Origin of the sequence: Frigoribacterium sp. CFBP 8751 (assembly GCF_014841545.1) — a bacterium.
Lineage (GTDB): Bacteria > Actinomycetota > Actinomycetes > Actinomycetales > Microbacteriaceae > Frigoribacterium.
In genome coordinates this window covers 223,060-277,129 of record NZ_JACYUB010000004.1, presented here as the reverse complement: position 1 = coordinate 277,129, position 54,070 = coordinate 223,060, and the positions used below count along the sequence as shown (strand labels likewise).

The following is a 54,070-nucleotide window of genomic DNA, read 5'->3' as shown; positions in this document are numbered from 1 at the left end:
GGGGCGCACGTCGCTGTCGGGGCCGTAGTAGTCGACGTTGCCGCCCGTGATCGGGAACGAGAACGTGCCGTCGGCGAAGGTCGCGGTGCCCACGACGCCGGGGGTCAGGCCGAGGGTCGTGAGGGCCTCGACGAACGACGCGTCGACGGCGACCTGGGTGTCGACACCGTTCGACAGGTCCGGGATGGACGCCGCGGGCAGGAGGCTCTCGCCGGGGCCGGGTTCGCGGGTCTGGTTGACGGGGTGCGTCGGAGCCGTGTTGTTGCTCTCGGAGTCCGAGGTCGAGGCGCAGGCCGCGAGCGAGAACACGAGGGCTCCGGTGGCGACGACACCGAGGACGCCTCGGCCGAGGGGGGAACGGAAGGGGGTGCGCATGAATGGTCCTTGTCTGTGCTGCCCGGTGGGGTTGATCGGTGTTCGACGCCCGGGCCGCGTCGGATGGGGCGAGGGGGCGACCGGGGGGGGTGCGCCCCCTCGCGGTGCTCAGTCCTGTTCGGAGAAGAAGCGGTCGACCTTGCGGTGGTACCGCTGACCCAGCAGGCCGCCGAGGACGGCTCCGGCGAAGCTCAGCACGACGACGAGGGCGAGCCCGATCAGACCGGCGAGGGACGACGACTGCAGGTCGTCCATCGAGGGCACGAACGGGTTCGGCGACGACGAGTCACCGGACTGGGTGCCGACGACGCCCACGACGACGGCCAGGACGATGGTGATGACCACGCCCCAGAGCCAGGTCGCGAGGCCCTGCTTGAAGCCGCTGAAGCGCGCGATGCGCGACGCCGTGTACCCGCCGACGAGGTACCCGAAGAAGATGATCGCGAGCACCACGATGCCCGAGGTCAGCGCCAGCACGTCGGCGTTGTCGGCCGTGAAGCTGCGCAGGTCGGTCATCGCGGTCGACCCCGAGGCGACCCCGCCCCAGGCCGCCAGGACGCCGCCGAAGATCGTGATCATGACGAGGCCGAAGCCCGTCGCGGCGAACCAGCCGAGCAGACCGGCGCCGAAGCGGATGCCGCCGAACTCCTCTTTCTGCTGGGCGAGCAGCTCACGGCGCACCGACACGTGGTCGATGCCGGAGTCCTTGATCAGGGGGTAGGCGTGGGAGCCGGTGTCGCGACCGGCGGCGGCACCCGCAGCCGCGCCTCTTGCTGCTGCCGCGGTCGGTGCGACGGCGGTGGGGGCGTCCTGGCCGAACGAGGGCTGACGCTCGGCCGCGGCGCGGTCGGTGGCGTCGCGCTCGGCGTCCGAGCGGTCGTCGACCCACCCGTCGTGCGAGGACGAGGAGGCGCCGGTCGCCGCGGTCGCGGACGCCGCGGTGGCCGTGTCGTCACGCCGGTCACCCGTGGCGGGGTCCCCGGCGCGGGCGGCCTCGGCGGCACGGAGGGCCTCGTCGTCGTGCAGCGGTCGGCGCGTGCCGTCGGAGGAGGCGGACCAGGCACGCTGGGCGGGCTCGGTCGGAGCCACCATCGGGATCGCCTCGGTGGGACGGCCGGACGAGGCCGCGTCCCGGTCGGACTCGGAGAGGACCTCGGTGTCGCGCGCGTCGGGGTCGGCCGACGAGCCGGCATCGGTCGACGCGTCGGCGTCGGCGTCGGCGGGTCGATCGGACGCCGTGTCGCCGGGGACGTACTCGGCGGGCACCGACTCGGGCAGCGCCTCCTCGTCGGACGGGGCGGGAGCGCCGGACGCATCACCGGTCGCACGGGCCTCGGCCACGACCGGGCGGTCCTCGGCGTCGGCGATCGGGGCCTGCTGCGTCGGGGCGTCGCCGCCGAAGTCGACGGCGGGGGGCTGCTGCGTCGGCACCTCGGAGCCGTACGGCACCTCGGTCTGCTCGACCGTCTCGCCGGTCTCGTCGGACCGCGGGGCGTCGTTCGTGTCGCCGTGCTGGGGATCGCGTCCCTCGTGGTCGGGGCGGTCGCGCCGCGGATCGTTCGCGTCGGTCATGGCTCACTCCTGTCGGTGGGGTCGTTCCCTGGATCTGTGATCCGCCTGAACGTTACGCCCGAACGGCACCCCGGGCCGGGAGCCCCCGCCCTGACCCGGAGGACTCACGGGCCCGGACGAGCCGGTAGCGTGGACCGGACAGCCGAGCGACGAAGGACGACGACGTCATGACCGACACCAGCCAGATCCCCTCCGACCCGACCGCGACCGACCCCGCGGCGACGGCCCGCCGGGGCCCGTCGGCCGGCCGCACGCGACCCAAGCCCGACATCGCCCGGTCGTGGCTGCTGGTCCCGGGCACCGCCCCCGACCGTTTCGACTCGGCTCAGGCCTCACGCGCCGACCAGATCGTCCTCGACATCGAGGACGCGGTCGACCCGGCCCGCAAGCCCGCCGCGCGCGACGACGTCGTCGCCTGGCTGACGGGCGGCGGCGAGGCCTGGGTGCGCATCAACGACCGCTCGACCGACTTCTGGTCCGACGACGTCGACGCCCTCATGGGCCTGCCCGGGCTGCACGGCGTCATGCTCGCCAAGACCGAGGCACCCGAGCACGTCACCGAGACCTTCGACCGCCTCGGAGGCGCGGTGCCGGTGCTCGCGCTCGTCGAGTCGGCCCTCGGCATCGAGGAGAGCCCCGCCATCGCCAAGGCCCGCGGCGCGTTCCGGCTCGCGTTCGGCAGCGGCGACTACCGCCGCGACACCGGCACGAGCGCCGACGACCTGGCCATGGCCTACCCCCGCTCACGCCTCGTCGTCGCCAGCCGCATCGGCGGGCTGCCCGGCCCGATCGACGGCCCGACGGTCGGCAGCAGCCACCCCGTCCTGCGCGAGCAGTCCGGGGTCGCGGTCGCGCTGGGCCTGACCGGCAAACTGTGCCTCGACGTCGAGCAGCTGCCCGTGATCAACGAGGTCATCAGTCCCACCCCGTCCGACGTCGCCTGGGCGCAGGACTTCCTCGCCGACTTCGAGGGCCGCGGCCGGGTCATCCGCGACGGCAGCGACCTGCCCCGCCTCGGCCGGGCGCAGAAGATCGAGAAGCTCGCCTCGGCGTTCGGGGTGCAGCCCGCGAGCTGACCGCACGACCGAAGGAGGCGCGTCCCACCCGGGATGCGCCTCCTTTTTTCGCGCCCGGAACACGATCGAGGCATTGACACGCGATAGTCAGCGACATATCTTTGACACATCGCGACAGGACGTCGCGATCACGACTTCTCTCCACCTGACCCGAAAGGAGTACCCCATGGGTACCGACTTCACCACCGAGAACCACGGCGACCCCCGTCGCCGGCACCACGACTTCCCCGACGCCCGACGCGACCTCCCCGGCCGCGGCGAGGGCCACGGCCGCTTCGGCCGTCCGTTCGGCCGCGGGTTCCGCCCCGGCCCCGGCTTCGGCGGCTTCGGCCCCGGTTTCGGCCCCGGCGGCCCGGGCTTCGGCCCCGGCGGCTTCGGGCCTGGCCGCGGCGGACGCGGCCGGGCCCGACGCGGCGACGTGCGCCTCGCGATCCTCTCGCTGCTGTCCGACGCCCCGTCGAACGGCTACGGCCTGATCAAGGCGATCGCCGAGCGCACCGACGGCGCGTGGAAGCCCAGCCCCGGCTCGGTCTACCCCACGCTGCAGCAGCTCGTCGACGAAGAACTCATCTCGTCCGACGAGGCCGCGACCACGAGCGCCTTCACGCTGACCGAGGCGGGCAGGGCCTACGTGGCCGAGCACGCCGACGAGATCGAGAAGGCCTGGGCCGCGACGGCCGACGACGCCAGCGACACCGACCGCGAGTTCCAGACCAGCCTCATGAAGCTGATGGGCGTCGTGAAGCAGTTCCACCACGACGGCAGCGAGGCCCAGCGGGCCGCCGCCACCGCCAAGCTCGACGAAGCCCGCCGCGCGCTCTACACGATCCTGGCGGACTGAGCCCTCGCGGGCTGAGCCCTCGCCTGTCGGTGACGTGAGCACCCGAGGAGGCGCGGTGTGGGGATCCCCCGCATCGCGCTTCCTTCGCGTGGTCGCGGCGCCGACCGGGCCGATGTCAGGGGTCGTGGGCAGGATGGCCCCACGAGAACGACGACCTGCCGGAGGCGCCCATGAGCACCACAGACGACCCCACCACCGCGAACCCCGTCGGGCTCGATCGTGCGGGGTACGACCCGTCGTTCCTCACGGTCGACGTGCCCTTGCCGGCCCTCCACACGCTCGCGCGAGAGCTGCCGTACGTCCACTTCACGGTGCTGCTCGACCCCGTCCGGCGGTTGGCCGCCCTGACGGCGGTCAACATCGACGGGTCGTCGCTGCTCGACCTCGGCCGAGGCGACGACTGGCACCTCGACGAACGCGTGCCCGACGACGAGCAGACGGGTCCCGAGGTCTACGCCTCGAACGACCTCGACCGGGGGCACCTGGTCCGCCGCCGCGACCCGGTCTGGGGCGAGCCGGTCGTCGCGGCCGCGGCGAACGTCGACACGTTCAGCTTCACCAACGCCGCACCGCAAGCCGCCGAGTTCAACCAGTCGAGAGAACTCTGGCTCGGCCTCGAAGACCAGGTGCTGCAGTACGCCTCCACACACCGGCAGCGGTTGACGGTGTTCACGGCACCCGTGCTGCTCGACGACGACGCGCCCTACCGCGGCATCCGCCTCCCGCGTCGGTTCTTCAAGATCGCGGCGTGGACGACGTCGGACGGCGGTTCGCTGCGCACGGCGGCGTACCTGCTCGACCAGTCCCCCGAGCTCGACGGCGTCGACCTCGAGGCCGCGTTCGCCCGTGCGCACGAGCAGGGCGACCCACCGCCACTCGGGCCGTACCGCACCTACCAGGTACCCGTCCGCGACATCGCCGAGATGACCGGCTTCGACCTCGCGCAACTCGCCGAGGCCGACACCCTGCGGCCCGTGCCCACGATCGAGCCGCCGGACGGCATCCGCGAGGGGTGGGTGCCGCTGACGTCGGTCGACCAACTGTCGTTCTGAGGCCGACGACCCCGGCTCGTCCAGGGGGCTCGCATCGACTCGTGCCACGATTCTCGGGCCATGGCACCGAACGACCCAGATCCCGTCGACCCCGTCGAGCCCCCCGACGCCACATCGCGCGGCGACGCCCGACCACTGCCGCCCGAGATGCCCATCAGCCTGACGATCCTGCGCGGCGAGGACGCGCCTCCGGTCCGGGCCGCGCCGTGGCGAGAGGTCCGGGTGGCCTTCCTCGTGCCGACCACCTCGACCGATGCGGCCTCCGGTGTCCGGCACCTGCTCGACGAACCCGAACTGCACTTCTCACCCGGGTTGCGCCAGGGCACGCTCGCGCTCATGCCCCGCCGTTCGGCGCTCCTCCGGGTCGTGCTCGAGTGGGAGTGGTCGGTCGAGGCCGCGTCCTTCTCCGTGAACTCCTTCGAGCCCGAGCCCTTCACGTCCGACGAACGAGACGCTCTCGAGTCGTGGTTGCGGGCGACGGCCCGCAGGCTCCACGTGTTCGAGGGGGCCCTCGCACGAGCTGTCGCCCGGGTCGACCACGACGTGGCGCGGGGCATCGACACGAGCTCTCCCGAATCCTCGTCGGCCGGCGCCGCGGCCGTGGCGCGGGCAGCAGATGCGGTGACGGGTGCGTCCGGTTCGGACGATTCGCGGCCCGGGGGCGTCCGAGCCGACGATCTCGCGACGGCCGGCCCGGCCGCCACGACGATGCGGACGGCCACCCTCGGCACGAGGCTCGCCTCCCCCGCCGCCGGAGCCCCCCACCCCGTGGTCGACGTCACCCTGCCGGACGCGAGCGACCCCGGCTGGGAGGTCTTCGTCGACGCCACGAGCCGTCAGACCCTCGGCTACCGCCGGACCCTCGACGACGACGGCGACGCCTACGCGTTCAGCTACCTCGTGGCCGACGACGTCGACGACGTCACACCCGACGACCTGGTCGACTGGCACGACCAGCACATCCAACGACAACTGCTCGTCGAGGACGCCCGCCAGGCGTACGTACACCTGCTCGCCGGGCTCGAGCCGCCCGTCTCGGTGCAGTACACGGTCTGACCGACCGACGCCGCGCCTCCTCGTCGACGGTCCGACCGACCCGCGCCGCGCCTCCTGGCCACCGGTTCTGCCCGCGCGGCTGGCTCTCGTGCACTCCTCGTCCGGCGCCGCACCCGGTTGACGTGCAATTCGCGACCTCGGGCAACCCCTCAGGCGTGCCGAACCCGACAACAGCCCGACGACGCGCCGCTCACGTACCCCTCAGGACGGCGTGTCGACCCCCGGATGTCGCGAATTGCACAAGAGGCGGAGAGCCGCAGGGGGCCGTAGGGAAGAGCGACGGGGGGAAGAGGGTGCGCGGGAACGGTCGAGCCCAGGTCAGGGGGCGACGTCGACGATGGCGACGAAGCGGGTGCCGACGCCGTCGACCTCGGCGCGCACGACGCCCGGCTCGGGCTCGGGCAACTCGTCCGCGCCGTGGTCGTCACAGCTGAGGTAGGTGTACTCGGGCCACCACTTCTTGGGGCGGGCGGCCTCGTGGTAGCCGCAGACGACGCACTCCAGCTCGACCCAGACCGGCTTGCCCGTGCGGTTCGCGCGGGACTGCACCAGCCAGGGCGGCGGCGTCCGTTCCATCGCGACGAGCTCGTCGACCGTCATCTTCGGCGGCAGCCCGTGGCGCTTGGCCATCTCGAGGGGGATGTCCAGTCGCAGGGCGGCGTCTCGTCGCGTGATCACCCGCACACGCTACCCGCCCGCCCGCGTCCGCCGCGAGCAGCACGTCTGTTGCCACGCGCAACACCCGGCGTCAAGTCGGCCAGAGTGCCGACTTGCCCCCGGACGGGGGCCAGGCGGAAGCTCGACCCAGGCGGGACGTGCCCGATCCACCGGGTCGGTCGATCACCGGACCGCCCGGCCGGCACCGCCCGGCCGGCCCCACCCGACACGCACCACCCGAACCAAGGGGAACCACATGAAGAAGTTCGTCGCCGCCGCCCTGACCGCCGCGGCCCTCGCCGTCGGATCACTCGGGGTCTCGACCTCGGCCGTCGCCGCCGGTCCCGACAACACGATCCGCTCGACGGACATCGTCGGCGGCCAGAAGGCACCCACGACGCCGTGGGCCGTGCAGCTGGTCTTCCGGACCGGGGGCACCGCGAGCTACGCCTGCACCGGCGAACAGATCAACGCCAGCTGGGTGCTGACCGCCCGCCACTGCATCGACGGCGTCACCTCGATGCAGGTCTACCACTCCAACAGCACGACGAACCCGGGCACCGCGATCGCCGTCGACCGCGTCGCCGCCGCCCCCGTGGGCGACATCGCGCTCGTGCACCTGAGCCAGTCGAAGACCCTCGGCAGCTACCCGTCGCTGAACCTCGGGTTCCAGGCGACCTCGTCGGGCACCGGCACCATCATGGGCTACGGCCTGCGCGCGAACTCGGTGCAGTCCGACGGCCTGTACCAGGCGACGGTCGGCCTCACCGGCCGCAGCACCGACGCCTACGGCGGGGTCGCGCAACACCTGAACGGCACCACCGGCGCGGCGAACCACGGCGACTCGGGTGGCCCCCTGATCGTGAACGGCCAGATCGTGGCCGTCTGCTCGACCGGCGACGAGGCCGACCCGGGCGCGAACACCCGCGCCGGGTCGAACTACGCCGTGCTGTCGCAGAGCTCGAGCTGGATCCGCTCGACGGCCGGCCTCTAGTCCGCCGGCGGGCCGGTCCGTCGGCGACGAACGACCACGGACGCCCGGCCCCCACGGCCCCGCCCACCCACGAAGCGCAGGAGGCGCGCCCCGGTCACGTGACCGGGGCGCGCCTCCGTCGTCGTGGCGACCCGCGCCTCCTCGGCGGCGTCAGCCGCCGGACGTCAGACGATCGGCTTCTCGAAACAGATCGACTGCGGGATGGTCGTGACGTAGGGCTCGTAGGTCGGGATGCGGGTGAACCCGATCTTCTCGTAGAGGGCGACGGCGTCGGGCTGGCGATCCCCGGTCTGCAGGATGAGTCGGCTCGCACCGCCCTCGCGGGCGACCGTCTCGAGCTCGGCCATCAGGAGTCGGCCGATGCCGCGGCCGCGCTGACCGTCCGCGACGATCACGCGCTTGACCTCCCATTCGCCGTCCCGGCTCTGCACGAGGGCGTGGCCGACGGGCGTGCCGCCGTCGGCACCGTCGTCGGCGACCACCAGCACGGTGGCCAACACGTTCGACGGGTGGACCGTGAGGGCGGCGTTCCGCGCCTCGACGACGGCGACGGGCTCGACGACGTCGCGGTGGTAGCGGACGGTCATCTCGGCGTCCATGGCGTCACGCAGGGCGACGGCACGGGGGTCGTCGAAGGCGACGCGTTCGAGGTGGAGCGGGGGCAGGGCGGAGGGAGCGGTGTTCGTCACCAGACGATTCTGCCCCCTCGGGCGGGACCCGGTGGACGTGCTACAGGCGGACGCCGCGCGCCGACATGAACGGCACGGGGTTCGTCGAGGCGCCGCCGACGCGGGTCTCGAAGTGCAGGTGGCAGCCGGTCGAGTTGCCCGTCGAGCCGACGAGCGCGATCAACTGGCCCGCGACGACGCTCTGCCCACGGGACACCTTGATGCCGCCGTTGACGATGTGGCCGTAGGCGGTCGAGACGCCTCCGCCGTGGCTGATCTGGATGTAGTTGCCGTAGCCGCCGGTCAGGCCCGCGAAGGTCACCGTGCCCGAGGTCGCGGCATAGATGGGGCTGTTGCAGCCGGGGGCCAGGTCGATGCCGTCGTGCATGCGGTAGACGCCGGTCACCGGGTTGACGCGCATGCCGTAGCCGCTCGACATGTAGCCGGCGCTGGGACGCACCCAGCCCGAGCCGGTCGAGGCACCGCCGCCACCGGACGAACCGCCGCCGGTCGACGGAGCGGGTGCGGGAGCGGAAGGCGTCGAGGGCCGGGCGGCGGCGGCCGCGGCAGCCGCGGCGCGCTGCTGACGGAGGGCCTCGGCCTGGCGGGCGGCCTCGGCGGCCGCCGCGGCCTTGCGGGCCTCTTCGGCCTGACGTGCGACCTCGACCCCGGTGGCGTAGTCGGCCTCGGTCTGCAGGCTCTGGTCCTGCAGCACGGCGAGCTGGCCCTGGAGGCGCGACTCGTTCTCTTGCTGGGCGGCGACGGCGGCCGCAGCGGCGTCGGACGCGGCCTGAGCCTCGTCCATCGAGACCTGGGCGGCACCCTGCAGCTTCACGAGCGCGTCCGAGGCGACCTTGGCCTGGTCGGAGAGCGACTGCGCCACGTTGCGGTCGTTCACGGCCTGCTGACGGATGCCGTCGGTCTGCTCGGTGAGCTTGCTCATCGCGCCGAGCCGGTAGAGGAGGTCGTCGGCCTGCTCGGTGTCGCCCACGAGCTGCGACGACACGTTGCCGCCACCCGTGCGGGCGAGCTGGGCCGAGACCTGACCGGCGCGCTGCTCGCTGGCGTCGGCCACCGCGGCCTTCTCGTCGGCCTGCGACTGCAGTTCGGCGAGCTTGGCGGCACCGGCGTCGGCGTCGGCCTGGGCCTGCTCGAACTCGGCACCGAGACGCTCGGCCTCGGCCTGGGCGGTGCTGGCGTCGCTCGCGAGCTGGTCGAGCAGCCCCTGGATGCGGCTGACCTCGGCGGCCTTGGCCGACTCGCTCGACCGGGCGGCCTGGACGTCTTCCCACGAGGGGTACGAAGCGGCCTGCGCGGGCGAGGCCCCGAGCACCGTGCCCGACACGACGAGCGTGAGGCTGAGCAGCACCGTCGCCACGGCGGCGGCGACGCCCTGTCGGCGGGGCAGGGTCACGGGCGAAGTCACGGAGGAGCACCTATCTCTGGTCGGCCCCGAGCCCGCAGGACGCGCCGGATCGACGGTCGTCGGGGGGTGGGGAACCCGATCAGCCTACGGGCGGAAACGGGAAGGGTAAACCCGCACATCAAGGTTTCTCGTCATCGGCTTGTCCCCAGTCGGGGGTTCACAGGGGGATGCACGACACGACTCCAGTCACACGAGTCACACGATCTGTACCCCGAATGACGAGGAGGCGCGGGTCGGCGACACCCGTCGCCCACGACGACAGGCATCGCCCGGGCGGGCCGGGACCCGGCGCCGGGGACCGGACGCGGGCGCCGATGCCGACGGACCCGGTCGCGGAGGCGGACGGGCCCGGACGCGCCGTCCGGGTCAGTCGACGAAGGCGGAGTTGAGACGGTGCAACGCCGCGGCGAGCGCGTCGACCTCGGCGGCCGTCCACCCCTCGAGCCGGTCGGCGAGAGCGGACCGGTTGGCGTCGACGGACCGGGCGAGCAGATCACGACCACGGACGGTCAGCGTGAGCGCCTGCCCTCGTCGCCCCTCGACCGCGGCCCCCTCGCCGGGCTCGACGAGGCCCAGCTGGACGAGTCCGCCGAGCTGGCGCGAGACGGTCGACCGGTTGAGGCCGAAGTCCGCCGCGATGTCGGTGGCTCGGCACCCGGGGTGGGCCGCGATGAAGGTGACGAGCGAGTGCTCGACGAACGACAGCGGGGCGCTCTTGTGCCGGGCGCGGGCGACGGCCCGTCGGGACACGGTCTCGAGCTCCGAGTAGACCGTGTCGATGCCTTGCTGCCCCCGCTGGTCCGTCACGGGGCCAGCCTAACGGCGTGCCGTCGGGAACACCGAGGGGGTCGATCGTGTTGCATACTGCAACTGTAGACCCGACGGGCAACGGCGCCCCCGACCACGAGGAGCCCCGTGACGACCACCGACCTGACCCTGCACCGCCCGGACGACGGCGCGCGCCCCGACCACGACTCGTTCCGTGGCGACCCTCTCCGTGGGCGGGACGACCGACCCGACCCGCGCCTCCATCGCGGTCACCAGCACGCCGGGCCCACGACCGTGCGCCGCCCGCGACCCGACGCCGCGGCCTGGCGGTCCCTCGGCCTGCACGTGCTCATCCCCCTCTTCCTGGCCACCGGCATGGCCCTCGCCTACCTCGGCGCCTTCGGCCACCCGACCCCCCACCACGTGCCCGTCGCCGTCGTGGGCAGCTCGGCCCAGAGCGAGGTCTTCGCCCAGCAGCTCAACGACGCCGACCCGGACGCCCTCGACGTGCGCACCGTCGCGGACGCCGACGCGGCGCGCAGGCTCATCACCGACCGCGAGATCTCGGGTGCGTTCGAGGTCGGCGCCACCGACGCGACCCTGTACGTCTCGTCCGCGGCGTCCGACACGACCGCGAGCGTCCTGCAGAAGGTGTTCGGACCGGTCGCCTACGAGCTCGGCCTGCCCCTGAAGGTCGACGACGTCGTGCCGAGCGGCGAGGGCGACCCGACGGGACAGGGACTGTTCTTCCTGCTCGTCGCCCTGAGCGTCGGCGCGTACGCGAGCGCCGCGGCCATCTCGGCGGCGAGCGCCCGGCTGGGACTCGGCTCGCGCCTCCTCGCCGGTGTCGTCACGGCCGCCGTGATCGCGGCGATCGGCACCGTCGTCGTCGGCCCCGTCTACGGCATCGTCACGACCGGCCTGTGGGGTGTGGCACTCGTCAGCTGGTTGTACGTCACCGCCGTCGTCGTGATCGGCATCGGCCTGCACCCCCTGCTGCGCCACTGGACGACGCCGGCCCTGACCATGCTGTTCGTCATGTTGAACTTCACCAGTTCGGGCGGCGTCTTCTCGTCGCGGCTCGTGCCGCCCTTCTTCGGGGCGTTGGGTGCCTTCTGGAACGGCTCCGCCTGGCTGCACGCCACGCAGTCGATCGTGTACTTCCCCGGCCAGGGCTGGGGCCGGGCCGGGCTGACGCTCTCGCTCTGGCTCGCCGCCGGTCTCGCCCTCGCCGGACTCACCCATCTCTGGAGCGTGCGCCGCACCCGGCTCGCGAACGAACGCGTGGCCGTCCGCGAGGACGAGGAGGGCATCGCGGCCTGACCCGGCAGGGGGCGCGGGCCGACCCGGCAGGCACCGCGGCCTGACCCGGCAGGCGTCGCGGGCGCGTGCGAGACTCGACCGGTGACGACGACGCACGAGACCCTCCGGCCACCCCGACGCGACGAGCGCAACTGGGCCGACAGCTTCAGCTACGGGGCGACCCGGGTCGTGCAGCCGACCACGGTCGACGAGCTGAGCGAACTCGTCGCCGGGGCCCCCCGCATCCGGGCGCTGGGCACACGCCACTCGTTCAGCGACGTGGCCGACGGCCCGGGCCTGCTGGTGTCGACCACGGCGTTGCCCGCCGACCCCGTGATCTCGGACGACGGCCACAGCGTCACCGTCGGGGCCGGCACGAACTACGCCGTCGTCGCGCAGCACCTCGACCGGCACGGACTCGCTCTGCTGAACATGGGGTCGTTGCCGCACATCTCGGTGGGTGGCGCGATCGCGACCGGCACCCACGGCTCGGGACTCGGCCTGGGGAGCCTGTCGAGCGCGGTGTCGGCCCTCGAGATCGTCGGGCCCGACGGGTCGCTCCGGACCGTCCGTCGTGGGCAGCAGGGCTTCGACGGCAGCGTCGTGGCCCTGGGCGCCCTCGGCGTGGTGGTCAGGGTGACCCTCGACGTCCAGCCCGGGTTCCGCATGCGGCAGGACACCTACGTCGACCTGCCCTGGTCGAGCGTCGAGGACCACTTGACGGACGTCATGGGAGCCGGTCACAGCGTCAGCTTCTTCCACGAGTTCGACCACCGCATCCGCGAGGTGCTGGTCAAGTCGCGCGTGCCCGAGGGCCTCGCCGACGTGTCGATGCCCCGTGACCTGTGGGGCGCCCGCCCCGCCCCCGTCGACGAGCACGCCGAGGTCACCGGCACGAAGTCGACCCCGATGGACGGCAGCGTGGGGTCGTGGGCCGACCGGCTGCCGCACTTCCGCATCGACGCCACCCCGTCGGTCGGTTCCGAACTGCAGAGCGAACACTTCGTCGCCCTCGAGGACGGTGCGGCCGCACTCCGCGCCGTACGACACCTCGGCGACGAGCTGCGCCCGCACCTGCACACCTGCGAGACCCGCACCGTCGCGGGCGACCCGCTCTGGTTGAGTCCGACACCGCAGGACAGCCTGGCCATCGCGTTCACCTGGAGGAAGCACCCCACCGAGGTCGCCGCCTTGATCCCCCGGATCGAGGAGGCGCTGGCACCGTTCAGCCCGCGCCCCCACTGGGGCAAGCTGTCGGCCCTGCCGCACGCGGCGATCGTCGAGGCCTACCCCCGGCTGGCCGACTTCGCCGCGCTCGTCCACGAGGTCGACCCCGAGGGCAAGTTCTCCGGCCCGGCACTCGAGCGCCTGCTCGCCTAGCCGTGCCGGGCGGCCGCCGGATCGGGGGTCGGACCGAGAGTCGGCCCCGGTGCCGGACCGACGGTCGTCTCGACGGTCAGTAGGACTCGCCGGTGGGATCGGCCGCGTCGAGGTCGAGCAGTTCGGCACCGCCGACGGGCAGGCCCTGCCAGGTCCGGAGGCGCCAGCCGCGGTCGAGGGAGCCCTCGAGCGTGACGACGCCCGTGTTCTCGAGCAGGTGGTGCCGGATGAACTCGTCGTCGGCGTTGACCGCCCGCGACCCGACCCAGGCGCGGATGGCCGCGCCGTGGCTGACGGCGGCGACCGTCTCGTGACCGTCACGCTCGCCCGCGGCGATCAGGTCGGCCAGCGCCGCGTCGTAGCGGGCGAAGAACTCGTGCCCGTCTTCCGAACCGGGCACCCGCGCGTCGAGGTCACCCTCCGCCCAGGAGAAGACGCAGCCGACGTAGGCCGTGACCGCGGCGGCGTCGCTGCGGTCTTCGAGGTCACCCGCCTTCACCTCGCGCAGCCCGTCGAACACCGTCGGCGTCAGCCCCGTGGCGGCTGCCAGAGGAGCCGCGGTGAGCTGCGTGCGCACGAGCGTGCTGACCGCGAGCGCGCCGATCGTCTCGTCGGCGAGGGCCGTGGGCAGCGCCTCGGCCTGGCGCCGACCGAGGTCGGTGAGCCCCACGCCGGGGGCGACGGTGCCGAGCTTGCCCTCGACGTTGTCGGGGGTCTGACCGTGGCGGATCAACAAGAGGCGCATGATCGTCCACCCTAGGGCGGACCTCCGACACGGTCGGCCGGTCGGCCGGTCGGCCGGTCGGTCGGTCGGTCGACGAACGCGACCCGCGCCTCCCGGACTCGGTGCGCACGTCCCGGCCCGCGCCTCCCGGACTCGGCGCGCACATCCCGGCCCGCGCCTCCTGGACTCGGTGCGCACATCCCGGCCCGCACATCCCCTCCGCCTGTGCAATTCCCGACCGCTGCCGGCCTCGTCGATGGGCCGAACCCGACAACTCCGCCGGGACACGCCGCTCACCTTGGTTGCACACCGGCATGTCGCGGCGCCTGTCGCGAATTGCACAGCGAGCGGGTGGTGAGGAGCAGCGGGCGGCGGCAGGGACAGGGAGGCGGGGGCGAGGAGGCGCGGTGCGGCCGGGCGGTCAGGCGTCGGGCCAGAGGCGGCCGGCGTCCACGACGACGTCGGCCCGGGCGCGGGTGGCCCGGACGAGCCGGGCGTTCGCCTCGTCGGGGCCGGCGGCCCAGGCCTCGGCGGCCTCGGGCGTCATGCCGAAGCGGACGTGGCGGTCGACGAGCCAGCGGCGTCGGAGCCCGGACGGGGTGTCGACGAACCACACCTCGTCGAACGCCGAGCGCACCTCGGACCACGGCGCGAGCTCGGCCAGCAGGTAGTTGCCCTCGCTGACCACGACCTCGACCGACGGGTCGACCTCGACCGCGCCGCCGATCGACTCCTCGACGCCGCGGACGTACTCGGGTGCCCACACCGTCCCCGACCGCGACCGCAGCCGCTCGAGCAGGGCGAGGTAGCCGTCGGCGTCGAAGGTGTCGATGGCTCCCTTGCGGTCGAGACGGTCGAGTCGGGCGAGGGTTGCACCGGCGAGGTGGAAACCGTCCATGGGGACGACGACGGCGCGCACCCCGACCCGCGTGAGGCCCTCGACGACGGCCGCGGCCGCCGTGCTCTTCCCGCCACCGGGCTCACCCGCGACGCCGATCAGGGTGCGGACGGGCGTCGGGGCCGACCCGACGGCCGAGGCGAGGCCCGCGGAGGAGCCGAGCCGCGCCTCCTGCGTCCGGGCGTGGACCGCGAGGGCACGGGAGACGAGGTCGCCGACCGAGCCGAGCGGCGCGACGGTCACTCGGGGCGGCCGGCCGAGCCGGGACGGGTGCCGTCGTCGTCGCCGACGTCGGCGGTGCGCAGCTCGGTCAGGGCGGCCTCGCGGCGCGACCGGCGCCAGGCGAGCAGGGCGTGCAGGGCGATCGGCACGACCGACAGCACGACGAGCACGACCGCCAGCACGTCGATGTGGTCGCGGATGAACGGGATGCCGCCGAGCAGCGAGCCGAGCACCGTCATGCCCACGGCCCAGAGGAAGGCGCCCGTCACGTTGAAGAGCAGGAACTTCGGGTACCGGTAGCCCGCGGTCCCGGCCGCCAGAGGGACGTAGGTGCGGACGATCGGGACGAACCGGCCGAGGATCAGGCTCGTGCCGCCGTACTTCGCGAAGAAGGCCTCGGCACGTTCGAGGTAGGCCGTCTTCAGGATGCGCGCGTCGTCCGTGAAGAGGCGGCGGCCGAAGCGGTTGCCGAGGAAGTAGCCCACCTGGTCGCCCAGCACCGCGGCGACGAAGGCGCAGAGCGCGATCACCCAGACCTGCAGCCCCAGCGCCTCGTGCAGCACGCCGGCGGTGAAGAGCAGCGAGTCGCCGGGCAGGAAGGGGAACAGCACGCCCGACTCGATGAAGACCATCAGCGAGATGCCGGCGAGGGCCCAGGGCCCCAGGGCGGGCAGCAGCTCGTCGGGGTTGAAGAGGACGAACCCCCCGCCGGTCGAGGCGGGCAGGGCGGCGAGCAGGGTGTCGGCGATCACGAGGGACGACTGTAACGGGTCGACCCCGGGAGGCGGCGTCCACCGAGCGGACCACTCGTGCATCCACCGGTCTCGGCCGGGCGGGGGATGCCCCCGGGCGCACCGCGCCCCTAGCCTGGGGCGATGCGGACACCCCTCAGCATGCCGACGACAGGACGCACGCGATGATCGAAGCCCGGAACCTCACCAAGATCTACGGAGACAAGCGCGCGCTCGACGACGCCACCTTCACGGTCCGACCCGGTCTCGTCACCGGGTTCCTCGGCCCGAACGGCGCCGGCAAGTCCACCACCATGCGCATGATCGTCGGGCTCGACCGCCCCACCAGCGGCAGCGTCACGGTCAACGGCAAGCGGTTCGCGGACCACGCGGCCCCCCTGCACGAGGTCGGCGTCCTGCTCGACGCCAAGGCCGTGCACACCGGTCGCAGCGCGCACGACCACCTGCTCGCCATGGGCGCCACCCACGGCATCGGCAAGAAGCGCGTCGACGAGGTGATCGCCCTGACCGGCCTCGAATCGGTCGCGAAGAAGCGCGTCGGCGGGTTCTCGCTCGGCATGGGCCAGCGCCTCGGCATCGCTGCCGCGCTGCTCGGCGACCCGGCCACCGTCATCCTCGACGAGCCCGTCAACGGCCTCGACCCCGAGGGCGTCGTCTGGGTGCGCACCCTGGCCCGCTTCCTCGCGAGCGAGGGCCGCACCGTGTTCCTCTCGTCGCACCTGATGAGCGAGATGGCGCAGACCGCCGACCACCTCATCGTGCTCGGGCGCGGCAAGGTGCTCGCCGACTCCCCCATCTCGGACGTCATCTCGCAGGCCTCGGGCGACGCCGTCCGCGTCCGCAGCCCGCACGCCGACCACCTCGTCTCGTTGCTGCAGGGGCCCGACGTCGCCGTCACGGCCGTCGAGCGCGGCGTCGTCGAGCTGCGCGGCATCACCGCCGAGCGGGTCGGCGACCTCGCCGCCTCGTCCGGCGTCGTGCTGCACGAGCTCACCCCGCTGGTCCGCTCGCTCGAGGACGCGTACATGACCCTCACGCAGGACTCCGTCGAATACCACGCAGGAGGCGCGGCGCGAGGCAGCCACGTCGCCCCCGACACGCAGACCCCCCAGGGAGCGACCCGATGACCGCCACGACCCCCACCCGTCACCGCGACCGACCCGCGCGCCCGACCTCGAAGCTCACCTTCGGCGGCGTGCTGCGCAGCGAGGTCATCAAGCTGCGCACGCTCCGCTCGACCTGGTGGTGCCTGTCGATCATGGTCGTCATCATCGTCGGCTTCGGTGCCCTCTTCGCCCTGAGCGCGGGCCTGTTCCAGGCCGGCGAGGCCAGCACCGAACAACAGCAGCAGATCGTCGCGCAGTCCGTCTCGGTCGGCGTGGTGTTCGGCCAGCTCGTCGCGTCGATCCTGGGCGCCCTGGTGATCACCGGCGAGTTCGGCACGGGCATGATCCGGTCGACCTTCTCCACGGTGCCCAAGCGTCTGCCCGCGGTCGTCGCCAAGCTCGTCGTGGTCGCGCTGACGCTCTTCGTGGTGTCGCTGGTCGCCCTCGTCCTGACCCTGCTGATCAACAGCGCGATGCTGCCGTCGAACGACATCACGGTCGACTTCGGCGACGGTGCCCTCTGGCGGAGCGTGGTCGGTGCGGCGGCCTCGATCGCCTTCATCGGCATGATCGCCTTCTCGCTCGGGGCGATCATCCGCAACGGTGCCGGCGCCATCGCGGCCTCGGTCGGCCTGGTCTTCGTGCTGCCGATCATCGTGCAGATCTTCACGGCGTTCGTCGACGCCGCGTGGGTCTACACGCTGGCCGAGATCATCCCGCCGAACGCCGCCGCCCGGCTCTACGACTACGTCGTCTCCGGCCAGTCGGCCGTGGCCCTGCCCAGCCCGGACGGAGCCCTCGTCCTCGAGCCGTGGAGCGCTCTGCTCGTGCTCGTCGGCTGGGTCGTGGTGCTCTTCGGTCTGGCGCTCGCGCTCGTCAAGCGACGCGACGTCTGACCGACCGGCACCGTGCCTCCTCGGGGTGACGTCGGGGCGTTCGTGACGGATCGGGAAGAACCGGACCGTCTCGTACGTTCGGACGCACAGGCATACCCGCCGTCACCTCCGAGGAGCCCCATTTGAGCATCGACCCCTCTCCCCCGACGACCGTCGGCGACAGCCGAGCCGGCGAGAGCCGAGTCGGCGACACCGCGACAGCGGGTGCCGACGGCGACCAGGCCGGCACCGAGGCGCGCAACAAGCTCGTCATCGGGCTGCTGCTCGTGTCGGCCTTCGTCGTGATCCTCAACGAGACCATCATGGGCGTCGCCCTGCCGAGCCTCACGCGCGACCTCGACATCACCGTCACGGCGGGGCAGTGGTTGACCACGGGCTTCATGCTCACCATGGCCGTGGTCATCCCGATCACGGGCTTCCTGCTGCAGCGCTTCAACACCCGCCCGGTGTTCATCACCGCGATGAGCCTGTTCAGCCTCGGGACGGCCATCTCGGCGATCGCCCCCGGCTTCGGCGTGCTGCTGCTCGGCCGCGTCGTGCAGGCCTCGGGCACGGCGATCATGATGCCGCTGCTGATGACCACCGTGCTCACCCTCGTGCCGCCGGCCACTCGCGGCCGCACGATGGGCAACATCTCGATCGTCATCTCGGTCGCCCCGGCCATCGGTCCGACGATCTCGGGCGTCATCCTGAGCGTGCTCGAGTGGCGCTTCATGTTCATCCTCGTCCTGCCGATCGCCCTCGTGGCGCTCGCGCTCGGTGCCGCCCGCGTCAAGAACGTCACCACGCCGAAGAAGGTGCCCCTCGACGTCACCTCGGTGATCCTGTCGGCCTTCGCCTTCGGCGGCATCGTCTTCGGGCTCAGTTCGATCGGCGAGGGGGCCGAGGCCGCCGTCCCCGCCTGGGTGCCGCTGGCCGTCGGCGTCGTCGCGCTCGTCGCGTTCGTGCTGCGTCAGCGCTCGCTGCAGCGTCGCGACCGCGCCCTGCTCGACCTGCGCACGTTCTCGTCGCGCACCTTCACGATCTCGGCGTCGGTGCTCGGCGTCGGCATGATCGCCCTCTTCGGCACCCTGATCGTCCTGCCGATCTACCTGCAGAACGTGCACGGCCTCGACCCGCTCGCCACCGGGCTGCTGCTGCTGCCCGGCGGTCTCGTCCAGGGCCTGCTGTCGCCCGTCGTGGGGCGCCTGTTCGACAAGTACGGCCCGACCGTGCTGCTCGTGCCCGGCACCACCCTCGTCAGCGCCGTGCTGTGGTTCATGTCGACGGTGTCCGAGTCCACCCCGATCCCGATGGTCCTCGCCGCCCACGTCGCCCTCAGCATCGGCCTGGCCTTCATGTTCACGCCGCTCTTCACGTCGGGCCTCGGGTCGTTGCCGTCGAACCTGTACTCGCACGGGAGCGCGATCGTCGGCACGGTGCAGCAGCTGGCCGGCGCAGCCGGCACCGCCGTGTTCGTCACCGTGATGACCCTCGCCGCCACCGCGGCCGCCAGCCAGTCCGGTGCGGGTGCCGCCGCGACCGGAGCCGGCGTGCGCGCCGCGTTCCTGGTCGGGGCCATCATCTCGGTGTTCGCCGTCGTGGGGTCGTTCTTCGTGCGGCGCCCGCCGGTCGTCGAGGGCGCCGAGCCGGTCGTCGCGCACTAGCCTGCCGCGACGCACGGCGCGCGGCGCGGGACGCACGGCGCGTCGACGCTGTGCGCTTCGGCGCCTCGTGAGTCGTGGCTCTCGAGCTGCCGATGGTCACGGCCCTCCACTGCTGAGGAGCCGACCGTCGGCAGCTCGTCGTCGTGTCGATCGACCGTGAGGTCGAGGACCGTCGCAGCACCGACGGCCCGAACCGCGTGATGCCGTGCCCGGTCAGCCCGATGGCACCGGCGTCGTACCCGCGCCCGCGCCACCTCAGCCGCTGCGGGTGCGGGTGCGGGTGACGGCAACTCCTGTCCTGGGGCGCGCCCGGCCTCCGGGTCCCTGTCTTCCTGGTCCGCACCTCATCGCCGGTCCTGCGTTGCCGACGCGAACCCCTCAGCCCCTGCGGGTGCGGGTGCCGGCTGCGGTGCTCGACCAGTTCGCCCATGGACCGCTGGGTGCGGGTGAGGCTGCGGGTGCAGGTGCAGGTGCAGGTGCAGGTGCAGGTGCAGGTGCAGGCAATTCCTGTCCTGAGGTGCGTCCCGCCTCCGGGTCCCTGTCTTTCCGGCCCGCGCCTCGTCGGCGGTCCTGCGTTGCCGACACGCGCCTCCTCGGGCTGCCGCTTCCTCGACGTACGGGCCGATGCGGACACGGGCTTCGAGCGCGAGTAGCGTCCTGGCACGTGCAGATCATGCAAACTTGCAGTCCGCGCACCCGTCGTCACGCACCACCGGGAGGCCGACCCATGACAAGCTCACCCACCACCTCGCCGAACGGCGCCTCGGGCGGAGGCACGCGCAGCCTCGTCCCGGCCCGGATGGACCGTCTGCCGTGGACGAGGTTCCACTGGTCGATCGTGGTGGGCCTGGGGTTCTCGTGGGTGCTCGACGGGCTCGAGATCCAGATCGTCGCGTCGGCCGGGTTCCAGGCCGACCTGGGGCTCACCGCAGCCGAGGTCGGACTGCTGGGCACGATCTACCTCGTCGGCCAGGTCTTCGGGGCACTCATCTTCGGGCGGATGGCCGACAGCCTCGGGCGCAAGAAGCTGTTCATTCTGACCCTGGCGATCTACCTCGTGGCGAGCGCCATCGCGGGCCTGTCACCGAACTTCGTGTTCCTGGCCGTGTTCCGGTTCTTCGCCGGGGCGGGGATCGGCGGGGAGTACGCCGCCATCAACTCGGCGATAGACGAGCTCATCCCGTCGAAGTACCGAGGACGCGTCGACATCGCCATCAACGGGACGTACTGGGGCGGCGCGGCCCTGGGCGCCACGGCCAACATCTTCCTGCTCGACCCGGACCTGTTCGCCGAGAACGTCGGCTGGCGCATCGGGTTCTTCATCGGCCCGGTGCTCGGACTCGCGATCATCTACCTGCGCCGCCACATCCCCGAGAGCCCACGGTGGCTGATGACGCACGGACGCGAGAAGGAAGCCGAGGCGACGGTCGACGACATCGAGGCCCGCGTCGAGAAGGACGAGGGCACCGGCCACCTCACCCCCGTGTCGGACGACCAGGCCATCGAGGTGGTCGCCGCGGGGCGGATCGGGTTCGGCACCATCATCCGCACCTTGGTACACGACTACCCGAAGCGCACCTTCGTCGGCGCCGCGATGATGATCACGCAGTCGTTCCTGTACAACGCGATCTTCTTCACCTACGCGCTCGTGTTGCAGAACTTCTACGGCACGAGCCCCAGCAGCACGCAGTACTTCTTCCTGATCTTCGCCGTGGGCAACCTGCTCGGACCTCTCGTGCTGGGGCCGCTGTTCGACAGCTGGGGTCGGCGTCAGATGATCTTCCTGACGTACGCCGTGTCGGCCGCCGTGCTGGCCGTGTCGGCGATTCTCTTCCAGGCGGACGTGCTGAACGCCGCGACGCAGACCGCGTTCTGGAGCGTCTCGTTCTTCTTCGCCTCGGCGGGCGCCTCGTCGGCGTACCTGACCGTGAGCGAGATCTTCCCGCTCGAGCTGCGGAGCCAGGTGATCGGGTACTTCTTCGCCCTCGGCCAGATCGTCGGGGCCGTGGCCCCGAGCCTTTACGGCGCACTCATCGGCGACGGCAGCGACCGGGGGCCACTCACGGGCGGGTACTTCCTGGGCGCCGGCGTCATGCTCGTCGGCGGCGTCATCGCACTGATCTTCGGGGTCGACGCGGCTCGCAAGTCGCTCGAGACGATCACCACGCCCCTCTCGGTCGTCCCTGCGTCGAAGGAGCCGCCGCGGCGCTGACGTGGCCGTCCCGAGCCGGGCCGGGTTGCGCCCGGCGGGGCCGGGTTGAGCCCGGCGGGGCCCGGCTGGCTGCTCTCGAGATCACCCCGCCGGCAATTCCCGACCGGTACGCCACCGAGGAACCGCCAGGCGCCAGCGTCTGCGGCCCCGGGGCCCGAGCACCTGCGGCAATGAGGAGTTGCAGGCACCCTCGACCGGACGCGTACCGCCCGCAGTGTGGACCAGTGCCTCGATCGCCTCGGCCGTCGACCGCCATCCGTCCCGCACCATCTGGGCGCTGGCCCGGAACGGTATCCGACCTTCGCGGGCGATGTCCGCGTCCTTGACCCGATCCTCGTCGAAGCGCCGCTCGTGGTGCGCTCGTCCGTCGGTCTCGAAGCCGATGATCCCGTCGACCACCATGTCGATGATCTTGTTCGTCCCCTCGATGCGAACCTGACGCACGACATGACGTCCTGCGCGCCGAAGTCTCGTTCCGGCGGCGCTCTCGAGGATGCTCTCCGCGCCTCCTTCGCTCCATGCGACAAGGCCGGCAGCGTCCGCCCTCTTCCGGGACAGCACCTCGGCGGCGTCGTCATCGTCGTGGACGATGCCCTCATCCCTCGCCCAGTCGACGAGGATCACGGCGTCTTCGAAGGATCGCGCCTCGACGACCGCACGAGCCAGGGCGTCGCGAGGATCGACCGCCCAGGTCGAACCCCGGCCGCTCAACTCGACGGGGTCCCACACGACGCGGACCCCTCGGCGCCTCCGGAGGCGCGAGGCCGTCTCGGGCACCGACACCGTGACGGGTGGTCGGCGCGACGACCAGGACCAAGCTCCGAGCAGGTGGAGGGCGGACGCACCCGTGAGTCGGCCACCGACGGCCACCGCGATGTAACGGGGGTCATGGGACGACCAGGTCGAGTACCACCCGCGCCGAGGTCTGCTCACGCTGCGCGATCGAACGGCAGCGGTGAGGTGTCGGTCGGTCGCCCCGGAGGCGACCAGGACGCGTTTGTGGAGCACCCCTCCAGCGGACGAGACCAGTTCGGCGATGGTGGTCATGTCCACGAGCGTGTCCGAGTCGCGGTGACCGTCTCGCCCGGGTGCCACGTGTCGGGGACGGACGGCGGGTGCAGCCCGTTGGGGACGAGACGACTCCGAACCGGTGCGGCCTTCCACCACCTCGGCGGGCATGTCGCCGGGAACTCCTGGCCCCTGCCGAACTCGAGCGCGGCCCGCGGGGACCGGCGGGCCGGCACCGCCCGTCGACAGGAGTTGCCGACCGTGCTGGGGAGGTGCCGGGAACTCCTGCACGGGGCGCGCGCATCGTGACCAAACCAGGATGGGACGGCCTCAGGACGGCAGCAGGCAGGAGTTGCCGTCCAGGGCCGAAGGGTGGCGACGACAGAGGGTCGGAGGCCCGGGATGAAGCGCGGGAGACAGGACAGGACGGGGCGGGGCGGGGCAGTAGGAGACGGGACGGGACGGGACGGGACAGGACGGGACAGGACGGGACGGGACAGGACAGGACGGGGCTGGACAGGACAGGCCAGGCCGGGACGCGGATCAGGAGGACGAGACAGCCGGTGGCATGCGCGCGAGGTCGGCCCCGATGCCGATGTCGACGAGGACGATGCGCCCGACCCGCTCCGCGCCCGGGCCCACGAGCAGCCCGACCTTGTGTCCGCCGAACGTGACGGTGACGTCCGCAGGAAGTACGAAGGGCGGATCGGGGAGCGCTCCGTCGTCTACTCCGATGCCGCTCGGAACGTCGACGGCGACCACGCGTGGCGCACGCGCCGCAGGAGCGCCCGCCGAAGCTGCACCTCGACCCGGGTGCAACCCCGCACCTGCATTCGTCCCTTCGCCCGTCCCCGGCTGCGCCGTCCCGGGCGTCGGCGGCTGCGCCGTCCCGGACGCCGGCGCAGCCGCAGTGCGCGCACCCGGCGCAAGAGCCGCACCCGCACTCCCCGGCGCAGCCGCAGTGCGCGCACCCGAGCCCCGCGTCGCACCCCCGACGACCGGCAGCACCGCCTGCACCACGCGCAGGGCGTCCCCCCGCAGCCCCACACCGTCGGAGCCCGTTCCGACCAGTCCGTCGAGCACCACGTCGAACGCGGGCAGAGCTGCCGCCACGACCGCAGGATCGCACCACGCGTCGACGTCGTCGAGGACGGCCCCTGCCGCGAGCGCCGCGGCCAGGGCGGCCTCGTGCATCCGCGACCCCACCGGCACCACGGTCACCGCGCCGCCCTGAGGTACGAGTTCGCGGGCGAGGGACTCCCCGGCGTAGAGCGTGTCACCCCCGTTGTTGCCGCTTCCGACGAGCAGCAGGACCCGACCCGCACGACCGTCCCGAGAACGCGAGGAGGCGCGCACCATCTCCCGCACGACGTCCGCGAGTCCGTCGGCGGCCCGCCTCATCAGGGGTTCCCCTGCCTCCAGATGGGGACGCTCCGCCTCGCGGATCTGTGCCGCCATCCATGCCTCGACCATGCGTCCAGCCTCCTCCCCTCCCCCGCCGGAGGACCGGGCCTGCGCAGCCGCGGCCCATCCGCCGAGCCGAGAGCCCCGGGCCACCCGGACGCCTCCATCGGGCACGACGCCGGACCTGCCCGCGATGCACCGACCGGGTCGGCAACTCCTGTGCTGTGATGCCGCCGGGGTCGGTGGTGTCGCTCTCAGGAGGCGCGGGCGGCGTCGAGGAGGAGTTGCCGACACCCCACGCAGCGAGCAGAACAAGCAGAACGAGCGCAGCGAGCACTACGACCACAACCTGCAGGGGCTGCACGGCGCTGCCAGACTGTCGGGATGCGTGCGACCACCCCGAACCCCGTCGACGGCACCGAGATCGCCTACGAGGTCGACGGCGAGGGCCCTCCCCTGCTGCTCGTGCACGGTTCGGGCCTCTCGCGCGGCACCTGGCGGGGCCTCGGCTACCTGCGCGACCTGCAGCGCGACTTCACGGTGATCGCCCTCGACATGCGCGGCCACGGCAAGAGCGGCAAGCCCCACGATCCCGAGTCGTACGCGATGGACCTGCACCGCGGTGACGTCGGCGCCGTGCTCGAGGCGACCGGCCTCGAACCCGCGCACTACGTCGGGTACTCGTTCGGCGCCCGCATCGGGCTGTCGATCGCGGCGCACGAGCCCACGCGCCTCCGCACGCTGACCACGATCGGGGGCAGCTGGGCCCCGATGAACGGCAACATCGGTGCGACCTTCACGCCCGACTGGCACGACGCCCTGACGACCGGCGGCATGGCCCGCTTCGTCGACCGCTGGGGCGAGACGATCGGCCGTCCGATCGACCCCGAGACCCGTCTGGCCTTCGTGCAGGACGACCCGATCGCCCTGGCCGCCTTCTTCACCGCGGCCGAGACGGGTGGCGGCCTCACGGTCCCCCAGCTCGACTCGGTGGAGGTCCCCACGCTGCTGCTGGCCGGCACGCGCGACGTCGACCGCCACCGCGAGTCGCAAGAGGCCGCCCGCCGCATGCCCGCCGCCGTCTTCTACTCGCTCGTCGGCCAGGACCATGCCTCGTCGCTCCTGCCCGTCGACCAGGTGACCGACCTGCTGCGCACCTTCCTCGAGACCGTCGACGCCTGACCCACGCCCCGCCGGGTCATCGACCGGGAGGCGCGGCGCCGGACGGCAGGACACCCGTGGGAGGCGCGGCGCCGGACGGCAGGACACCCCGAGGAGGCGCGGCGCCGGAGCACAGGACACCCCAGGGCGACCCCCGGCGCGCGCCCGCGCGTGACGGCTGCGAGAATGGACGCACCATGGGCATCAATCGGCGAGCGTTCTTGACGGGATCGGTCTCGGGGGCCGTGATCCTCGTGCTGTCGGCCTGCACGACGGACTCCCCCGCGCCGACGGCCAGCCCCACCCCGTCCGCGACCACGCCGACCCCCACGCCGACGCCGACCTCGTCGGGCACGGTCGTCCCCGCCGCCTTCCGCCGCAGTTCGTGGACCGACGACCCCTACTCGCTCGGGGCGACGAGCCACCTCACCCCCGGAACGTCCGACGCCGACCGCCGGTTGCTCGGCACGCCGCTCGACGACCGGCTCTTCTTCGCCGGTGAGGCCGTCGCCTCGACGATGGGCGGCACGGTCTACGGTGCCCGTCAGTCGGGCTTCGACGTCGCAGCTCAGGTCGCCGAGGTCGCCGAGGCCGACGAACGCATCGCCGTGATCGGCGCCGGCATCGCGGGGGCGACCGCGGCGCGCTCCCTGGTCGAGCGCGGCTACGACGTCGTCGTCGTCGAGGCCCGCGGTCGGGTCGGAGGCCGGGTCCACAGCGTGCACGACGACGATTGGCCCTACCCGGTCGAGCTCGGCGTGGGTCTGCTCGAGGGCCCCGATTCGGTGGCCCTCCAGGCCGCCCTCGCCGTCGCCCGGGTCCGGACCCGACCGCTCGACACCACCGTCGAGGTGCGGGCCTCCGACGGCACGGTCGACTCGCTCGGCGGTGCGGCCGACCGTCTCGGCCAGGCCGCTTCCTGGGCGGCCGCGCGCTCTACCACGACCGACGCCGACTCCGGCACGAGCGTCACCGACGCCCTCGTCGGGTCCGGGGCCGACCAGGCCTCGACTCTGCCCGGTCCCGACGGCGTCTCGGACGCCGACCGCCTCGCCCTCGTGCTCGACGCCCTCCTCCCGGCTCGCTGGGGCGCCGAGGCCGACGATCTCGCGGTCTCGAGCCTCGGCGACGACCCCGCACGCGACCTGCTGCCCACCGGCGCCACCGTGGTGACGGGTGGCCTGTCGAGCTTCGTCGCCGGACTGCTCGACGGCCTGGACGTCCTCCGCGACAGCAACGTCGTCCGCGTGCAGTACGGCGACCAGGGCGTCGGGCTGCGACTCGCCACGGGCGAGTCGCTCTCGGTCGACCGTGCCGTGTCGACGATCCCCCTGGGGGTGCTGAAGACCGGCGTCCCCGAGTTCTCACCCGACCTGCCGTCCACCCACGCCGACGCGATCGAGGCGCTCGGCGTCGGCACGCGCGAGGTGCTCTGGCTGCGATTCGACGAGGCCTTCTGGTCCACCCAGGCCACGGTCTGGGCCGTTCTCGACGACGACGCGCCCTACCGGCTCTTCGTCAACCTGATGCCGGCCACGGGAGCCCCCGTGCTGGTCGCACTGACGGGCGGTGACGCGGCGACCGAGGTCGACGCCCTCGACGACGACGCGGCGGTGGCGGCGGCCATGCAGAGCCTGGCGCCCTACCTCGACCTCGTCGCGGCCGGGTCCCCCGAGCCCACCGACGAACCGACGGCCGACCCGACGTCCTGACCCGCGCCTCCTGGTCCGTCGACCGCAGGAGGCGCGGTGCGCGTCGTCGACGAGGCCCCGCCACCCTGCCGGGCCCGTGCGTGCGGCCGGACGTGGCTGAGTGCGACGAGAGCGACGAGGACGCCGACGATCGTGCCCAGGGCGATGCCGTTGTAGAGCAGGAACTCGCCCGGCCAGGTCACCTGGGCCGGGTCGAGGAAGAAGTACGGGTACCAGCCGACGTCGGCCCCGCGGACGATCGTGAAGACTCCCCACACCAGGGGGAAGACCAGCACGACCGACAGCACCCGCCAGCGCACCCGCGGCCGGTCGGGCCCGAGGACCCAGTCGACGAGCACGAACGTCGGGATCACGAAGTGCAGCAGCTGGCTCGACCAGGGCACCTCGATGCGGTAATTGTGGCTGGCCGACTCGGCGACGATGATGCCGAACACGATGCCCGACACGATGACGTAGGTGCTGACCAGGGCGTGCACTCCCGCGAACCAGCCGGGCTCGCGTCGCCCGCGCAACGACACGACGCCCGCGAAGGCGAGCACCACCACGTTCGCCATGTTGCTCTGCTGCGTGAAGTAGCTGAAGTAGTTGATCGAGCTGAAGGTGCTGAACCCGAGCACGTAGACGAAGTCGGCGACGAGGGCGACGACGCCGACGGCGGCCGCGAGCAGGCGTAGGACGCCGACGAACCGTCGCACCGTGTCACGCCCTCCGGGTCTGGTCGGCTGTGGTCTGGGGAAACGTCGATCGTACTAGGCGCCCACCGGACGCCCGACGTGCCGAGGCCGGGCCCGTGCGTCGTGGCGACGTTCGGGCCCGGCCTCGGGTGCCTCGGCGTCGCACCGGAGTGCGACACCGTGCCGATCAGGAGATCAGCTGGGGATGTAGTTGAACTCGTCCGGGTTCGGGCCGGTGCGCTCGTCCTTGTTCAGGGCGGTGATCGCGGCGACGTCGGCATCGGTCAACTCGAAGTTGAACAGGTCGAAGTTCTCTTCCACGCGCGACCGGGTGACCGACTTCGGGAAGACGATGTCGCCACGCTGGATGTGCCAGCGCAGCGTGACCTGGGCGGTCGACTTGCCGACGCGCTCGGCGATCTCGGTGATGGTCTCGTCCTTGAGGACCCCGCCCTGGGCGATGGGCGACCAGGCCTCGGTGTGGATGCCCTTCGAGACGCCGAACTCGCGCAGTGCGTCCTGCGTCAGGTACGGGTGCACCTCGATCTGGTTGACGACCGGCACGACCGAACCCTCGTCGAGGACGCGCTCGAGGTGGGGCTGCTGGAAGTTCGAGACGCCGATCGACTTCGCACGGCCGCTGGAGTAGATCTCTTCGAGGGCCTTCCAGGTCTCGACGTAGTCGACGTCGATGCCGGGCAGCGGCCAGTGGATGAGGAACAGGTCGACGTAGTCCTGTTTGAGGGCGTCGAGCGTGCCGTCGAACGCCTTCAGCGCGTCGTCACGCTTGTGGAAGCCGTTGTTGAGCTTCGAGGTGACGAAGATCTCGCTGCGGTCGATGCCGCTCTCGGCGATCGCCTCGCCGACGCCCGCCTCGTTGCCGTACATCTCGGCGGTGTCGATGTGGCGGTAGCCGACCTCGAACGCGGTGAGGGTGGCGTCCTTCGTCTCTGCCGGGTCGACCTGGTAGACGCCGAACCCGAGCTGGGGGATCTGGATTCCGTTGTTCAGGGTGATGGTGGGGATCGTGGTCATGTGTAGAGCCAACCACTCACCCCTGTCACTTCTTCCGAGGAAGCACTGGTGCGCGTACCCCGGGCGTGTTACAGTCATGAGTCGCTTGGGGCTCTCTTCTCAGAGGGTTCCCGTGCGGTGCCGACCGAGTCCACACCGGTGCACCGCCCGAACAGCCTCGCGAGACGACCTCGCCGGATGCGCACGATGACCACCGATCATCGTTGCCCTACTTCTCCGGCCGCCGTCATCGCAGGCCCGACCACCGCCGTCAGGCGGACCACGAGCGCCCACCCGGCGCCTCGTGCCACGGATTCTGTCGCAACACAGAGCACACATCGAAATCGAGCATCATGAACGACATCATCAGCATCACCGGCACGGTCACGACCGCGCCCACCCTGACCACCGCCCGCCTCGTCGAGTTCGTCGTCGTCGACGACCGCGGCACCGAGTTCGCCGTCCGCGCCTGGCGCGACGACGTCACGGCCGCCGTGCGCGTCGGTGCCTCCGTCGTCGTCGACGGCGCCGCCGGTTGGGTCATCCCCGGCCGCAGCTGGCGTCACGAGCCGAGCCGCACGATCGTGCAGGCCTCGTCGGTCGAGGCCCGCGAGCTCGCCCTCGCGGCCTAGTCCGGCGCGGCGCCCGAGGGCGCGACGACCCGAGGAGGCGCGGTGAGGCTGTCGGCCGCACCGCGCCTCCTGCGGTCCCCGGCACCACGACGACGGGCCCGGCCACCGAGAGGTGACCGGGCCCGTCGTGCTGTCCGGGAACGCCGCGGTCAGAGCCCCTGGGCGCGGACCAGGATCGGCCGGTGGTCGCTGACGCCGGCCGGGAGCGTGACGACGTCCTCGATCTTGAGGTCGTAGCTCGTCGCGAAGTCGAAGTGGCCCTTGACGTACTTGTAACCGAGGTAGGTCGGCGTCGAGCTGCGGGTCAGCACGAAGCCGTCGCGCTCGATGTGCTTGCGCAGACCGCCGTGGAACCACGGGTAGTTGAAGTCGCCGACCATGAGCATCGGCACGCCCGGTGCCAGGGCACGCATCAGACGGTGCGCCGACTCGACCTGCTTCTTGCGCAGGGCGTTCGTGGCCGTGAGCGGAGCGGCGTGGAACGAGCCGATCAGGACGTCACGTCCGCTCTGGCGGTCGGCCAGGTGCATGGCCAGCAGGCGCTCGTGAGCGGGCGACATGACGCGGTCGTGCATCGACTTCTTGAGCGCGTAGACGTTCGTCCCCAACAACTCGAACCGGGAGCGGCGGTAGTAGGCCGCGAGCCCGAGACGATTGTTGTGGGTCGACGCCGCGAGGGCGAACTCGCCGAACTCGGCGGGGATGTCCTTGGTGTCGGCCTCTTGGAGGCAGAGCACGTCGGCGTCGTTGTCCTCGGCGAGCGACCGGATCTCGCCCTTGGCCGTGTGCTCGCGCAGGTTGTAGCTGACGACGCGCATCGTGTGTCCGTTGTGTTCTGTCACGAGTAGCGAACCTAGTCCACGTCTGTTTCGGGCATGTGCAGGTTGGACGAACGGGGGGTGCCGGGTGCGGCGGACCTGACGCCCGCCGCACCCGGCACCCCTCGTCGAACGGTTACTCGCCGCGGTGTGTGCGGTCGGCGTCACCGGTGAGCGCGGCGCGGGCCGCGCGGCGACGGGTGGAGACGACGAGCGCGGCACCGAGCAGGGTGAGCAGGGCCGCCAGCGCGACCGGACCGGCCAGCTCGGCTCCGGTGAAGGCGAGACCCGTGGCCGCGGCGGCGGGTCGAGGCGTCGACACCGCCGGGGCGGTGGGACCCGCCACGGGAGCCGCGAGCGCGGCAGGGTTCGTCGTCGGCGAGGTCGTCGGCGTGGTGGGCGTGGCGGCCGCGGCGGCGACTCGGGCGAACCAGGCGTTCGAGGCGGACACGGCCTGGCCGGACTCGATGCCACGGGCCGTCACGGTGCCGACGTCGTGGTGGTCGACGTCACCGGCCGTGACACCCGTCAGCGCGGCGGTGCAGTCGAAGGAGGCTCCGACCGCGAACGGGCCGGCCCACGTGACTCCGGTCGACGGGCCGCCGAGGGGCGCGAAGTCGCAACTGAGACCGTCGACGGTGCCGTTGGCCAGGACCTCGTCGGCGACCGTGACGTCGGCGAGCGCGTCGGCACCCGTGTTGGTCACGCGGTAGGCCAGCGAGGCGGTCCCGTCGGAGAGGACGACGGCGGTGGCCGCGGTGTCGGCCGCGTTGCCCGCGGCGTCGTCCTTGGTGATGGTCACGGCCGAGTCGGGGACGTCTCCGCTACCCGTTCCACCGGCCGAGGCCTGGGTCTTGGAGGAGCTCACCGCACCGGTGGTGGTGACGTCCCCGACGACGGTCGACACCGTCGCACTGTTGGTGAAGGTCTGGGCGGCCGAGGCGGTGCCGGTCGGCGCGGGGAGGCTCACGGCGATGCTGACGCGGTCCTGCACGTTGACGACCTGGGGGCCCCAGCTCACGGTGTAGCCGGCGGGCGAGCAGGTGTACGACGTCGGGGTGACGGCGAGGGGGGCGGCGAAACTGCCGTCGGTCTTGACGCGGATCGAGTCGAAGACCAGCGTGTCGCAGTCGTAGGTCCACGTCTGGCCGGCGGGGACGGTGTCCGTCGTCGTGGCCGAGTCGAATGCGCCGAGCGGGGTGAGGACGTGCCAGGTGAGGAAGCGGGCGGCCGTGGAGCGGCCCTGGTCGGCGGCGGTGTACGTGCCGTACTTGGTGGGCTGGTCGAGGCCGCGCATCACACCGGTCGGCGTGACCACGGTCGTGAAGTCGCGGCCGTCGTTCGTCGTCGACGTGAACGGCGTGGGGACACCCGAGGGGGTGGTGCGACCCTCGAAGTCCGACTTGACGAACGCCTTGCCGCTGACGTTGAGGTGGCTCTCGGCGTAGCTGGTCATCGTGAACGTGACCACGTAGGGGCGCGTCCCGACGACGGTGGCCTCTGCCACGACCGCACCGGTGGCGGGGTCCCGGAGCGCGAAGTCGGTGGGCAGGTTCTTCAGGTGCTCGCTGAGCGTCAGCGTGAAGGTGTCACCGGTCTTGGTGTCGTCCGGCACCTCCCAGGCGATCGTGGTCGTGAGCTGGGTGCCCTGTCGCGGCGCGGTCGGGGTCACCGTCACGTCCGTGATGGCACCGTCGATCTCCGCGGCCCGGGCCGGGGCAGCGGTCCCGGTCAGGGCGGCGGTGCCGGCGAGGGCGAGGGTGGCGAGCAGCGCGGCGGACAGGCGCAGGGCCCTCCGCCCGCGACGGGGAGACCCCGCGAGGGTGAGCGAGTGCATGGTGGTGCCTTTTTCGGGTGGGGTAGACGCGCGCCTCGACCTGCTCCCCCGGCGCCGTGTTCGGGTACGGCGCCGGGGTCGGGTGAACAGGGATCGTCACGTCTCGGGTGACACCCAAACTAGGGCCGGGGTCCTGGCAGTGTCCACCATTCGGGGGACAGATCACCCGGACGAGGAACGGGCGACGCCGAGGGTCCCCCGAGCCACCCGCTGCGGGGGACGACCGGCCCGTGACGGGGGACGACCGTCGCGCGACCGGGGACGACCGTCGCGCAGTGCGGGGTCCTGCTGCCTGTCGGCAACTCCTGCCTCCTGACGCACCGCGGACCGGGACACCCGGGCGGACGGGCCACGCCGCGGCACCAGGCAGGAGTTGCCGACACGGACGCCGCACCGCCGACAACTCCTGCCTCTTGCCGCACCGCGGACAGGGACACCCGGGCGGACGGGCCACGCCGCAGCATCAGGCAGGAGTTGCCGACTTCAGGGGCTGGGCATCGCATGGAGCGGGGAGGGAGGGCGGAGACGCGGCGGGACTGGGGGACGGGAGGAGGCGGTGGTCGCCTTCGCGGGGAAGGTGACCACCGCCTCCGGGTGGGTCAGGCCGTCAGGCCGTGGGGGCTAGCCGCGCCACGGGAACCAGCCGTGGAACAGGTCGCCGAGGGCGTTCCAGATCCACTGCAGGATGTCGCCGAGGCTCCAGCCGCCGGGGTGGCCGGGGTGGCCGGGCTGACCCGGGCCCGGGCCGGGGCCCGGGCCGGGGCCGGGGCCGGGGCCGGGGTCGGTCGGCGTGGGGGGCTCGGGCTCCTCGCCCGAGGCGACCGTGAGGTACGTGACCTGCCCGGTGTCGCCGTACACGACGCGGCCGAGGAAGGTCTGCTCGTAGGGCAGGCCCGTCCAGGACGCGGTCAGCGTCGCCGTCTCGCCCAGCCCTGCGGAGAGGGTGGCCGGGTCGACCGTGAGGCCTCCGACGGCCGCCGCCGGGTCGAGCAGGTACGACGTCAGCGTGTAGTCGAGCTGCCCGGCACCGCTGTAGAAGTCGACCAGCAGGACGTACTCGCCCGCCGCGGGGGCGTCGAGGTCGATCTGCTCGTCCGCCGAACCCGTGGCCGAGGAGGCCGCGAGCTGGTCGGGCGCACCGTCGGCGTCGGCCGTGTAGAGCAGCAGGTCGAGGTCCGCGGTGTCGTCGGCACTGTCGAGCACGAAGCGCGCGTGGGTGGTGCCCTCGGCGATTGTGACCGGCGTCTCGGCCGCCGCGGCGCCCGCCGTGCCCGAACCGGACGCGACCTGCCCGGCGGCGAGGCCCTCCGTCGTGAGCGGCAGGTCGAGGGCGTCGCCGGCCGTGACGTCGAACGCCTTCTCGCCCGTGGCGCCCTCGCCGGCCACCTCGGCCGGAGCCTGCAGCTGGACGGGGCGCACGGCGAGCGGGCTGCGCACGTCGTGGGTCCCGTCGGACCAGGTGAGGTAGCCGGTGGCGAACTGGTCGAGCGCCGCCGTCGTGCGGGTGAAGGTGACCGTGTAGTCCTGCTTCTCGCCCGCGGCGCCGAACGTCAAGGTCGAGGGTTCGACCGTGGCCGTGACGCCGTCCATCTCGATCGGGGCGACCGTGTAGGTGCCCGCCTCGGTCGAGGTGACGGTGCGCGTGACCTGTGCGGTGCCGGCCAACGAGCCGACGCTGATCGACGCGAGGTTGAGCGACGAGTCGGTGCCCTCGACGGTGTCGATCGAGTCGACGTAGGCCTGCCAGTCGGCCGGTCCGTTCTCGTAGAGCAGCCCGGGTTCGAGGAACGCGGTCGGGTCGACGTGCCCGGCGCCCTGGGCGAAGACGTCCTGGCTCGGAGCGCCGTCCTCGCCGACGAGGTCGTACGCGGTCGTCATCATGGCCGACTTGACCTCGTCGGGGGTCCAGTCGGGGTGCACGCCCTTCGAGAGGTAGAGCGCGGCCAGACCGGCGATGTGCGGGGACGACATCGACGTTCCCGAGAGGAACTCGTACGTGCCGGGCTCACCCTGCGCGTTGGCGCCGTCGGCGAGGATCGCCACGCCGGGGGCCGAGATGTCGGGCTTCAGCAGGTTGCCGCCGTCGGCGGTCACCGGTCCGCGCGACGAGAAGCCGGCGATCTGCGGGCTGGCGGGCTCGGGCAGTGCGCCCGGGTTGCCGTCGAGCAGGGTGACGGTGGCACCTTCGGTGTCGGCGTACGCGTGGATCGCGTCGTAGTCGTCGGCGTTGAGGTGGACCGTGGGGACGGCGTGTTCGTCGAGGTCGACCGAGCTGCTCGTCGGGTTCACGAGCACCATGCCGATGCCGCCCGCGCGCTCGACCTCGGCCGACTTGGCCGTGCGATCGTAGACACCGCGGTCGCAGAGCACGATCGTGCCGGCGGCCTTCGCCGGGTCGAGCGTGTCCGGTGCGCAGAGGGTCACCGCGGTGGCGTCCGCCCCGGCGGCCGCGACGGCGGTCGACGAGACGAAGTCGCCCGTCAGGCCGTCGGTGCCGGTCGGCACGGTGATCGAGCCGCCCAGGTACTCGGTGCCGTCGGCGGTCTGCACCGTCGCGCTGTAGCTGGGGATGGTCGACGCCGCGACCGTGGTGATCCACGGTGCCGCGTTGTCGGCGGTGGTCGCGGTCGGGCCGTCGTTGCCGGCCGAGGCCGCCACGAAGACGCCGGCCGAGGCCGCGCCGAGGAACGCCTGGTCGGTGGCCGAGAAGGTGCTCGTGGCCCCGCCTCCGCCGATCGAGTAGTTGATGACGTCGACGCCGTCGGTGACCGCGGCCTCGATGGCGGCGATCAGGTCGAGCGTGGCGCAGCCGTCGTCGTCGGTGGCGACGCGGTCGGGGCCGTCCCAGCAGACCTTGTAGGCCGCGATCTTGGCGGCCGGGGCGACGCCCGAGACGGTGCCGAACGAGCGGTCGCCGATGGTGGCCTCGACGTCGGCGTTGCCCGCGGCGGTCGACGCCGTGTGCGAACCGTGGCCGTTGCCGTCACGGGGTGAGAGGTACTCGCCCTGCTCCTCGGTGCCGATGTTGCCGACGCCGAAGCCGTCGACGAAGTAGCGCGCACCGATCAGCTTCGTGTTGCAGTCGCCCGCGTCGAACTGCACGCCCGTCTGGCACACGCCGGTGAAGGTCCCGCCGTCGCCCTTGGCGAAGACGGTCCGGTCGCCGTCGAGGTGGGGCTCGGTGTCGCTCGCCGAACCGAGGGGGTCACCGGCGAACGAGGCGTTGCCCGCCGCGATGCCCGAGTCGATGATGCCGACGACGACTCCTTCGCCGGCCTTCTCGCGTCCACCCACGGCGTCCCAGACGCCGCCGTTACCCTCGGCGTCTCCCAGGCCGAGGAACTCGGTCGACGGCGTCGCCTGCAGCTTGAGCAGCTCGTTCTTCGAGACGGCCGCGACCGAGGGGTCGCTCGCGAGCTTCGCGGCCTGGGCGGCCGTGAGGTCGGCCGCGAAGGCGTTGGTCGTGATGGCGTAGCTCGCCTCGACGGTCGCCCCGGCGGCCGCCGCGACGTCCTGCTGGACGCCCTTCAGGTGCTCGGCGTAGTCCTGCACGGGAGCGCTCTGCGCGTCCAGATCGCTGCCCTCGGGCACGGCGGTGCGGGCGAGGCCCGGCTGGCCGCCCTCGTAGGTCGCGGCCGCCGGCTCGCGCAACGTGACGATGTACTTCCCGTCGGCGAACTGGCTGTCGCCCACGACGGCCGGGCCGTCCGCGGCGAAGGAGGCGGTGGCCGGCACCGCGACGAGGCCCGCGGCGACGACGCCGGTGGCGAGGAGGGTGGCGAAGCCGCCACGGAGGCGGGTGCGGGGCGGAGCGGTCGGCCTGCGTCGGCCGGATGGTGTGATCACGGATCGCCTTTCGATGCACGTCGTTCGGGACGTGCTGTCGGTGGTGCGCCGCAGCCCCGGGCCGCGGTCGATCCATAAGAACTACCTGTGAATGTCGGTGACCCTCTAGTGGGGGTCATGGCCGAAACCGGCCACTGACCGGCTTCGGCCAAAAAGTTCACACGAGGAGGCGCGGGCGGGGCACCGACGTCGTCCCCCCTTCGGCGGACGGTCGCCTCGCCGCACCCCGCTACGGCCTCGTCAGCCCGAGTCGCACCGCCGCCCACGCGGTCCCCGTGGCGAGCCCCCGCGATGCCGTGGCCCAGTCGTGGCCGCTGCCGGGCAGGACGTCGCGGGTCACGTCCATCCCCGCGGCCCGGGCGGCCGCCGAGACGACGGGCATCACGGGCCCGTAGCGCGCGTCGGTCCCACCGACGGCGAAGAACCCGGCACTGTCGGCGTAGGGGGCGCGGGCGGCCAGCACGGCGAGCGGCTGGGCCGCGGCGTAGGCCGCCCGGTCGCCGCCGAAGCCCCGCTCAACCGTGGCCCTCGCTCCCCCGTCGAGCCGCGGCCCGATCTGCCCCGAGACGTCGACGAATGAGCCGAAGAGCTCGGGGTGGCCCGCCGCCAGCTGGAGCGAGCAGGTGCCGCCCTGCGAGAAGCCCGAGACCGCCCAGGCCCGGCCGGGCGCCTGGACCGAGAGGTGGCTCGTGATCCACCGGGGCACGTCGACCGTCAGGTAGGTCTCGCTGTGCCCGAGCGGGCCGTCGACGCACATCGGGTTGTTGGTCGGGCGCTCGAGCTGGTCGGGCATCACGACGATCGGCGCGAGGCCGTCGTGCGCACGGGCGAGGGCGTCGAGGGTCTCGACCATCCGCCCCGCGTCGACGAGGTTCTCGGGGGCGGCGCCCGGGCCCTGTCCGGACAGGACGACGTCGACGGGCAGCGGCGGCGGATCGGCCACGAGGGCGGCGGGCGGCAGGTACACGAGGGCGTCCCGCGCGTCGAAGCGGGACGTGGTGCCCGGGATCGCGACGCTGCCGAGCCGTCCCCGTGACGGAAGGTCGGCGGGCGCCCGCCAGGTGCGTCCCAGGTCGGGGGCGGCCGGGGTCGACGTCCGGCCGGCCCGCACCGCGGCCGTCTGCGCGGCCGGGAGGACGAGCGACGGGACGTCCGAGAGGCCGAGCAAGGCCCCCACGGTCGGGAAGAGCCCGCTGTCGCGGTTGATGGCCAGGCCCGTCGCGAGGACCATCACGACGACCGTCGACGCGGCCAGGACCCGTCGCCCCGCGCCTCCGCGGACCACGGCGACCACGGCCGTGCCCGCGACCATCAGCAGGGCCCCGACCCAGAGTCGGTCGACCCAGGTGGGCGAGACGTCGAGGACGTCCTCGACGTCTCCGAGCCACCAGGTGACCAGCGCGCCGAGCCCGGCCCCCAGGGCGGCGGCCCCGGTGACCCACCGCCACCAGGTGCGGGCACGGCGTGGGCGACGCAGCGTCCGGGCCACGAGCACGCCGGCCACCGCGTAGACGACGGCGAGGGTGCCTGCCGACACCAGGGAGAGCCTCAGCACGACGGCTCGGCACGGGGCGGATGGATCACGTCCGGGACGCTACCGAGGCGACTCGATGGGTGAGCCGTGAGGGGGCTGGGCGTCGGCCGAGTCAGACCCAGCCACGACGGGCCGCCTCGACTCCGGCGTGGAACCGGTTGCTCGCGCCGAGCTCGTCGAAGAGGGCGTGGAGCCGCCGCCGGAGCGTGCGGGACGAGATGCCGAGCTGACCCGCGATCACCTCGTCGGTCGCCCCCGCCGCCACGAGGGCGAGGAGGTCGCGCTCGGCGGGGGTGGGGGGTCGCATCGCGAGTCGCGCCTCCTGGTCCCGCGACGGCACGGCGGCTCCCGACGTCGCCGTCACGGTCGTCGACGACGCCAGTCGCGCGGCCACCGAGGCCCAGTCGACCGCGGCACGACCGGCCCCCGGAGTGCCCGGCACGGGCAACGCGCTGCGCCACCGGGCCTCGAACAGGTCGTGGAGGGCGGCGACGAGCGGTTCGGATTCGGTCACGAGGGCCTCGGGCCGGTCGGGGTCGTGGCCGATCGAGACGAGGGCGACCCGGCGGTCGGCGACGGCGAGCTTGACCGGCAGGTCGTGCGTGATGCGGGCCTCCTCGCCGTCGGCGCCCAGGCGGTGCACGCCCTGCCAGCTGCCGTCGGCCGAGATGCTGGCGACCGTGTACACCGCCCGCCACCGCACCCCGCGCCCGAGGGCGACCCGCTGGGTGGACTCGTTCGACGCGACCACGTAGGGCGGACGGTCGAAGGCGACGAAGTCGGTGGTCGCCCGGTGCTCCAGCCTCGAGTACCAGTCCCCCACGGCCTCGTGCCCGACGACCACCCGCGTCAGCTCGTCGCCGTCGTGCGGGCGACGCCCCTCGTCGAACAGCGCTCCCAGCTCGGGCACGGCCGCGCGGACCTCGACGAGCGCGTCGGCACGGGCGGCAACGACGGCCGGCACGGCCACGCGCGGGTCCACCGCGCCGTAGCCCTCGCCTCCCGCCGAGCGCTGGACGAGCCCGAGCGAACGGAGGCGCTCCAGGGCGGCCAGGGCCGTCGCCTCGTCGAGGTGCACGGCCCGCGCCACGGCCTCGGGCGTCGGCCCGGCCGCCGTTCCCGCGGCGTCCGCCACCCCGGCCCCGGCGACGACGTGACGGTAGACCGCGACCGCGACGTCGTCGATCCCGAGGGCGGCGAAGGACGGAAGGGGCACGGGTCGATCTTGCCCCGTCCCAGCCGACTCTTGGTAGCGTCGTCCAGATGACCGGACACGGGGCGGGGCGGTGAGCCGCGAGACGATCGCGTCGCCGTCGGCGGCGAGGCTGCGCCGACCCGATTTCTCCGTCGATCTGGCCGGTCGATTGTCGGGCAGCTGGCGCAGTGTGCTCGTCGTCTACCTCGCGTCGCGGCTGTTCTCGACGAGCGTCCTCTTCGCCGTCTACGAGGTCGCGAAACTCGCCGGGGCGACCTTCATCACGCCGGGCAGCGACCGTAGTTTCCTCGACTTCACGTCGTCGTGGGACGCCGACCGGTACCGCACCATCGCGTTGCACGGCTACCCGTCGACCCTGCCCACCGACGCCGCGGGCGAGGTGCTGCCGAACGAGTGGGCGTTCCTGCCGGTCTTCCCGTACCTCTGCCACCTGCTGATGGTGGCCACGGGCATGGACTTCGTCGTCGCCGCCCCCCTGCTCGCCACCGTGTTCGGTGCGGGTGCGGCGATCGTCCTCCACCGCCTGCTCGTGACGAAGGTCGGACACACCGGCGCCCTCTGGGCCGTGCTGCTGTTCTGCTTCGGGCCGATGGCCTTCGTCATGTCGGTCGGCTACGCCGAGAGCCTCTTCCTGCTGCTGATGTTCGGCGGCCTGCTCGCCATGCAGCGGCGGAATTACCCGCTGGTGGCGTCGGCGGGCATCCTCGCGTCGTTCGTCCGACCCGGGGCGCTCGCCCTGGCGTTGGCGCTCGGCATCCACCTGATCGTGCGCTGGCACACCGAGCGAGAGCGTCCCGAGGCCCGGCCGTCGGCTGTGTCCGGGGGGCATGCCCCTGCCGCGACCGCCGCCGCCGCGAAGACCGGGGCGGCGACGCGGCCTTCCGCAGACGCCGGGACGCGACGGATCGCCGGGATCGGCACCGCGCCTCCTGCGCTCGCCCTCGCCGCCCGCACGTCGGTCCGCCGCGCCTGGGCCGGTCTGCGGGAGTTCGTCGTCGGCGGCCGGATGCCGCCCCGTGAACTGACGACGATCGTCGTGGCGGGGCTCGCGATGGCCGCGGCCGGACTCGCGTGGCCGGTCGTCGCGCACGTCGTCACGGGTCAGTCGGACGCCTACCTCGAGACCGAGATGGCCTGGTGGGTCGACTACGTCGGCCGCCCGGCCTTCGTGCCGTTGACGCCGTGGTTCCTGCTGGCCGGCCGCTGGTTGGGCATCGGCGGCATCGTGCTCGTGCTGGCCATCATCGTGTCGTTCACGTTCTGGATGACCCGCCGCTCGACCCTGCGCCTCGGCCACGAGGTCGTCGGGTTCGTCGCGGGGTTCTTCGCCTACCTCGTCGCGGTGTTCCTGCCGCAGCAGAGCCTGTTCCGGCTGCTCATGCCGCTCAGCCCCGTGCTCGGCACGCCCGCGATCTCGTCGCGGCCGTGGTTGCGCCGCACGATGCTGCTCGGCGGGGCGGCCCTGCAGCCGGCCGCCGTCGTGTTCGTCTTCCTCTTCACCGCGCCGTAGCCACCGCTGCGTGGCCGCCGCGGGGTCGCGGCCTGGCCGCTGTCAGCTGTCACGACGACAACACCGCCGAGTGGACAGCACACCGTCGCATTTGTCGGTGTCCAGTCCACTCGGCGGTGTCCGGCGGGAGGGGCGCAGCGCGTCTCGCCCGGAGGCGCCGGCGGGCTACGCGGCGGCGGGGGCCAGCTGCATCGCGTCGGCGAGGAGCGCGACCGAACGGAGGCGCGCCTCCGTCGACGAGGCCGCGTGCGCGACGATCAGCTCGTCGGCCTGGGCGGTGCGGGCGAACTGCTCCATGTACTCGCGGGCGTCGCCGGGCGTGCCGACGGCGGTGTAGGTCGTCATGGTCTGGACGTGCTGGCCGACCGGGGTCCGCAGCAGGTGGTCGAGTTCGTCGTCACCGAACTCGCGCGTGGGGTCGATCTGGCCGCTCTGGCGCAGCAGCATCATCAGACGTTGGCGCTTCATGGTGGCGAACTGGGCGTCGGCCTCGTCCGCGTCGTCGGCGACGACCGCGTTGACGGCGGCGAGCACGTACGGCTCGCTGAGCTGGGTCGACGGCTGGAACTCTCGGCGGTAGGCCGAGACGGCGTCGATCAGGTCGCCGGGGGCGAAGTGGGAGGCGAACGCGTAGGGCAGGCCGAGGGCGGCGGCGAGCTTCGCGCCGAAGAGCGACGAGCCGAGGATGTACAGCGGCACGTTCGTGCCGGCACCGGGGACGGCCTGGACGCCGGCGACGCGGGACTCCCCCGCGAGGAACGCCTGCAGTTCGACGACGTCCTGCGGGAAGCGTTCGGACGACGAGGGGTCGCGGCGCATGGCGCGGAACGTGGCCTGGTCGCTGCCGGGGGCGCGGCCGAGGCCGAGGTCGATGCGGCCCGGGTGCAGGGTCTCGAGGGTGCCGAACTGCTCGGCGATGGCGAGCGGCGAGTGGTTCGGCAGCATGACGCCGCCGGAGCCGAGGCGGATGGTCGAGGTCTGGCTCGCGATGTGGGCGATCAGCACCGACGTCGCGCTCGAGGCGATGGAGGCCATGTTGTGGTGCTCGGCGTACCAGACCCGCCGGTACCCACTCGCCTCGGCCTGCTGCGCCAGGGCCACGGAGGCCGCGAAGCTCTCGCGCACGGTCTGACCGGGTGCGACGGGGGCGAGGTCGAGGATCGAGAGGGGAATGCTCATGCGGGGGTGAACAACGACGGGCGTCGCCGTATGCCCGGTCTCGGCGATCGTCAGGTCGAACCGGTCGTCTCGGACGATGGAACGCATCCGCATTCGAGACGTGGTGGGATAGGGCGCCAGACGCTGTCGAAACTGGCGAGATCGACCTCGCGGACACCTCCGGCGAGTGCCGGTGGTGCCCCGAGCAGTATCCGGAGCGCCTCCCATGCCGTCATGTTCCCCACCACGCCGGCCAACGGGGCGGCTGAGCCGCCGGGCGAAGAACCCTTCAGAGTTCGCGCGGCACGTCCGTGATCGTCGGCTGTCGCGGCACGGATGCACGACCAGCACGTCGTTCGGCAGGGCAGGACGGTGACACCCGGCACCCCGAGCAGGGCGCCGTACGCGCCTCCGACGATGTGCGGGACAGCGACCGCGGTGCTCGCCGTCGCCACGACGTCGGCCACGACGGGCACCGAGGGCTGGTCTGCGCAACTCACGACGAGATCGGCACCCGAGAGCAGGGTCGCGAGCTGTTCCGCGGTGTCCACCCGAGTGCGCCAGACGTCGACGGTGATGTCCGCGTCGATCTCGGCGACTCGCTCTGCGGCTGCGTCGACCTTGACTCGTCCGATGTCTCCGGAATCGAAGAGCACCTGCCGGTTCAGGTTTGAGAGTTCGACGACGTCGGGATCGATGAGCACGAGCCTCCCCACCCCAGCCGCGGCCAGCGATTGGACGACCCACGAACCAGCACCACCGACGCCGACCACGACCACGCACGCACCGGTGAGTCGGCTCTGGATCGTCGAGGCGTCGTGTCCTCGAGCGACTGCTGACAGTTCATCGGCCGAGATCATCTCGTCGAACAGCTGCAGCTGACGCGAATGCCTCGTGGCACGGTCGGTGGAAGATGCCTCCGACGCCAGGAAGCGTTCGGATTCGAGGACCTCCAGCACGTCCTCGAGCGCTCCGCGATCACGCAAGGAAAGAGTCTGGGCGAGCTGCACTGGCGTGCGAGTCCCATCGAGCAGCGGGACGAGGTCCGCCACCCAGGGCTCGACGGAGAAGGTCGACACGACCCGCTCGTACGTTGCCCTGAATTGCAGGCGACCGTCTGCGAGCTGGACGACGATGATGCTGTCTCGCAGACGGGGGCGGGCGGCTGAGCCCGTTCTCGCGTCAGCGCTCATGACGTGCCCCTCAGAATCGTCAGGGGCTCCGTGCGGGAGGCCCGCAGGACCGGCCCCACGGCGGCGAAGGCGAGAGCGATCGCCGTCACGCCGACGATTCCCGCGATCGTCACGGGATCGACCACCGGGTCGACCCCCACGCCGAGGAGCCTCGAGACGATCCGCGTCCCGAGTGCTCCCCCGAACGAGCCGAGGAGCAGTCCTGCACTCAGCGACGCCACGGCGATCACGATGGCGTCCCAGGCGACGAGGGCACCGACGCCGCGACGTCGGCACCCCACGGTGCGGAGCACGGCGAGTTCATCACGCCGCGATTCGACGTCGAGGCTCAGCGTGCTGCTGGCCCCCAGGGCCCCGAGGGCCAGAGTCACCGTCACCGCAGCGAAGAGTCCTGCCGTGAGGGCTGCCGTCTCGGAGGCTGCACGATCCCTCGTCGCCTCGGCGGTGATGACGTCGACACCGGGGACACCGACCACCTGCGCGGCGACGCGGTCTGACAAGTCGGCGACATCGACCCCTCCGTCTGCCGACACGTCCCACCGAGAGACCCCCGTGACACCGAGTTCCCCCGCCGTCCTGCGGTCGATGACGACCTGTTGCCCCGTGGCCACCGAGGTGAAGAGCCCGACGACTTCGAGGGGCACCTGAGTCCCCCCGGCCGACACGACGACCTCATCGCCCGGGGCCACAGTCAGGGACTCGGCGACCCCCCTCGGCAGAGCGATGCCCCCACCGGCCCTCAGCAACTCGACACCTCTCGATCCGCCACCGGCGGACCACGCGAGCCCCGACACGTCGAACCAGGTCTCGGGGTCGATCGCCTGGAACGGCACGTCGAGTTCGGCGGACGCCGACAGGACGGTGGCTTCACCGGACACCGACCGCGCGACGTCCCGAACGCCGTCGACGACGACGATCGGCTCGGCGTCGTCCGACAAGGGCACGACCGACGTGACTTGCACGTCGGCCCCGAACTGCCGATTGATCTGTTCCCCCGTCGCGGAGGCGACGGCACCGACGCAGGTGGCGAGCGACACCGCACCGAAGACCACCAGGGTGAGGGCCCCGGTCACCGTCGACCTGCCGCGGGTCGGTCGGCGACGCGCCAGGTCGGCTGCCCATTGGAGCCTGGCCGCGAACGCCGCCAGGGGCGCGATCGCGAGGCGGGAGAGGGCCACCGCACAGGCCGCCAGAGCGACCAGGCCCAGAGCATCGAGGACGGCGCCTGAGTCGAGGGCCCAGATCACCAGCGCTGAGACCGATGCGACCACGGCGACCACGACGGTTCGTCGCCGTGAGCACGATCCGGGCGAACCGTCTGCGGGTTCGACGCCCCTCACGACGAACGCCGGCGGAATTCGACGGACGTCGGCGACGGCTCGTCGGGCTCCGAGCACGGCGGAGGTCGCTCCCGCGAGGACACCGAGACCGACCGAGAGGGTGAGGGTCGGAAGAGACGGGGTCTCCCCGTCCGTCCGACTCATCACCACCGCAGCGCCGGCGACGCCGACCGCGACGCCCACGACCGTTCCGGCCGCTGCGACGATGGCGATCTCGGCGCCGACCGACGAGACCAACCACCGCGTGGACGCGCCCGTGGCGCGCAGCACACCGTAGGTGCGGCGCCGTGCTCGGACAGCAGCCGTGCTCGCCAGTGAACCGAGCAGTGCCGACACGGCGAGGGCGACCAGAGCGAGCCCTGCCATCACCGCCGTCACGGCCGTTTCGATGGGCCCGAGGCCGTCGGCCACGGCCGACGTGTCCTGGAAGACGGCTCCGGACGGGAGCGCCGCTCGGTGTTCTGCTGCCCAGGTGGACGCGACTGCAGGATCGAGTTCGAGGTCGAGACGGGTGAGGTCACCCTCGAGCCCGAACGCCCTCTGGACGACCTCGAGGTCGGTGAAGAGGTTGTCCCGGGCGAAGACACCCAACGAGCGGGGGTCGACGAGCCCCACCACGTCGAACGAGCGGACGCCCGAGGGAGTCGTCATCGACATTCGACTCCCCAGGGAGGCGTCCATGCGGTCTGCGACATCGGTCGGCACCAGGACCTCGTCCGAGCCCGGTCGAGGAGCTCGACCGTCGGTGACCACCTGGGAGGCGAGCGAGTCCGGCCCGGCCGGGGCGCCGGTCAGGAGGAGGGTCTCCGCCTCACCCGTCGCGCCGACCGCGACCGTCTCTCGACTCAGGGTGGGGAGCGACGACACGACTCCGGGATCGGCGGCGAGTGCGTCCACGAGACCCTCGTCGACGAACTCACGATCCACCTCGGGGACGATGCCCACGTCCCCGAACGTGAGCAACGAATCGATTCCGTCGACGACCGTCTGGCGCGCCGTCAGTCCGGTGACGAGTGAGGCCGTGAGAAGGGCGACCCCCAAGGCTGCCGTGAGGGCGGTGAGTCCTGCCCGCCGCCGTCCGTCAGCGATGTTCCGCCAACCAAGCGCGAACGCGTTCTTCATGGGCCCTCCCCTCGACGCTGTCGATCGTGGCCGCCGGTGTGAAGCGTTCGTCGGCGATGACTCGGCCGTCTCGCAGGACGATGATCCTGTCGGCGATGCAGGCGGTCTCGAGGTCATGGGTGACCACCACGACCGCTGACGCCTGGTCGTCGACGACCACGCCCCGGAGCAGCCTCAGGACATCCCGTGAGGTCGCACTGTCGAGCGCGCCGGTCGGCTCGTCGGCGAGGACGAGAGACGGACGGGAGAAGAGCGCTCGAGCCAGGGCCACACGCTGGGCCTCTCCGCCCGACAAGGTGGTCGGACGGGCCGATCCGAGACCGTCGAGGCCGAGTTCGTCGAGCAGCGCGTGCGCTCGATCCGCCCATTCCGAGCGGCGTCTTCCCGCGACGAGTGACGTGAGCGCGACATTCTCGAGCACCGACAGGGTCGGGACGAGGTGGGAGTCCTGGAAGACGAATCCGATGCGATCTCTTCGCAGGACGGTGCGCTCCGCCTCGGAGAGGGAAGAAAGTGTCATTCCGTCGAAGACGATCTGACCGTGATCGGGGGTGTCGAGAGCACCGACCATCTGCACCAGAGTCGACTTGCCCGAGCCGGAGCGACCGACGATCGCGACGATCTCGCCCTCGTGAAGGTCCAACGAGACACGGTCGACGGCGGGCGGTCTCCCACCTCGGCTCTCGAAGAGCCGTGACACTTCTCGGATCTCGACCAGCGGAACCGTGCTCATGCCGCCGACTCCGTCCGCATCAGATCGAAGTCGGTCCACATCTCCCAGTCGCCGGCGCGGCCGTCGAGGATGAGCCTCTCGATGAGTCGCCACAACGCGACCGTCGACCCCTGGACCTCGACGTCATCTGTCGGGGCGGGAATCGCCGGGTGGATCGTCAGGACGAAGTGAGCTTCTCCCGTCCGGTCGAGGTGCATCGGCAGCATGGCTGCGCCCGCGGCACGACTCATGAGGGCCGGCCCCTGCGGTGCGACGACGGAAGCCCCCAGGAACGGGACGACGGTGTGGTGACGGCCTCGGCCTCTGGGATCGTATTCGGGGAACATTGCGAAGACGAGCCCGTCCTTGAGCGCTCGGAGCCCCTTTCGGAAGGTCGCGTCGTCGTCGATGCCGAACGCGTCGACATCGAGAGAGGGAAACGCCCGATCCCGGAGCTCGTCGAAGTTCATCCTGTTGAAGACGAAGCGCGTGGGGTGTCGGTGCGCGATGATCGGCGGGACGACGTAGGACGCCCCGAAGTGCAGGGGCAAGGCCAGGGCGCCACGGCCGTGCTCCATCGCCTCGTCGAGGTGCTCGCCGCCACGAACCTCGACGACCTCGTCCAGCCGAGCTCGGTCGTCGAGCCACAGCGTGACGAACGTCGACTCGAATTGCATCCGAGGCCCGTAGTCGCCATATCGCCCCGCTGCAGCGTCGATGTCGACGGAGGCGAGACCTGGCAAGCCCCCCATGGCGGCACGGGCCTTGGCCGCCATGCCGGCGCTCGTGTCGGACGGGTCGGCGATCGAGTCGTAGGCGGGCAGGTCGAACCGGGCGATGTCGTTCATGAGTCGCCACGCGGCAGCGGGCCCGGCGGCGCGGAGCGCCGACCAGAGACGTTCGTATCGGACGACCTCGAAGAGGGTGAAGACGGGAAGGGACATGTCGACTTTCGGGAGATGCGGTCACCGGACTGACGGGGAAGGCGGACCGCCCGATGGGCGGCCCGCCCCGGATGTCAGGTGCAGAGGCATCCGCCGTTGCAGCGTGCTGCGCTACCCGGCTTGAGCGTCGTGCTCTCGATTTTCTTCATGCGTTCCCTCCTCCCACGTCGAGTCGACAAGACACCTCCGAGTCTCGGCATCGGCAGCTCGACTCGAAAGTCACGGCCATCACGAAGTCACCACGCATCCGTCATGTCGACGTCATGAGACATACTGGTCACGAAGTCGATGACGAGTAGGGGGATGCCATGTCGACCGACGGGAGGATCGACGTGTGCGTGGTCGCCGACGAGGTGCTGACGCGGTCGGCGATCGAAGCGTGCATCCGTGTGACGCCAGGGCTGAGAGCTGTCGCGATCCACGAGTCCGCGAAGCCCCCCTCCGAACCAGGGCCGCCCCTGCGGAGCGTGCTGGTCATCGACGCCGACGACCACCCCGACGTCGTGGACGCCGCCCGGCGACTGCGCGAAGGGCACGACGCGGTCGTCGTCCTGGGTCGCCGCTTGCCCGCCGTGCTCGTCCGTCAGATCGTCCAGTCGGGCATCGACGCGGTCGTCTCGAAGCGGGCGGGCATCGACGAACTCCTCGCCGTCGTCCGGCGAACGGCTGCCGGAGAAGACCACGTCGACCCGAGGTTGGCGGCCACGGTCCTCCGCGCCGAGGCGTGCCCGCTCACGGCACGCGAGCGTGACGTCCTGCGCCTCGTCGAGCGGTCGCTCTCGACCAGACGGTGCGCCGCCGAACTGCACCTCGCCGAGGGCACGGTGCGCAACCTGATCTCGTCCGCCGTCCGCAAGGTCGGGGCGCCCGACCGCGGACGGGCCGCCTCGGACGCGCGAGATCTCGGTTGGATCTAGACCCGCGCCTCCTCGGGGCAGACGCGGTCGAGCGGGCCCGGCCATCGCGACGACGAATGGTCCCGAACCGTCGTCCGCCGTGGGGCGGAGGACGATCCGGGACCACTCGATGCGCAGACCGCGCGAGAAGCGCGAGCCGGCCGCGAGGCCTACAGGCCGCGGGCGAGGCGGTGGTACGCGGCGTTCCAGGCGACCTCGTGACGGAAGTCGCGGATGCGGGTGTCCTCGTCGATGACGAGCAGCTCGGTCTCGACGATGCGCGCGAGGTCTTCGAAGGCCTCGAGCCCGACCGCGGTCGACATCACCGTGTGGTGGGCGGCGCCGGCCGTCAGCCACGCCTCGGCCGACACGGCGAACGACGGGCGGGGCTTCCACACCGCGCGCCCCACCGGCAGGTTCGGCAGGTCCTCGTCGGGCTCGACCACGTCGACCACGTTGACCGTGAGGCGGAACCGGTCACGCACGTCGCTCATCGCGACGACGACGGCCGGGCCGGGGTCGGCGGAGAAGACCAGGCGCACCGGGTCGTCCTTGCCGCCGATGCCGAGTGCGTGCACCTCGAGCGAGGCGCGCCCCGACGTCAGCGCCGGGCTGACCTCGAGCATGTGCGCCCCGAGGATCTTCTCCTCGCCGGGCACCAGGTGGTACGTGTAGTCCTCCATCAAGGAGGCACCGCCCGGCAGCCCGGCGCCCATCACGTTGGCCGCACGCACCAGCACCGAGGTCTTCCAGTCGCCCTCGGCCCCGAAGCCGTAGCCCTCGGCCATCAGGCGCTGGACCGCGAGGCCGGGCAGCTGCTTCAGTGCGCCCAGGTCTTCGAAGTTCGTGGTGAACGCGCTGAACCCGCCGGCCTCGAGGAAGGACCGCAGCCCGATCTCGATCGCGGCACCGTCCCGCAGCGACTGGTGACGCTCGCCACCGGCGCGCAGCGCGGGCACGACGTCGTACTCGGCCTCGTACACCGCGACGAGCTCGTCGATCGCCGTCTCGGACGCCGCGGCGACGGCCTCGGCCAGCTCGTTGACGCCCCAGGTGTTGACCTGGACGCCGAAGGCCAGCTCGGCCTCGGTCTTGTCGCCCTCGGTCACGCCGACGAAGCGCATGTTGTCGCCGAAGCGGGCCAGCTTGAGCGAGCGCATCGCCGAGGCGCCCGCGGCGGCGCGCATCCAGGTGCCCACCTGCTGCTGCACGCGCGGGTCGCTGACGTGGCCGACGACCGTCTTGCGGGGCACACCGAGACGGGTCTGCATGTAGCCGAACTCGCGGTCGCCGTGGGCGGCCTGGTTGAGGTTCATGAAGTCGAAGTCGATGTCGGCCCAGGGCAGCGCCACGTTCGCCTGCGTGTGCAGGTGCAGCAGCGGCTTGCGCAGGGCGTCGAGGCCGCCGATCCACATCTTGGCCGGGCTGAAGGTGTGCATCCAGGCCGTGACGCCGATGACCGAGTCGTCGAGGTTCGCCTCGAGCATCGTGCGGCGGATCGCGTCGGCGTCGGTCAGCACGGGCTTCCAGACGAGGCGCACCGGCACGTCGGAGGCGGCGGCCAGCTCGTCGGCGATGGCACGCGACTGGTCGGCGACCTGCTTCAGCGTCTCTTCGCCGTAGAGGCCCTGGCTGCCGGTGAGGAACCACACCTCTCGCGAGGCGAGGAAGGCGGTGGGGTCGAGGGTGTCGTTCGTCACTTCAGTTCTCCTGCGGGTGCTTGTCCGTAGACGTTCTGGTACCGGTCGAAGAGGGCGTCGATGCTCTCTGCCGGGATGGGGATGGGTTCGCCGAGCTGGCGGGTGATGTGGACGGTCCGGGCCACGTCTTCGGTCATGACGGCGGCCTTGACCGCGTCGCGGGCGTCCTTGCCGATGGTGAAGACGCCGTGGTTCTGCATCAGCACGGCCCGGCTGCGGTGCCCCTCGAGCGTCGCGACGATGCCGCGGCCGATCGAGTCGTCGCCGATGATCGCGAACGGCCCGACGGGGATCTCGCCGCCGAACTCGTCGGCCATGGCCGTGATCACGCAGGGGATCGCCTCGCCGCGCGCGGCCCAGGCCGTGGCGTAGGTCGAGTGCGTGTGCACCACTCCCCCGACGTGCGGCATGGTTCGGTACACGTAGGCGTGCGCGGCCGTGTCGCTCGACGGGCTGCGGTCGCTGCCCGGCGTGCCCTCGACCACGGTGCCGTCGAGGCGGCAGAGGATCTGGTTCTCGGCCGTCAGGTCATCGTAGAGCACGCCGCTGGGCTTGATGACGAAGAGGTCGGTGCCGGGTACGCGACCCGACACGTTGCCGCCCGTCCAGACGACGAGCCCGTAGCGCACGAGCTCGGCGTGCAGGGTGGCGACGTCTTCTCGCGTCGCGTCGATGGCCGCCTGCGTCGAGCGGTCGATCCAGCCGGTCATGCGGTCACCCCCGCGTCGCTCGTGGCCGAGGCGGTGGCGTCCTGCTCGAGGGCGTCCGTGCCCCGGGCGCTCTCGGCGTTCGCCGAGGGACCCGAGGAGGCGCGGGTCGCCTCGCGACGCATCGCCCGCAGACGGTGCATCACGTCGTTGCCGCCCCGACCGAACCAGTCGTGCAGCAGGAGGTACTCGGCGTAGAGCGCGTCGTACGCGTCGGCGGCCGCCTCGTCGGGAACGTAGGTCGCCCGGTCGACGCTGCCCATGGCCTCGGCCGCCGAGCGGATGTCGGGGTAGGCACCCGCGGCGACGGCGGCGTGGATGGCCGAGCCGAGGGCCGGGCCCTGCTCGCTCGTGATGGTCGAGATCGGCAGGCGCAGCACGTCGCTGTAGGTCTGCATCAGGTGGGCGTTCTTGAGCAGGCCGCCTGCGGCGATGAACTCGGTGACCGGCACGCCGGACTCCTCGAAGGCCTGCACGATGCGGCGGGTGCCGAAGGCCGTGGCCTCGAGCAGCGCGCGGTAGCCCTCTTCGGGCGTCGTGCTGAGCGTCTGGCCGACGATGACGCCGCTGAGCTCGTGGTCGACGAGCACCGAGCGGTTGCCGCTGTGCCAGTCGAGGGCGACGAGGCCGTGGGCCCCGACGGGCTGCTCGTAGGCGAGGTCGGTGAGGTGCTGGTGCACGCTCTTGCCGGCCGCCGCGGCGGCGTCGATCGACGACTGCGGCACCTGGTTCTTCACGTACCAGGCGAAGATGTCGCCGACGCCGGACTGACCGGCCTCGTAGCCGTAGAGCCCGTCGACGATGCCGCCGTCGACGACGCCGCACATGCCGGGCACCTCGGCCAGTTTGTCGCCGTTCATCACGTGGCAGGTGCTCGTGCCCATGATCGCGACCATCTGGCCGGGCTGGGTGGCCTTGGCAGCCGGGGCGGTGACGTGCGCGTCGACGTTGCCGACGGCGACGGCGATGCCCTCGGGCAGTCCGGTCCAGCCGGCGGCCTCGGCGGTCAGCGTGCCCGCGACGTCGCCCAGGGCACCGATCTCGTGCACGACCTTGGTCTCGGCGAAGTCGGCGAAGTCGGGGTTGAGTGCGGCGAGGAACTCGCGGCTGGGGTACTCGCCGTCCTGGTAGATGCCCTTGTAGCCCGCCGTGCAGGCGTTGCGGACGTACCGACCGCTCAGCTGCCAGACGATCCAGTCGGCGGCCTCGACCCAGTGCTCGGTCGCGGCGTAGACCTCGGGGTCCTCTTCGAGCAGCTGCAGGCCCTTGGCGAACTCCCACTCGCTCGAGATGAGCCCGCCGTACCGGGGCAGCCACGACTCGCCACGCGACGCAGCCAACTCGTTGATGCGGTCGGCCTGGCCCTGCGCGGCATGGTGACGCCACAGCTTGACGAACGCGTGCGGGCGGTCGGCGAAGCGGTCGAGCTCGTTGAGCGGGGTGCCGTCGGCGGTGGTCGGCACCATGGTGCAGGCGGTGAAGTCCGTGCCGATGCCGACGACCGCGGAGGGGTCGACGCCCGACGCGCGAAGGGCCTCGGGCACCGCGTTCTTGAGCACGTCGACGTAGTCGGACGGCACCTGCAGGGCCCAGTCGGCGGGGAGGCGCTCGCCCGTGCCGGGGAGGGTGCGGTCGACGACGGCGTGCGGGTACTCGAACGTGGCACTGGCCAGTTCGGCGCCGTCGCGGACGCGCACGACGACGGCCCGGCCGCTGAGCGTGCCGTAGTCGACGCCGACGACGTACGTGTCGGCCGACGTGCCGGCGGGGTTGGGAGCCGCGGGCGACGAGTCGGAGGGGATGGCGGTCTCAGCCATGGAACGTCCTTGTCCTGATGCGAAAGTGAGCGCTCACATTCTCACATGAGCGAGTGCGGCCGTGCAATGTCGCACGGCCGGGTCGGAGTCCGTCAGCGGGCGGGGGCCGCCGTCGACCGGCGGACGACGAGCTCGGGGTCGAGCGCCGCGACGGGCGCCTCGTCGCCGGCGAGCACCGCTTCGACGGTCGTCATGAGACGACGTCCGAGCGCCTCGAAGTCCTGCCGCACGGTGGTCAGCGGCGGGACGAAGTGCTCGGCCTCGGGGATGTCGTCGAAGCCGACGATGCTGACGTCGCGCGGCACGACGCGACCGGCGTCGACGTAGGCGTGCACGACCCCGAGCGCCATCTGGTCGTTGCCGCAGAACACGGCCGTCACGTCGTCGCGCTCGGCCAGCTCTCGGCCGATGCGATGCCCCGAGCCCGGCGTCCAGTCGCCGCGCAGCAGCACCGTCGAGTCGACGCCGAGCCGGGCGCAGGCCTCACGCCAGCCCCTTTCACGGTCGCGGCCGTCCATCCACCCGTCGGGCCCGGCGACGTGGGCGATGCGACGGTGTCCGAGGGAGACGAGGTGCTCGACGGCGGCCTCGGCCCCGGCGGCCTGGTCGAACGACACCGTGTGGTGGCCGTCCTCGGCCTCGCTGTCGGCGGTGACGAGCGGCACCGACACCCCGGATCTCCGCAGCACCTCGAGGGCCTCGGAGTCGGGCGCGATGAGCACGATGGCCGCGACGTTCTGGCCGACCAGCGAGTCGAGGGCCTGCCGCATGCCCTGCCGGTCATCGACGTCGAGCGTGGCCATCGACACCTGGTAGCCGGCTCGACGGGCGGCGCCGTTGAAGCCGTGCATCGTGCTCGACGGGCCGTAGAACGGGAACCCCGTGCTGATCACGCCGAGCGACTTCGTCTTGCGGCTGGCCAGGGCCCGGGCCGTGAGGCTGGGACGGTACTTCAGCTCGTCGATGGCGACGTCGACCTTGGCCTTGGTGGCGGGACGGACGGTCGGGTCGCCGTTGACGACCCGCGACACGGTCTGGTGCGAGACGCCGGCCGCGGCCGCGACGTCGAAGAGGGTTGCCACGAGGTGATCCTAGTTCGGTTCGGTTTTCGGGACGTCGGTGTCCTGCGCGGCCGACCCGCGCCTCCTGCGGTCTGGTCGGTGCCCGCCGGGGCGGGGAGACGAGGAGGCGCGGCTCCCGTGACCGGGAACCGCGCCTCTTCGCGGGATGGTGCGGCTCGTTACTTGCCGGAGGAGGCGGCGCGACGCTTGTTGAAGACGTCGAACGCGACCGCGGCGAGCAGCACGAGGCCCTTGATCAGGGACTGGTACTCGGTGCCGACACCGAGGATCGAGAGGCCGTTGTTCAGGATGCCGATGATCAGACCACCGATGATCGCGCCGGTGACCGTTCCGATGCCACCCGTGACGGCGGCGCCGCCGATGAAGACGGCCGCGATGGCGTCGAGCTCGAATCCAGTTCCAGCGCTGGACGCCGCGAGGTTCAGCTGGGCCGTGAAGACGACTCCGGCGAGGGCGGCGATGACGCCCATGTTGACGAAGAGCAGGAAGGTGACGCGCTTGGTCTTGACACCCGACAGCTCGGCGGCGTGCACGTTGCCGCCGATCGCGTAGACGTGACGACCGAAGACCGAGTTCTTCATCACAGTCGAGTAGACGACGACGAGCACGGCGAGGATGACCAGCACGATCGGGGTGCCCGAGTAGCTCGCGAGCAGGAATCCGACGTACATGACGAGCGCGACGGTGAAGACCAGCTTGGTGACGAACCAGACGAAGGGCTCGTCCTCGAGCTGGTATTTACGACGCGTCGCCCGACCACGGAGGCCGGTGCCGATCAGGGCGACCGAGGCCACAGCGCCGAGGATGAGCGTCAGCGGCTCGTACCCGGTCGTGCCGAACGCCGGCAGGAAGCCCGAACCGATGTCACGGAACCCCTGGGGGAACGACGAGATCTGCGTGCTCTGCAACGCGATCTGGGCGGCACCACGGAAGGCGAGCATGCCGGCCAGGGTGACGATGAACGCCGGGATGCCGAAGTAGGCGATCCAGAAGCCTTGCCAGGCCCCGACCAGGGCACCGAGCACGAGGCAGAGCACCACGGCGAGCGGCCAGGGCAGGCCCCACTGCGTGATCATCACGCCGGCCATCGCACCGGTGAAGGCGACGATGGACCCGACCGAGAGGTCGATGTGGCCGGCGATGATGACCATCACCATGCCGATGGCCAGGATCAGGATGTAGCTGTTCTGGACCACCAGGTTCGACACGTTGATCGGCGCCAGGGTGATGCCGTTCGTGGTGATCTGGAAGAACAGCACGATCACGATCAGCGCGATGAACAGGCCGATCTGGCGCAGTTGTCCGCCGAGGTACGAGACGGCACCCGTGATCGGGTTGCCACCCGAACCGGACTGCGGCTGACGGGAGGTGGGCGACCCGCCCGTGGGCTTCGGGTCGGTGGCCTGGGTG

At 72.0% G+C, this 54,070-nt stretch carries 43 protein-coding genes and 1 pseudogene (1 of these 44 cut by a window edge); 16 read left to right on the top strand and 28 right to left on the bottom strand.

What is annotated here, in order from left to right; genetic code table 11:
• Together IFT88_RS12520 and IFT88_RS12515 are read right to left on the bottom strand one after the other, a co-directional pair.
• Positions 1-375, bottom strand: a pseudogene (locus IFT88_RS12520) (hypothetical protein); the annotation flags it as partial.
• A 108-nt stretch (positions 376-483) separates the two neighbouring features.
• Positions 484-1,947 carry a CvpA family protein gene (locus IFT88_RS12515; RefSeq protein WP_192120958.1) on the bottom strand — a complete coding sequence of 488 codons (1,464 nt, stop codon included), beginning with the start codon at positions 1,945-1,947 and terminating at the stop codon, positions 484-486.
• 167 nt (positions 1,948-2,114) lie between these two features.
• Between IFT88_RS12515 and IFT88_RS12510 the strand changes: the two genes are divergently transcribed.
• The 4 genes from IFT88_RS12510 (at position 2,115) to IFT88_RS12495 (ending at position 5,972) form a co-directional block, all read left to right on the top strand.
• Positions 2,115-3,023, top strand: coding sequence for an HpcH/HpaI aldolase/citrate lyase family protein (locus IFT88_RS12510; RefSeq protein ID WP_192120956.1), 909 nt, complete (start codon positions 2,115-2,117; stop codon positions 3,021-3,023).
• Between the two features lie 166 nt (positions 3,024-3,189).
• Positions 3,190-3,864: a PadR family transcriptional regulator gene (locus IFT88_RS12505; protein ID WP_043596219.1), complete on the top strand. Its 675-nt coding sequence runs from the start codon at positions 3,190-3,192 to the stop codon at positions 3,862-3,864.
• A gap of 170 nt (positions 3,865-4,034) precedes the next feature.
• Positions 4,035-4,916, top strand: coding sequence for a DNA/RNA non-specific endonuclease (locus tag IFT88_RS12500; protein ID WP_192120954.1), 882 nt, complete (start codon positions 4,035-4,037; stop codon positions 4,914-4,916).
• A 60-nt stretch (positions 4,917-4,976) separates the two neighbouring features.
• Positions 4,977-5,972 (top strand): hypothetical protein, encoded by a 996-nt coding sequence (locus tag IFT88_RS12495; protein ID WP_192120952.1) that lies wholly within the window; start codon positions 4,977-4,979, stop codon positions 5,970-5,972.
• Between the two features lie 318 nt (positions 5,973-6,290).
• On the opposite strand, the gene IFT88_RS12490 is transcribed toward IFT88_RS12495, so the two are convergent.
• Positions 6,291-6,650, bottom strand: a complete 360-nt coding sequence (locus IFT88_RS12490; protein WP_043596232.1) for a hypothetical protein — start codon at positions 6,648-6,650, stop codon at positions 6,291-6,293.
• Between the two features lie 235 nt (positions 6,651-6,885).
• Here IFT88_RS12490 and IFT88_RS12485 point away from each other — a divergent pair, with 235 nt between their 5' ends.
• Entirely contained in the window at positions 6,886-7,623 is a 738-nt protein-coding gene (locus IFT88_RS12485) for a S1 family peptidase (protein ID WP_192120950.1), read from the top strand.
• 164 nt (positions 7,624-7,787) lie between these two features.
• On the opposite strand, the gene IFT88_RS12480 is transcribed toward IFT88_RS12485, so the two are convergent.
• The 3 genes from IFT88_RS12480 to IFT88_RS12470 form a co-directional block, all read right to left on the bottom strand.
• Positions 7,788-8,312 carry a GNAT family N-acetyltransferase gene (locus IFT88_RS12480; protein WP_043596225.1) on the bottom strand — a complete coding sequence of 175 codons (525 nt, stop codon included), beginning with the start codon at positions 8,310-8,312 and terminating at the stop codon, positions 7,788-7,790.
• 40 nt (positions 8,313-8,352) lie between these two features.
• Positions 8,353-9,717 carry a peptidoglycan DD-metalloendopeptidase family protein gene (locus IFT88_RS17685; RefSeq protein WP_192120947.1) on the bottom strand — a complete coding sequence of 455 codons (1,365 nt, stop codon included), beginning with the start codon at positions 9,715-9,717 and terminating at the stop codon, positions 8,353-8,355.
• Between the two features lie 366 nt (positions 9,718-10,083).
• Positions 10,084-10,524 (bottom strand): MarR family winged helix-turn-helix transcriptional regulator, encoded by a 441-nt coding sequence (locus IFT88_RS12470; RefSeq protein WP_043593105.1) that lies wholly within the window; start codon positions 10,522-10,524, stop codon positions 10,084-10,086.
• A gap of 108 nt (positions 10,525-10,632) precedes the next feature.
• Here IFT88_RS12470 and IFT88_RS12465 point away from each other — a divergent pair, with 108 nt between their 5' ends.
• Both IFT88_RS12465 and IFT88_RS17680 read left to right on the top strand, forming a co-directional pair.
• A complete protein-coding gene (locus IFT88_RS12465; RefSeq protein WP_192120945.1) occupies positions 10,633-11,808 on the top strand; it encodes a hypothetical protein in 1,176 nt (391 codons plus the stop codon).
• An 81-nt stretch (positions 11,809-11,889) separates the two neighbouring features.
• Positions 11,890-13,167, top strand: coding sequence for an FAD-binding protein (locus tag IFT88_RS17680; protein WP_192120943.1), 1,278 nt, complete (start codon positions 11,890-11,892; stop codon positions 13,165-13,167).
• A 76-nt stretch (positions 13,168-13,243) separates the two neighbouring features.
• Here IFT88_RS17680 and IFT88_RS12455 read toward each other — a convergent pair whose 3' ends face one another.
• The 3 genes from IFT88_RS12455 to IFT88_RS12445 all read right to left on the bottom strand — a co-directional run bounded on the left by IFT88_RS12455 (position 13,244) and on the right by IFT88_RS12445 (position 15,763).
• Entirely contained in the window at positions 13,244-13,912 is a 669-nt protein-coding gene (locus IFT88_RS12455; RefSeq protein WP_192120941.1) for a histidine phosphatase family protein, read from the bottom strand.
• A 400-nt stretch (positions 13,913-14,312) separates the two neighbouring features.
• A complete protein-coding gene (locus IFT88_RS12450) occupies positions 14,313-15,032 on the bottom strand; it encodes a nucleoside/nucleotide kinase family protein (protein ID WP_192120939.1) in 720 nt (239 codons plus the stop codon).
• Complete coding sequence (locus IFT88_RS12445; RefSeq protein ID WP_231567026.1) at positions 15,029-15,763, bottom strand: DedA family protein; 735 nt, start codon at positions 15,761-15,763, stop codon at positions 15,029-15,031. The genes IFT88_RS12450 and IFT88_RS12445 overlap by 4 nt, the downstream gene beginning before the upstream one ends.
• 164 nt (positions 15,764-15,927) lie before the next feature.
• Here IFT88_RS12445 and IFT88_RS12440 point away from each other — a divergent pair, with 164 nt between their 5' ends.
• The 4 genes from IFT88_RS12440 (at position 15,928) to IFT88_RS12425 (ending at position 21,623) form a co-directional block, all read left to right on the top strand.
• Entirely contained in the window at positions 15,928-16,890 is a 963-nt protein-coding gene (locus IFT88_RS12440; protein WP_192120936.1) for an ABC transporter ATP-binding protein, read from the top strand.
• Entirely contained in the window at positions 16,887-17,765 is an 879-nt protein-coding gene (locus IFT88_RS12435) for an ABC transporter permease subunit (RefSeq protein WP_192120933.1), read from the top strand. Before IFT88_RS12440 ends, IFT88_RS12435 begins: the two co-directional genes overlap by 4 nt.
• A gap of 122 nt (positions 17,766-17,887) precedes the next feature.
• Positions 17,888-19,411, top strand: a complete 1,524-nt coding sequence (locus tag IFT88_RS12430) for a DHA2 family efflux MFS transporter permease subunit (protein ID WP_199859213.1) — start codon at positions 17,888-17,890, stop codon at positions 19,409-19,411.
• A 727-nt stretch (positions 19,412-20,138) separates the two neighbouring features.
• Entirely contained in the window at positions 20,139-21,623 is a 1,485-nt protein-coding gene (locus IFT88_RS12425) for an MFS transporter (RefSeq protein WP_137847336.1), read from the top strand.
• A gap of 81 nt (positions 21,624-21,704) precedes the next feature.
• On the opposite strand, the gene IFT88_RS12420 is transcribed toward IFT88_RS12425, so the two are convergent.
• Positions 21,705-22,247, bottom strand: coding sequence for a hypothetical protein (locus IFT88_RS12420; RefSeq protein ID WP_192120932.1), 543 nt, complete (start codon positions 22,245-22,247; stop codon positions 21,705-21,707).
• Positions 22,248-23,174: 927 nt separating this feature from the next.
• Positions 23,175-24,104 carry an NAD(P)H-hydrate epimerase gene (locus IFT88_RS17235; RefSeq protein WP_249408999.1) on the bottom strand — a complete coding sequence of 310 codons (930 nt, stop codon included), beginning with the start codon at positions 24,102-24,104 and terminating at the stop codon, positions 23,175-23,177.
• Between the two features lie 315 nt (positions 24,105-24,419).
• Here IFT88_RS17235 and IFT88_RS12410 point away from each other — a divergent pair, with 315 nt between their 5' ends.
• Positions 24,420-25,217, top strand: a complete 798-nt coding sequence (locus IFT88_RS12410; RefSeq protein ID WP_192120930.1) for an alpha/beta fold hydrolase — start codon at positions 24,420-24,422, stop codon at positions 25,215-25,217.
• A 176-nt stretch (positions 25,218-25,393) separates the two neighbouring features.
• Positions 25,394-26,908, top strand: coding sequence for a flavin monoamine oxidase family protein (locus IFT88_RS12405; RefSeq protein ID WP_192120928.1), 1,515 nt, complete (start codon positions 25,394-25,396; stop codon positions 26,906-26,908).
• Here IFT88_RS12405 and IFT88_RS12400 read toward each other — a convergent pair.
• Together IFT88_RS12400 and IFT88_RS12395 are read right to left on the bottom strand one after the other, a co-directional pair.
• Positions 26,839-27,603: a Pr6Pr family membrane protein gene (locus IFT88_RS12400; RefSeq protein WP_052505377.1), complete on the bottom strand. Its 765-nt coding sequence runs from the start codon at positions 27,601-27,603 to the stop codon at positions 26,839-26,841. The genes IFT88_RS12405 and IFT88_RS12400 overlap by 70 nt on opposite strands.
• 174 nt (positions 27,604-27,777) lie before the next feature.
• Entirely contained in the window at positions 27,778-28,617 is an 840-nt protein-coding gene (locus IFT88_RS12395) for an aldo/keto reductase (protein ID WP_192120926.1), read from the bottom strand.
• Between the two features lie 332 nt (positions 28,618-28,949).
• On the opposite strand from IFT88_RS12395, the gene IFT88_RS12390 reads away from it, so the two are divergent.
• Positions 28,950-29,228 (top strand): hypothetical protein, encoded by a 279-nt coding sequence (locus IFT88_RS12390; RefSeq protein ID WP_043596376.1) that lies wholly within the window; start codon positions 28,950-28,952, stop codon positions 29,226-29,228.
• A gap of 149 nt (positions 29,229-29,377) precedes the next feature.
• Here IFT88_RS12390 and IFT88_RS12385 read toward each other — a convergent pair whose 3' ends face one another.
• From IFT88_RS12385 to IFT88_RS17675, 5 genes are all read right to left on the bottom strand, one after another.
• Positions 29,378-30,070 carry an endonuclease/exonuclease/phosphatase family protein gene (locus IFT88_RS12385; protein ID WP_342212154.1) on the bottom strand — a complete coding sequence of 231 codons (693 nt, stop codon included), beginning with the start codon at positions 30,068-30,070 and terminating at the stop codon, positions 29,378-29,380.
• Positions 30,071-30,182: 112 nt separating this feature from the next.
• Positions 30,183-31,883 carry an Ig-like domain-containing protein gene (locus IFT88_RS12380; protein ID WP_192120924.1) on the bottom strand — a complete coding sequence of 567 codons (1,701 nt, stop codon included), beginning with the start codon at positions 31,881-31,883 and terminating at the stop codon, positions 30,183-30,185.
• 621 nt (positions 31,884-32,504) lie between these two features.
• Positions 32,505-35,729 (bottom strand): S8 family serine peptidase, encoded by a 3,225-nt coding sequence (locus IFT88_RS12375; protein ID WP_192120922.1) that lies wholly within the window; start codon positions 35,727-35,729, stop codon positions 32,505-32,507.
• 229 nt (positions 35,730-35,958) lie between these two features.
• A complete protein-coding gene (locus IFT88_RS12370) occupies positions 35,959-37,266 on the bottom strand; it encodes an alpha/beta hydrolase-fold protein (protein WP_192120919.1) in 1,308 nt (435 codons plus the stop codon).
• Positions 37,267-37,375: 109 nt separating this feature from the next.
• Complete coding sequence (locus IFT88_RS17675; protein ID WP_192120917.1) at positions 37,376-38,479, bottom strand: helix-turn-helix transcriptional regulator; 1,104 nt, start codon at positions 38,477-38,479, stop codon at positions 37,376-37,378.
• Between the two features lie 70 nt (positions 38,480-38,549).
• On the opposite strand from IFT88_RS17675, the gene IFT88_RS12360 reads away from it, so the two are divergent.
• Positions 38,550-39,989 (top strand): mannosyltransferase family protein, encoded by a 1,440-nt coding sequence (locus IFT88_RS12360; protein ID WP_192120915.1) that lies wholly within the window; start codon positions 38,550-38,552, stop codon positions 39,987-39,989.
• 165 nt (positions 39,990-40,154) lie between these two features.
• Here the strand turns inward: IFT88_RS12360 and IFT88_RS12355 are convergent, their stop codons facing one another.
• From IFT88_RS12355 to IFT88_RS12335, 5 genes are all read right to left on the bottom strand, one after another.
• The gene (locus IFT88_RS12355) at positions 40,155-41,168 is read right to left on the bottom strand and encodes an LLM class flavin-dependent oxidoreductase (protein WP_043595110.1); all 1,014 of its coding nucleotides are present in this window, start codon (positions 41,166-41,168) and stop codon (positions 40,155-40,157) included.
• Between the two features lie 50 nt (positions 41,169-41,218).
• Positions 41,219-42,226 carry a ThiF family adenylyltransferase gene (locus tag IFT88_RS12350; protein WP_192120913.1) on the bottom strand — a complete coding sequence of 336 codons (1,008 nt, stop codon included), beginning with the start codon at positions 42,224-42,226 and terminating at the stop codon, positions 41,219-41,221.
• A 110-nt stretch (positions 42,227-42,336) separates the two neighbouring features.
• Positions 42,337-44,802 (bottom strand): ABC transporter permease, encoded by a 2,466-nt coding sequence (locus tag IFT88_RS12345; protein ID WP_192120911.1) that lies wholly within the window; start codon positions 44,800-44,802, stop codon positions 42,337-42,339.
• The gene (locus IFT88_RS12340; RefSeq protein ID WP_249408998.1) at positions 44,762-45,445 is read right to left on the bottom strand and encodes an ABC transporter ATP-binding protein; all 684 of its coding nucleotides are present in this window, start codon (positions 45,443-45,445) and stop codon (positions 44,762-44,764) included. Before IFT88_RS12340 ends, IFT88_RS12345 begins: the two co-directional genes overlap by 41 nt.
• Positions 45,446-45,531: 86 nt before the next feature.
• Positions 45,532-46,458 carry a lysophospholipid acyltransferase family protein gene (locus IFT88_RS12335; RefSeq protein WP_192120907.1) on the bottom strand — a complete coding sequence of 309 codons (927 nt, stop codon included), beginning with the start codon at positions 46,456-46,458 and terminating at the stop codon, positions 45,532-45,534.
• A 308-nt stretch (positions 46,459-46,766) separates the two neighbouring features.
• Here IFT88_RS12335 and IFT88_RS12330 point away from each other — a divergent pair, with 308 nt between their 5' ends.
• Positions 46,767-47,375 (top strand): response regulator transcription factor, encoded by a 609-nt coding sequence (locus IFT88_RS12330; protein ID WP_192120905.1) that lies wholly within the window; start codon positions 46,767-46,769, stop codon positions 47,373-47,375.
• Positions 47,376-47,524: 149 nt separating this feature from the next.
• Here IFT88_RS12330 and araA read toward each other — a convergent pair whose 3' ends face one another.
• The 5 genes from araA to mmsB form a co-directional block, all read right to left on the bottom strand.
• A complete protein-coding gene (araA, locus tag IFT88_RS12325; RefSeq protein ID WP_192120903.1) occupies positions 47,525-49,054 on the bottom strand; it encodes an L-arabinose isomerase in 1,530 nt (509 codons plus the stop codon).
• The gene (locus IFT88_RS12320; RefSeq protein ID WP_043595113.1) at positions 49,051-49,764 is read right to left on the bottom strand and encodes an L-ribulose-5-phosphate 4-epimerase; all 714 of its coding nucleotides are present in this window, start codon (positions 49,762-49,764) and stop codon (positions 49,051-49,053) included. The genes araA and IFT88_RS12320 overlap by 4 nt, the downstream gene beginning before the upstream one ends.
• Positions 49,761-51,578: a ribulokinase gene (araB, locus tag IFT88_RS12315; RefSeq protein WP_192120901.1), complete on the bottom strand. Its 1,818-nt coding sequence runs from the start codon at positions 51,576-51,578 to the stop codon at positions 49,761-49,763. The genes IFT88_RS12320 and araB overlap by 4 nt, the downstream gene beginning before the upstream one ends.
• A 92-nt stretch (positions 51,579-51,670) precedes the next feature.
• Entirely contained in the window at positions 51,671-52,660 is a 990-nt protein-coding gene (locus tag IFT88_RS12310; protein WP_192120899.1) for a substrate-binding domain-containing protein, read from the bottom strand.
• Between the two features lie 158 nt (positions 52,661-52,818).
• Positions 52,819-54,070, bottom strand: the 3' portion of a protein-coding gene (gene mmsB, locus IFT88_RS12305; RefSeq protein ID WP_082059986.1) for a multiple monosaccharide ABC transporter permease. Its footprint extends 17 nt past the window's final position; the window shows 1,252 of its 1,269 coding nt (coding positions 18-1,269); its start codon lies beyond the right edge, outside the window — the gene reads right to left on this strand; its stop codon occupies positions 52,819-52,821.

What these genes read in the sequence shown, in the direction of transcription:
- IFT88_RS12425 (WP_137847336.1), top strand. Translation starts at nt 20,139, where the DNA reads ATGACAAGCTCACCCACCACCTCGCCGAACGGCGCCTCGGGCGGAGGC.
- IFT88_RS12355 (WP_043595110.1), bottom strand. Translation starts at nt 41,168, where the DNA reads ATGAGCATTCCCCTCTCGATCCTCGACCTCGCCCCCGTCGCACCCGGT.
- IFT88_RS12330 (WP_192120905.1), top strand. Translation starts at nt 46,767, where the DNA reads ATGTCGACCGACGGGAGGATCGACGTGTGCGTGGTCGCCGACGAGGTG.
- IFT88_RS12335 (WP_192120907.1), bottom strand. Translation starts at nt 46,458, where the DNA reads ATGTCCCTTCCCGTCTTCACCCTCTTCGAGGTCGTCCGATACGAACGT.
- araB (WP_192120901.1), bottom strand. Translation starts at nt 51,578, where the DNA reads ATGGCTGAGACCGCCATCCCCTCCGACTCGTCGCCCGCGGCTCCCAAC.
- IFT88_RS12510 (WP_192120956.1), top strand. Translation starts at nt 2,115, where the DNA reads ATGACCGACACCAGCCAGATCCCCTCCGACCCGACCGCGACCGACCCC.
- IFT88_RS12505 (WP_043596219.1), top strand. Translation starts at nt 3,190, where the DNA reads ATGGGTACCGACTTCACCACCGAGAACCACGGCGACCCCCGTCGCCGG.
- IFT88_RS12320 (WP_043595113.1), bottom strand. Translation starts at nt 49,764, where the DNA reads ATGACCGGCTGGATCGACCGCTCGACGCAGGCGGCCATCGACGCGACG.
- IFT88_RS12495 (WP_192120952.1), top strand. Translation starts at nt 4,977, where the DNA reads ATGGCACCGAACGACCCAGATCCCGTCGACCCCGTCGAGCCCCCCGAC.
- IFT88_RS12345 (WP_192120911.1), bottom strand. Translation starts at nt 44,802, where the DNA reads ATGAAGAACGCGTTCGCGCTTGGTTGGCGGAACATCGCTGACGGACGG.
- IFT88_RS17235 (WP_249408999.1), bottom strand. Translation starts at nt 24,104, where the DNA reads ATGGTCGAGGCATGGATGGCGGCACAGATCCGCGAGGCGGAGCGTCCC.
- IFT88_RS12405 (WP_192120928.1), top strand. Translation starts at nt 25,394, where the DNA reads ATGGGCATCAATCGGCGAGCGTTCTTGACGGGATCGGTCTCGGGGGCC.
- IFT88_RS12395 (WP_192120926.1), bottom strand. Translation starts at nt 28,617, where the DNA reads ATGACCACGATCCCCACCATCACCCTGAACAACGGAATCCAGATCCCC.
- IFT88_RS12435 (WP_192120933.1), top strand. Translation starts at nt 16,887, where the DNA reads ATGACCGCCACGACCCCCACCCGTCACCGCGACCGACCCGCGCGCCCG.
- IFT88_RS12515 (WP_192120958.1), bottom strand. Translation starts at nt 1,947, where the DNA reads ATGACCGACGCGAACGATCCGCGGCGCGACCGCCCCGACCACGAGGGA.
- IFT88_RS12455 (WP_192120941.1), bottom strand. Translation starts at nt 13,912, where the DNA reads ATGCGCCTCTTGTTGATCCGCCACGGTCAGACCCCCGACAACGTCGAG.
- IFT88_RS12485 (WP_192120950.1), top strand. Translation starts at nt 6,886, where the DNA reads ATGAAGAAGTTCGTCGCCGCCGCCCTGACCGCCGCGGCCCTCGCCGTC.
- IFT88_RS12440 (WP_192120936.1), top strand. Translation starts at nt 15,928, where the DNA reads ATGATCGAAGCCCGGAACCTCACCAAGATCTACGGAGACAAGCGCGCG.
- IFT88_RS12380 (WP_192120924.1), bottom strand. Translation starts at nt 31,883, where the DNA reads ATGCACTCGCTCACCCTCGCGGGGTCTCCCCGTCGCGGGCGGAGGGCC.
- IFT88_RS12500 (WP_192120954.1), top strand. Translation starts at nt 4,035, where the DNA reads ATGAGCACCACAGACGACCCCACCACCGCGAACCCCGTCGGGCTCGAT.
- IFT88_RS12390 (WP_043596376.1), top strand. Translation starts at nt 28,950, where the DNA reads ATGAACGACATCATCAGCATCACCGGCACGGTCACGACCGCGCCCACC.
- IFT88_RS12410 (WP_192120930.1), top strand. Translation starts at nt 24,420, where the DNA reads ATGCGTGCGACCACCCCGAACCCCGTCGACGGCACCGAGATCGCCTAC.